This is a genomic window from Acidisoma sp., assembly GCF_965199065.1.
In the GTDB taxonomy this organism is placed as follows: domain Bacteria; phylum Pseudomonadota; class Alphaproteobacteria; order Acetobacterales; family Acetobacteraceae; genus Acidisoma.
On sequence record NZ_CBDAQN010000001.1, the window covers coordinates 1,529,089 to 1,585,703 of the forward strand.

General features: G+C 64.0%; 52 protein-coding genes (2 of these 52 only partly in view). 15 read left to right on the forward strand and 37 right to left on the reverse strand.

Annotated elements, in window-relative coordinates; genetic code table 11:
- The 7 genes in view from ACOEQ1_RS07190 to ACOEQ1_RS07220 are tightly spaced (at most 10 nt apart) and all read right to left on the reverse strand, a layout consistent with a single transcriptional unit that may run on beyond the window.
- Positions 1-1,508, reverse strand: the 5' portion of a protein-coding gene (locus ACOEQ1_RS07190) for a chemotaxis protein CheA (protein WP_419758502.1). 796 nt of this gene lie to the left of the window's left edge; only the first 1,508 of its 2,304 coding nucleotides appear in the window; the start codon lies at positions 1,506-1,508; its stop codon lies off the left edge, out of view.
- Positions 1,505-1,882 carry a response regulator gene (locus ACOEQ1_RS07195; protein WP_419758503.1) on the reverse strand — a complete coding sequence of 126 codons (378 nt, stop codon included), beginning with the start codon at positions 1,880-1,882 and terminating at the stop codon, positions 1,505-1,507. The genes ACOEQ1_RS07190 and ACOEQ1_RS07195 overlap by 4 nt, the downstream gene beginning before the upstream one ends.
- A gap of 10 nt (positions 1,883-1,892) precedes the next feature.
- Entirely contained in the window at positions 1,893-2,738 is an 846-nt protein-coding gene (locus ACOEQ1_RS07200; protein ID WP_419758504.1) for a CheR family methyltransferase, read from the reverse strand.
- Complete coding sequence (locus ACOEQ1_RS07205) at positions 2,735-3,367, reverse strand: HEAT repeat domain-containing protein (RefSeq protein WP_419758505.1); 633 nt, start codon at positions 3,365-3,367, stop codon at positions 2,735-2,737. The genes ACOEQ1_RS07200 and ACOEQ1_RS07205 overlap by 4 nt, the downstream gene beginning before the upstream one ends.
- Positions 3,355-4,440: a chemotaxis-specific protein-glutamate methyltransferase CheB gene (gene cheB / locus ACOEQ1_RS07210; RefSeq protein WP_419758506.1), complete on the reverse strand. Its 1,086-nt coding sequence runs from the start codon at positions 4,438-4,440 to the stop codon at positions 3,355-3,357. The genes ACOEQ1_RS07205 and cheB overlap by 13 nt, the downstream gene beginning before the upstream one ends.
- A gap of 6 nt (positions 4,441-4,446) precedes the next feature.
- Positions 4,447-5,997, reverse strand: coding sequence for a chemotaxis protein CheW (locus ACOEQ1_RS07215; protein WP_419758507.1), 1,551 nt, complete (start codon positions 5,995-5,997; stop codon positions 4,447-4,449).
- Between the two features lie 2 nt (positions 5,998-5,999).
- Positions 6,000-7,964, reverse strand: coding sequence for a methyl-accepting chemotaxis protein (locus ACOEQ1_RS07220; protein ID WP_419758508.1), 1,965 nt, complete (start codon positions 7,962-7,964; stop codon positions 6,000-6,002).
- A gap of 341 nt (positions 7,965-8,305) precedes the next feature.
- On the opposite strand from ACOEQ1_RS07220, the gene ACOEQ1_RS07225 reads away from it, so the two are divergent.
- Positions 8,306-9,589 carry a methyl-accepting chemotaxis protein gene (locus tag ACOEQ1_RS07225; protein ID WP_419758509.1) on the forward strand — a complete coding sequence of 428 codons (1,284 nt, stop codon included), beginning with the start codon at positions 8,306-8,308 and terminating at the stop codon, positions 9,587-9,589.
- A 253-nt stretch (positions 9,590-9,842) separates the two neighbouring features.
- Here the strand turns inward: ACOEQ1_RS07225 and ACOEQ1_RS07230 are convergent, their stop codons facing one another.
- From ACOEQ1_RS07230 to ACOEQ1_RS07280, 11 genes are all read right to left on the reverse strand, one after another.
- Positions 9,843-10,925, reverse strand: coding sequence for an ABC transporter ATP-binding protein (locus ACOEQ1_RS07230; RefSeq protein ID WP_419758510.1), 1,083 nt, complete (start codon positions 10,923-10,925; stop codon positions 9,843-9,845).
- Positions 10,918-11,997, reverse strand: a complete 1,080-nt coding sequence (locus ACOEQ1_RS07235) for an ABC transporter ATP-binding protein (protein WP_419758511.1) — start codon at positions 11,995-11,997, stop codon at positions 10,918-10,920. Before ACOEQ1_RS07235 ends, ACOEQ1_RS07230 begins: the two co-directional genes overlap by 8 nt.
- Positions 11,994-12,269 (reverse strand): hypothetical protein, encoded by a 276-nt coding sequence (locus ACOEQ1_RS07240; RefSeq protein WP_419758512.1) that lies wholly within the window; start codon positions 12,267-12,269, stop codon positions 11,994-11,996. Before ACOEQ1_RS07240 ends, ACOEQ1_RS07235 begins: the two co-directional genes overlap by 4 nt.
- Positions 12,269-13,102 (reverse strand): carbohydrate ABC transporter permease, encoded by an 834-nt coding sequence (locus ACOEQ1_RS07245; protein WP_419758513.1) that lies wholly within the window; start codon positions 13,100-13,102, stop codon positions 12,269-12,271. The genes ACOEQ1_RS07240 and ACOEQ1_RS07245 overlap by 1 nt, the downstream gene beginning before the upstream one ends.
- On the reverse strand, positions 13,099-13,959 hold the full coding sequence (locus ACOEQ1_RS07250; RefSeq protein WP_419758514.1) for a carbohydrate ABC transporter permease: 861 nt from the start codon (positions 13,957-13,959) through the stop codon (positions 13,099-13,101). Before ACOEQ1_RS07250 ends, ACOEQ1_RS07245 begins: the two co-directional genes overlap by 4 nt.
- 116 nt (positions 13,960-14,075) lie before the next feature.
- Positions 14,076-15,491, reverse strand: coding sequence for an ABC transporter substrate-binding protein (locus ACOEQ1_RS07255; protein WP_419758515.1), 1,416 nt, complete (start codon positions 15,489-15,491; stop codon positions 14,076-14,078).
- Between the two features lie 181 nt (positions 15,492-15,672).
- A complete protein-coding gene (dhaK, locus tag ACOEQ1_RS07260) occupies positions 15,673-16,674 on the reverse strand; it encodes a dihydroxyacetone kinase subunit DhaK (RefSeq protein WP_419758516.1) in 1,002 nt (333 codons plus the stop codon).
- Positions 16,671-17,273: a dihydroxyacetone kinase subunit DhaL gene (gene dhaL / locus ACOEQ1_RS07265; protein ID WP_419758517.1), complete on the reverse strand. Its 603-nt coding sequence runs from the start codon at positions 17,271-17,273 to the stop codon at positions 16,671-16,673. The genes dhaK and dhaL overlap by 4 nt, the downstream gene beginning before the upstream one ends.
- 82 nt (positions 17,274-17,355) lie before the next feature.
- Entirely contained in the window at positions 17,356-18,222 is an 867-nt protein-coding gene (locus ACOEQ1_RS07270; RefSeq protein WP_419758518.1) for a sugar phosphate isomerase/epimerase family protein, read from the reverse strand.
- Positions 18,223-19,374 carry a Gfo/Idh/MocA family protein gene (locus ACOEQ1_RS07275; RefSeq protein ID WP_419758519.1) on the reverse strand — a complete coding sequence of 384 codons (1,152 nt, stop codon included), beginning with the start codon at positions 19,372-19,374 and terminating at the stop codon, positions 18,223-18,225.
- Positions 19,375-19,396: 22 nt separating this feature from the next.
- Positions 19,397-20,440 (reverse strand): TIM barrel protein, encoded by a 1,044-nt coding sequence (locus tag ACOEQ1_RS07280; protein ID WP_419758520.1) that lies wholly within the window; start codon positions 20,438-20,440, stop codon positions 19,397-19,399.
- Between the two features lie 659 nt (positions 20,441-21,099).
- On the opposite strand from ACOEQ1_RS07280, the gene ACOEQ1_RS07285 reads away from it, so the two are divergent.
- The 3 genes from ACOEQ1_RS07285 (at position 21,100) to ACOEQ1_RS07295 (ending at position 25,448) form a co-directional block, all read left to right on the forward strand.
- Entirely contained in the window at positions 21,100-22,065 is a 966-nt protein-coding gene (locus tag ACOEQ1_RS07285) for a glycosyltransferase family 2 protein (protein WP_419758521.1), read from the forward strand.
- Between the two features lie 461 nt (positions 22,066-22,526).
- Positions 22,527-23,516 carry a GNAT family N-acetyltransferase gene (locus ACOEQ1_RS07290; protein WP_419758522.1) on the forward strand — a complete coding sequence of 330 codons (990 nt, stop codon included), beginning with the start codon at positions 22,527-22,529 and terminating at the stop codon, positions 23,514-23,516.
- 1,221 nt (positions 23,517-24,737) lie between these two features.
- Entirely contained in the window at positions 24,738-25,448 is a 711-nt protein-coding gene (locus ACOEQ1_RS07295; protein WP_419758523.1) for a LuxR C-terminal-related transcriptional regulator, read from the forward strand.
- Between the two features lie 47 nt (positions 25,449-25,495).
- Here the strand turns inward: ACOEQ1_RS07295 and ACOEQ1_RS07300 are convergent, their stop codons facing one another.
- The 4 genes from ACOEQ1_RS07300 to ACOEQ1_RS07315 form a co-directional block, all read right to left on the reverse strand.
- Complete coding sequence (locus tag ACOEQ1_RS07300; protein WP_419758524.1) at positions 25,496-25,780, reverse strand: hypothetical protein; 285 nt, start codon at positions 25,778-25,780, stop codon at positions 25,496-25,498.
- A gap of 310 nt (positions 25,781-26,090) precedes the next feature.
- On the reverse strand, positions 26,091-26,471 hold the full coding sequence (locus tag ACOEQ1_RS07305; protein ID WP_419758525.1) for a hypothetical protein: 381 nt from the start codon (positions 26,469-26,471) through the stop codon (positions 26,091-26,093).
- A gap of 209 nt (positions 26,472-26,680) precedes the next feature.
- Positions 26,681-27,469, reverse strand: coding sequence for an aldolase (locus ACOEQ1_RS07310; RefSeq protein ID WP_419758526.1), 789 nt, complete (start codon positions 27,467-27,469; stop codon positions 26,681-26,683).
- A gap of 96 nt (positions 27,470-27,565) precedes the next feature.
- Positions 27,566-27,715, reverse strand: coding sequence for a hypothetical protein (locus tag ACOEQ1_RS07315; RefSeq protein WP_419758527.1), 150 nt, complete (start codon positions 27,713-27,715; stop codon positions 27,566-27,568).
- Between the two features lie 385 nt (positions 27,716-28,100).
- On the opposite strand from ACOEQ1_RS07315, the gene ACOEQ1_RS07320 reads away from it, so the two are divergent.
- From ACOEQ1_RS07320 to ACOEQ1_RS07330, 3 genes are all read left to right on the forward strand, one after another.
- A complete protein-coding gene (locus ACOEQ1_RS07320; RefSeq protein ID WP_419758528.1) occupies positions 28,101-29,240 on the forward strand; it encodes a ceramide glucosyltransferase in 1,140 nt (379 codons plus the stop codon).
- A complete protein-coding gene (locus ACOEQ1_RS07325; protein WP_419758529.1) occupies positions 29,240-29,698 on the forward strand; it encodes a CreA family protein in 459 nt (152 codons plus the stop codon). Before ACOEQ1_RS07320 ends, ACOEQ1_RS07325 begins: the two co-directional genes overlap by 1 nt.
- A 173-nt stretch (positions 29,699-29,871) precedes the next feature.
- On the forward strand, positions 29,872-30,660 hold the full coding sequence (locus ACOEQ1_RS07330; protein ID WP_419758530.1) for a sterol desaturase family protein: 789 nt from the start codon (positions 29,872-29,874) through the stop codon (positions 30,658-30,660).
- 34 nt (positions 30,661-30,694) lie between these two features.
- Here ACOEQ1_RS07330 and ACOEQ1_RS07335 read toward each other — a convergent pair whose 3' ends face one another.
- The gene (locus ACOEQ1_RS07335) at positions 30,695-31,816 is read right to left on the reverse strand and encodes an ABC transporter ATP-binding protein (RefSeq protein WP_419758531.1); all 1,122 of its coding nucleotides are present in this window, start codon (positions 31,814-31,816) and stop codon (positions 30,695-30,697) included.
- 206 nt (positions 31,817-32,022) lie between these two features.
- Between ACOEQ1_RS07335 and ACOEQ1_RS07340 the strand changes: the two genes are divergently transcribed.
- The 3 genes from ACOEQ1_RS07340 to ACOEQ1_RS07350 are packed head-to-tail and all read left to right on the forward strand — an operon-like array spanning position 32,023 to position 35,153.
- Positions 32,023-33,375, forward strand: a complete 1,353-nt coding sequence (locus ACOEQ1_RS07340; protein WP_419758532.1) for an ABC transporter substrate-binding protein — start codon at positions 32,023-32,025, stop codon at positions 33,373-33,375.
- A gap of 27 nt (positions 33,376-33,402) precedes the next feature.
- Positions 33,403-34,323 (forward strand): carbohydrate ABC transporter permease, encoded by a 921-nt coding sequence (locus ACOEQ1_RS07345; RefSeq protein ID WP_419758533.1) that lies wholly within the window; start codon positions 33,403-33,405, stop codon positions 34,321-34,323.
- On the forward strand, positions 34,323-35,153 hold the full coding sequence (locus ACOEQ1_RS07350) for a carbohydrate ABC transporter permease (RefSeq protein WP_419758534.1): 831 nt from the start codon (positions 34,323-34,325) through the stop codon (positions 35,151-35,153). The genes ACOEQ1_RS07345 and ACOEQ1_RS07350 overlap by 1 nt, the downstream gene beginning before the upstream one ends.
- Positions 35,154-35,157: 4 nt before the next feature.
- On the opposite strand, the gene ACOEQ1_RS07355 is transcribed toward ACOEQ1_RS07350, so the two are convergent.
- Positions 35,158-36,228, reverse strand: coding sequence for a threonine aldolase family protein (locus ACOEQ1_RS07355; RefSeq protein ID WP_419758535.1), 1,071 nt, complete (start codon positions 36,226-36,228; stop codon positions 35,158-35,160).
- A 120-nt stretch (positions 36,229-36,348) separates the two neighbouring features.
- On the opposite strand from ACOEQ1_RS07355, the gene ACOEQ1_RS07360 reads away from it, so the two are divergent.
- Positions 36,349-37,470 carry a Gfo/Idh/MocA family protein gene (locus tag ACOEQ1_RS07360; RefSeq protein WP_419758536.1) on the forward strand — a complete coding sequence of 374 codons (1,122 nt, stop codon included), beginning with the start codon at positions 36,349-36,351 and terminating at the stop codon, positions 37,468-37,470.
- Here the strand turns inward: ACOEQ1_RS07360 and ACOEQ1_RS07365 are convergent, their stop codons facing one another.
- The 10 genes from ACOEQ1_RS07365 to ACOEQ1_RS07410 form a co-directional block, all read right to left on the reverse strand.
- Positions 37,471-37,848, reverse strand: a complete 378-nt coding sequence (locus ACOEQ1_RS07365; RefSeq protein WP_419758537.1) for a hypothetical protein — start codon at positions 37,846-37,848, stop codon at positions 37,471-37,473.
- Between the two features lie 189 nt (positions 37,849-38,037).
- The gene (locus ACOEQ1_RS07370; protein WP_419758538.1) at positions 38,038-38,997 is read right to left on the reverse strand and encodes an ABC transporter substrate-binding protein; all 960 of its coding nucleotides are present in this window, start codon (positions 38,995-38,997) and stop codon (positions 38,038-38,040) included.
- 109 nt (positions 38,998-39,106) lie between these two features.
- Positions 39,107-40,108: an ABC transporter permease subunit gene (locus ACOEQ1_RS07375; protein WP_419758539.1), complete on the reverse strand. Its 1,002-nt coding sequence runs from the start codon at positions 40,106-40,108 to the stop codon at positions 39,107-39,109.
- Between the two features lie 37 nt (positions 40,109-40,145).
- A complete protein-coding gene (locus ACOEQ1_RS07380) occupies positions 40,146-41,732 on the reverse strand; it encodes a sugar ABC transporter ATP-binding protein (protein WP_419758540.1) in 1,587 nt (528 codons plus the stop codon).
- Positions 41,733-41,834: 102 nt separating this feature from the next.
- A complete protein-coding gene (locus ACOEQ1_RS07385) occupies positions 41,835-43,328 on the reverse strand; it encodes a CoA-acylating methylmalonate-semialdehyde dehydrogenase (protein ID WP_419758541.1) in 1,494 nt (497 codons plus the stop codon).
- 20 nt (positions 43,329-43,348) lie between these two features.
- Positions 43,349-44,146: a 5-deoxy-glucuronate isomerase gene (gene iolB, locus ACOEQ1_RS07390; RefSeq protein ID WP_419758542.1), complete on the reverse strand. Its 798-nt coding sequence runs from the start codon at positions 44,144-44,146 to the stop codon at positions 43,349-43,351.
- Positions 44,146-45,030, reverse strand: coding sequence for a myo-inosose-2 dehydratase (iolE, locus tag ACOEQ1_RS07395; RefSeq protein WP_419758543.1), 885 nt, complete (start codon positions 45,028-45,030; stop codon positions 44,146-44,148). The genes iolB and iolE overlap by 1 nt, the downstream gene beginning before the upstream one ends.
- Before the next feature lie 61 nt (positions 45,031-45,091).
- Complete coding sequence (gene iolD, locus ACOEQ1_RS07400) at positions 45,092-46,972, reverse strand: 3D-(3,5/4)-trihydroxycyclohexane-1,2-dione acylhydrolase (decyclizing) (RefSeq protein ID WP_419758544.1); 1,881 nt, start codon at positions 46,970-46,972, stop codon at positions 45,092-45,094.
- Between the two features lie 10 nt (positions 46,973-46,982).
- On the reverse strand, positions 46,983-48,896 hold the full coding sequence (locus tag ACOEQ1_RS07405; protein ID WP_419758545.1) for a bifunctional 5-dehydro-2-deoxygluconokinase/5-dehydro-2-deoxyphosphogluconate aldolase: 1,914 nt from the start codon (positions 48,894-48,896) through the stop codon (positions 46,983-46,985).
- Positions 48,897-49,016: 120 nt separating this feature from the next.
- Positions 49,017-49,982 carry a MurR/RpiR family transcriptional regulator gene (locus ACOEQ1_RS07410; protein WP_419758546.1) on the reverse strand — a complete coding sequence of 322 codons (966 nt, stop codon included), beginning with the start codon at positions 49,980-49,982 and terminating at the stop codon, positions 49,017-49,019.
- Positions 49,983-50,107: 125 nt separating this feature from the next.
- On the opposite strand from ACOEQ1_RS07410, the gene iolG reads away from it, so the two are divergent.
- On the forward strand, positions 50,108-51,103 hold the full coding sequence (gene iolG / locus ACOEQ1_RS07415) for an inositol 2-dehydrogenase (protein WP_419758547.1): 996 nt from the start codon (positions 50,108-50,110) through the stop codon (positions 51,101-51,103).
- 89 nt (positions 51,104-51,192) lie between these two features.
- Here the strand turns inward: iolG and ACOEQ1_RS07420 are convergent, their stop codons facing one another.
- Positions 51,193-51,801 carry a flavin reductase family protein gene (locus ACOEQ1_RS07420; RefSeq protein ID WP_419758548.1) on the reverse strand — a complete coding sequence of 203 codons (609 nt, stop codon included), beginning with the start codon at positions 51,799-51,801 and terminating at the stop codon, positions 51,193-51,195.
- 67 nt (positions 51,802-51,868) lie between these two features.
- On the opposite strand from ACOEQ1_RS07420, the gene ACOEQ1_RS07425 reads away from it, so the two are divergent.
- The 3 genes from ACOEQ1_RS07425 to ACOEQ1_RS07435 are packed head-to-tail and all read left to right on the forward strand — an operon-like array spanning position 51,869 to position 55,361.
- Positions 51,869-53,092: a CaiB/BaiF CoA transferase family protein gene (locus ACOEQ1_RS07425; RefSeq protein WP_419758549.1), complete on the forward strand. Its 1,224-nt coding sequence runs from the start codon at positions 51,869-51,871 to the stop codon at positions 53,090-53,092.
- A gap of 16 nt (positions 53,093-53,108) precedes the next feature.
- Positions 53,109-54,062 carry an isopenicillin N synthase family dioxygenase gene (locus ACOEQ1_RS07430; protein ID WP_419758550.1) on the forward strand — a complete coding sequence of 318 codons (954 nt, stop codon included), beginning with the start codon at positions 53,109-53,111 and terminating at the stop codon, positions 54,060-54,062.
- Between the two features lie 3 nt (positions 54,063-54,065).
- The gene (locus ACOEQ1_RS07435) at positions 54,066-55,361 is read left to right on the forward strand and encodes an amidohydrolase family protein (RefSeq protein ID WP_419758551.1); all 1,296 of its coding nucleotides are present in this window, start codon (positions 54,066-54,068) and stop codon (positions 55,359-55,361) included.
- Here ACOEQ1_RS07435 and ACOEQ1_RS07440 read toward each other — a convergent pair whose 3' ends face one another.
- The gene (locus ACOEQ1_RS07440) at positions 55,362-56,288 is read right to left on the reverse strand and encodes an ABC transporter permease (RefSeq protein WP_419758552.1); all 927 of its coding nucleotides are present in this window, start codon (positions 56,286-56,288) and stop codon (positions 55,362-55,364) included.
- On the reverse strand, positions 56,285-56,615 hold the end of the coding sequence (locus ACOEQ1_RS07445) for an ABC transporter permease (protein WP_419758553.1). It continues 791 nt past the right edge of the window; the window shows 331 of its 1,122 coding nt (coding positions 792-1,122); its start codon lies beyond the right edge, outside the window; it ends in the stop codon at positions 56,285-56,287. Before ACOEQ1_RS07445 ends, ACOEQ1_RS07440 begins: the two co-directional genes overlap by 4 nt.

Sequence of the window (56,615 nt, forward strand, 5' to 3'; positions counted from 1 at the left end):
AGGCTGTTGCGCACCATGTGCATCAGCGGATCGGCGAGCACCTCGATCATGTTCTTGTCGGCTTCGGTCTCCTCACCCGAGTATTCCAGCTCCACCTGCTTGTCCAGCTTGCGGCTGATATCGCGAACCAACCTTGGAAAGCGCTGGAATACCTGGCTGACCGGCAGCATTCGGATGGCCATGATGACCGATTGCATGTCCCCGGCGAGCCGGTTCACCACCGCCTGCTGGTCTTTGATGTCGTGCGCCATCTCGCGGGCACTTGCACCGGCCTCCGCTTTACGGGCGAGGTAGGAGAGGCTGTTCTTGGCGACGATCAGTTCGCCGATCAAGTTCATGAGCGTGTCGATCTGGGCCTGGTCTACCCTGAGTGTCGTAGGCTCGCCGCGTCGACGCGCCTCCGCGAGGCCGTCGAGAGTTGCCGGCTCAACGTTTTCATCCGCCCTTGGAAGCGGTAGCGCACTCACAGGCTGCGCGGCGGCACGAGTGCAGGCCTCGGCCTGCATTTGCACGAGGCCTAAAAGTGTTGCCGGGTCGCCATCCCCAGCTAGCGCAACTGCGGAGGCCAGCGCGTCCTCCGCCGGCGGCGCGTCACTACAATGCCGCGCAACCCGGCGCAGTATTTCACCGACTGACGCCGCCCTGCCCGCCGCCAGTTCGACCGCGCATTGCCGTCCGAGGAGTCTCGTCTGAGCGGCGAGCACGGACGCCACGACAGGCCAGTCCGCTGGCGGCGCAGGTGGCGGCGAGTAGGAGGTTATCTCCGTCGTGTCGCTGTATCGGAACAGGTGTCGCAGATCCGCGACCGGCGCGGTCGAGATCATACGGAAGGCAAGCAGGCATTCCAATGGGTCAAGTCTGTCAGCCGGTGGCCATGGCACCGGCTCGACCATGCGCAGGACCGCCAGCTCGGGAACCTGGCGCAGGAGCTGCAACGGATCCTCGCCGCTGAAAAAGCAGCCCTTATCCGGGCGATAATTGATCGCCACGAGATCACGACGCGCATTCCGCGCGCGTTGCTCGGCGGCGATGCGCTCATTTTCAGGTAACTCGGCAACCCAATCCGGCGCGGCGACCGGCCCTTCGCAATCTGACTTGTCACCGGCCGGTCCTTCAGGACGGACGCCGTTCATCACCGCACCCAAGGACAACGCATGTTCCGCGGCTATTGTTGCCGCGCCGGCAGGCAGCTCCTCCGTGCGCTCCAATGTGTCGATCCAACTGCGCACCTGGTCGATCATCGCGAGGAGAAGATCCACCATCCGGCTGGTCACCGTCAACCGCCCCGCGCGCAGGGCGTCCAGCAGATCCTCGCCCGCATGCACCATCGACGTGAGCGGCGCGAAATCGAACAAGCCGGATGTGCCCTTCAGCGTGTGGACCGCCCGGAAGACCGTGTTGACTACGGCAGTTCCTCCTTCACCGCGCTCCATCTGCAACAAAGCCGGCACGGCCGTGTCCATCAACTCGCGCGCCTCGACGAGGAACTGTTCGAGCAAGGCGTTCATGCGAGTGGAACCCCAAGCAGTACCCGTGCCAAACCCGCAAGCTGATCCGGTCGCACCGGCTTGGTAAGCACAAGGTTGGCGCCAGCCTCCTGCGCCCGATCTGTTGCACGGTCACCGGCCTCCGTGCTGATTATAACGGCCGGTATGCCGAGAAGCGTCGGCTCTTGGCGCATCGCGCGCAACATGCCGTAGCCGTCGAGAGACGGCATGTTGACGTCGATCAGCATCAGGTCCGGCGGGGATAGGAGAGCCTTCTCCAATCCCTCGATGCCGTTGCTAACCTCCACAACCTTGCAGCCAATCCCTGAGAGGATCTGCCGATAATACATGCGTATGGTGACTGCGTCATCAACCACCAGAACGGTCGCGGTCATGGACTGCTCCTCATAGTGGCTTCTGATAGACTATTCCGTCGGGAAACTTCTTGACCGCAAACAAAGACGATATGCGGCTCATCGACTCCGCGTGGCCAAGGCAGATAAAGCCACCCGGCCGCAAAGCATCGAACAGAAATTCGACCGCCTGGCGCCTTGATGTGTCATCGAAGTAGATCAAAAGATTACGGCAGAAAATCACATCTATGTTGCGGAACCCGTTCATGTCGTCCAGGTTCGTGATGTTGGCCTGCCGGAATTCGATCGAGCCGCGCAAATCCGGGATCACCTGCCAGCGATCAGACCCGACCGGCATAAAGTAGCGGTTGAGCGCTCGCGGCGGCACGTGCTGTACCGCGCGCGCGAAGTAGGTCCCTTCCCGCGCCTGATCCAGAACACGCGTATCGATGTCCGTCGCGATAAGCCGGACATCCCATCGATCGACGTCCGCCCATTCCTCCAGAAGATAGATCGCGATGGTATAAGGCTCCTCGCCCGTCGCGCAGGGCATCGACCATATCTGCAGCTGATCGTCACTGCGCCGCTTGTGCGTCAACTCAGGCAGCATTGACCCCACAAGGCATTTGAACTGATATGCCTCGCGGTAGAAATAGGTCTCGTTCACCGTCATCGCGTTGATGAGGTTCTGCAGTTCCTCCGACCGAGGATCCCGCAATCGCAACAGCGTCATATACGCGCCGAAGGACTCCGAGCGGGTAGCCTCGATGCGCTCACCTAGGCGGCGATCCACGAAGTACCGTTTTGACTCGCTGAAGACGATCCCTGTCTTGCGGTAGAAGAGTTCTCGAAAACGATCGAAATCCTCCGCCTGGATCTCCGGGAATGCCTGGCTCACCCGGCGCCCTTTACGAGCCGTGCGTGTACGCTGCCCGCCGCAAAAACCAGAAACGGATCGCTGTCCGTGCTGTCCATAAAATGGCCTAGGGCCGGCAACGCAGCAGGACCCCCCACCAGGTCGAGCGCCTCTATAATCGCCGCCAGCACGTTGACGTCGGTTTCGTGCTCGATCATGTCGACCAGCAAGGCTTCCACCTCGTCGGAGGGCAGCCCCGACAAAGTCACCACAACGCTGATGCGGGTGCGGGGATCCGGGTCCGTGAGCCGGGCATGCACGGAGGCGAGAGCCGCGGGGCCGATCGCCTGCAAGGCTTCGAGCGCCGCGTTGCGCAGCCAGGCATCCTCGGACGGAAGGAGTTCCACGAGCGCGTCGATCGCCGGCAAGGTGGCAATCTCGATCAGAGCGCCGATGACCGCCTGCTGCACCGGGCGCTCGGGCTCGTGGCTCAGCGCCGCCGCCAGTTCGGGCACCGCCGCCTCATGGCGTCTTAGCGCCCGTGCGGCGCCGCGGCGGACAGATGCATCCGGCGCGGCCAGCCGATCGAGCAACGTTGCAAGGTCATGACTTTCCCCCGGGTTCGCGATCGCCGCCGGCACCGCTGCGACCCTTGCCTTTAGCAGCCCCATGATCCGCTCCTTGCGCTGGTCCAGCCCAAAATCAACTCGGCGATCCGATCGGATGGCAGTACAGCCGTGGCGCCACCTCGCCGTATCAGTTCCGCCGGCATGCCGAACACGGCTGCCGTCTCCTCGCTTTCGGCGACGGTCCTGCCGCCTTGGGCGCGCAACAAAGTCATGGCTTCGGCTCCATCATCGCCCATTCCGGTCAGTTGCACGCCGATCAGTGCGGCCGCCGGCATCACCGCCATAGCGCTTCGCACCAGCCGGTCGACGCTCGGGTGCCAGGCGCTTTTCCCAGACGGCACCGAGTTGACGACAAGACGGCCCAGCCGCCGCTCGACCACCACATCGGCATCGCCGCGCCCGATGTAGGCGTGCCCCGGCAGAAGTGGCGTCGGCCGATCCACCTCCATCACCTTGATGGCGCAGATGCTGTCCATCCTTCGTGCGAACGATTGGGTGAACGCCGCCGGCATGTGCTGCGCAACCACCACGGCGTTGAGAAAGTCAGTTGGAAACTCCGGCAGAATGTCCTCAAGCGTGCGAGGGCCGCCGGTGGAAACGCCGATCAATGTCACCGAAGGATTCGTGCGCATCGTGGCGCTCAATGCGGCTATGGCACGACGCTCCTCACCTGCGGCGCGTTCCGCACGCAGCGCCTCACGCAGCCGCGTAACCCTGCGTGGCCGGCCACGTCCGGCGACCTTCACCTTCCCTATGAGTTCCAGCCGCATGCGCTCCAGGTTGAGCGACACGGTTCCATCAGGCTTCGTAATCACGTCCAGCGCGCCGAGCGACAGCGCCCGGATTGCCGCGTCAGACGCAGCGGCCGTAATCGAGGAAACCATCACGACCGGACGTGGGCAGGTGCGCATGATATTCTCAAGGCAGGTCAGGCCATCCATCACCGGCATGTTGACGTCGAGCGTCACCACCTCGGGCTCGAACTCCCCGATCCGCTCCAGGGCCTCCTGGCCATTGCGCGCGGTCTGCACCTCCATCTCTCCCGTGTCTTCCAGGATCTGACGAAGTTGCCGTCGCATCAACGCTGAATCGTCGACGACAAGAACTTTAAGCATGAGCGATCAGAGACCTGCGACCGCACCGATTTCGTCGACAGTCAGCAGGCGCTCGGGACGCATCAGCATGAGCATGCGTCTCTGATCCTCCAGATTGGCGACGCGATCGATCAACAGGTGCTGCTGGTCGGAAAGATGCGGCGCTGGCCCGATGGTTCCGCGCGCCACCTTCAGCACCTCGACAACGCTGTCGACGACAAAGCCTGTGCGCACTCCCGCCACCATCAGCACGACGATCCGCTGCCTGTCGCTGCGAGGCAGTTCGGGAAGGCCGAAGCGGCGGCGCTGGTCGACGACCGGCAGCACAACACCCCGCAGATTGACGACGCCACCAATGAAGTCCGGCGTCTTCGGGACCTTCGTGAGGTGCTCGGGCACCCGTATGATCTCCTGCACCGTCCCGATTGGCACGCCGAACTCCTCCTCGCCGAGCCGGAACACGACGAACTGCTCCTCGTCGGACGATTTCAGGCCGCCGCCATCCTCCGTCATCTCCATCTCCTCCTCCGTGCCGGCGGACCGCGCCGCCTCCAGCAGCCGTCCCCGGACACCGGCCGGAAACATCTTTTCCGCGGACAGGATTGTGACCAGGCGACCGCCGTCGAGCCGGCAGATCGCCTCCAGTTCCGAGCCGCCCTTCTGCGCCGCCAGCAGTGGGGGCACAGGTTCGACGACCGAGGCCGCAACGCGCAGGACCTCGTTGACCGCATCCATGATGATGCCCACGGACAGCGGTGGCCCGTCCGCTCCCCCGATCGACACGACAACGATGCGATTTTGCTCATTCAGCGGTGCCTGCTCGAGATCGAACATGCGGCGCAACGACACCAGCGGCAGCAGCCGGTTTCGGAGGGTCATGACCCCCATGACGTGGTGGTCGCTGCGCGGCACGCTGCTGATCCGCGGCGGGACCTGGACAATCTCCTGCACGTCCCCGATTGGAAATGCATATTCCTGGCCAGCGACTTCGAAGCTCACGAGCTGCCGAACGGCGCCATCCACCGCCGCCGCCTTCGATTGAAGCGGAGAAGTTGCAGCGATGAGCGGTCCCTTGACCCGTGTCTCGCGCACGGCCGGCTCGCCATCAGCGAGGCGCGGCAGGTTCAGCAGCATGATCGTGCCGTCGCTGCGTTTGATCACGCCCTGCAGAAGATCTGTGCGGATCGTCTCCGCTATCGACTCAATCGACTCTATGTCCCTCACGTCGGTGGTGATGACGCTCGCCATTCGGTCGATCACGTAGCCCAGCAAGCTGCCGCGGTTGACCACGACAACGCGCGTTGCGTCATCGTGAGGCACATCCGTCATGCCGAATATTCTTCGCAGGCTGATGATAGGCAGGACGGCCCCGCGCAGGTTCGCAATGCCTTCCAGACTTGCGGCAGCCATCGGCACCCGCACGACCCTTGGCATGCGAATGATCTCCTGCACCTCGGACAGTGGAATGCCGAAGACCTCGCCATTCAGCCAGAAGGTGACGAACTGCTGGGAAGCGCCCACCGATGGCCCACCCGTGGCAGTCGCCTCAGAGGCCGGAGCGCTGAGCGTCTCGCTCACGACTAGGCTCCACTGTTCTGCAGTTCATCGGCAAGCGCTGCGATCTCCTCGACCGCAGCGGCGAGTTCCTCGGCCCCCTTCGATTGCTCACGTGCAGCCTGCGCCGCCTGGCTCGCCGCCTGCTGGGTTTCGGAGGCCGCCGTCGAAATCTGCTCGGTGCCGCGCTTTGCCTCCGACAGTGCGGCCAGGATGTCGGTGGCGCCCGTCGCGATCTCCATATTGCCGGTCAGGATGACGTCGAGATCCGTCTCCATGGCGCCGAGATTGGCCGTGATGGCCTTGTTCTTTTCGACCTCGGCCGTGGCCGCCGCGGCGATCTCCTCGAGGTCGCGGCGCACCGCCCCAACCTGGTCTTGAACCGCCTTCACCAGATCCTTGATGCGCTCGGCGTTTTCAGCGCTCTCCCGGGCCAGATTGCGAATATCTGTCGAGACGACCGCGAAGCCCTTGCCGAATTCCCCGGCGCGGGCGGCTTCGATTGAGCCGTTGACCGCGAGCATGTTGGTCTGGATCGACACCGTCGTGATGGCATCGGTGATCTTGTCGATGCGACGGGCCACCTGATCGAGTGCATTGATCTGCCCACGCGAACGGGCATTGGCTTCGACCGCCTGCATCACGCCGGTGATGAGCTGTTCCATGGCTCCACGATTGACCCGAAGGGACGCCGCTATCGCCTCCCCCTTCTCACGTGCGAGCGTGGCGCGATCACTGGAGATCTTCGCAGTTCGCTCAATCTCTGTCAGTGCGACCGCCGATTGATGGGTGGCCGCGGCCTGCTGCTGCGCGCCGCGATTGATCTCGTCGATTGCCGTCAGGATTTGAGCCGCCGCGCGATTGATTTCCTCCACCGTGGAGGACAGTTGCTCTGACGCCGCCGCGACCGACTCGGCGCTTTTCCCGATGTCGGTGCTGTTCTTGAGTTCCTCGGCGGTTTCGGATAATGCCGTTGAGCCCTCCTCGCTTTGGTTGAGAGCCACTGTCTGCTGGTCCACCGTGCGCATTGCCTCCTGGCAGGCGGAGGACTGCTGTTCAGCCGCTGCCGAGACGGCTTCCGCACCTTTCTGCGCCTCTTTGGCGGCCTCGTTGCCGAGTTCGGCCGCCGTCAGGATCTCGCGGCAGCCGCGCTGGATCTCGACCATGTCGATGCGAACCTGCTCGAGCTGGCTCGTCACCACCTGACCCTTCTCGACTTCAGTTGTGGCCGCCGTCGCCGAGGCGTTGATGCCTTCCGCGATGATCGTCACCTCTTTCTGGATCTGGCCGATCAGGTCCTGGATGTCGCGGGCGCTCTTCTCGCTGGTCTCGGCTAATGTGCGAACCTCGTCGGCCACCACGGCAAAGCCTTTGCCGTGCTCGCCGGCCCGCGCCGCTTCGATTGCCGCATTCAACGCGAGCAAATTGGTCTGGTCCGCGATCCGGGCAACCGCTTTCACGATCTCGCCGATGTTCGCCGCCTGCTTCTCCAACTCGGCAACCATGGCGACAGAAGCAAACTGGCGCTCTGCGGCTTTGCCGATACTTGTCAGGCTCGCGGCGATATGGGTGCGTACGCCCGCGATCAGCGTCTGCAGACTTTCCGTTTTACCAAGCGCTACGCTCGCGTTTTCCCGCGCCTTGCTGAGGTTGCCGGCAACGCGGGTGACTGCGCGCATCGACTCCTCGGCGGCGCTCGATGCCTCCTCGGCGCCCCCGGCAATCTGCTCCATGGCGCGGCGGAGCTCCTCAACGGCGGCCCCCGCCTCAGCAATGCCGCTGGCCAGCTGCGTGGTGGTCGCCGCCACCCGCTCGGCCGCCTTCTGCTGCCGCCCGAACGTCCGCACTCTCTTTTGCTGAGACGCCACGGTAACCTTGCGGCGGGTGTAGGAGAGCGGCTCGACAGGAGCAGTTTCACGATAGGCCGGTGGCGGTGTCGCGCCGTTCGTGTGCTTACCGCCGCCGACATCCGTCGACTTGACCAAGGCCATATGATCCACCAGAAAAATTGAACGGCACGACTAATTGTCTCTCGGCATTCGGCCTCTCAAGCGCGAGGTGGCCGCTTCGGCTAGAGGCGCAGCACGACACCCATCGGCTTGCTGCTCATGAAACTCGCAGGTCGTGATCAGGTAGCTGGTTAGGTTGTTTCTAACCTCGTCGTGATATTACCCCCCTAGGATTAAGGTTGAGTGGATGACCAAATCAGGAACGGCAACTCCGCGGTCTCGATGGATCATTATTATTTCGTGAATGACGCTTGTTTAACGGCGAAGACTTACGGCCGATTTCATGCTCCACAGGTGAACACGATGTCCCACAAGACCCACGGATGAAGAATTTTGTCCGATCCTCCTGTGCGGGGATGCTCTTCAGTATCGGCGTCACGGCGTATCTGACGGCCCAGGCTCTCGGGCTGGCACTCTGGCTCTCGCTGGCCGCCGGCCTTTTCAGCTCCATGCTTCTCGGCACGTTTGGCGGCTGGCTCATGGAGCGCCGCCGCGAGCACGGACCGGAGCAACGCCTGCAGGTGGTCGCACGCTCCGATGATGGTCCGGCTCCTGTCGAGGGCAGAAGCACGATCTTGGATAATCTGCAGGAGCGCCTGCGTGTAGCCGCGGCTGACGACGAACGCTGGGTCGTCATACTACGGGCGCACGGCATCGAGGATGATCTCGAAGCCGACGGGGCGATCGCGGCTGCGCGCCTAGCCCTGATGGCAAGCATGGAGCTGGCCGAACCCGTGCCCGCGACCGAAGTCGAACAACTGAGCGAACTCTGCGATTACACCAACGATCATCTGCGGTCGGTCATTGCTGAGACCGAAACGGCGGCTTTCACCATCATGGTCCGACTGCAGGAGGTCGATCAAATGGTCGGCCAGTTCAGCGATTTCGTGCGCACGACGGAAGGAGAGTCGCTTCTCCTCCTCGGTCACTCCGGCCAGAGCGTCTCGCTCAACGAAGGCTTCCTGACCCGACTGCAAACTCACCTCGGGCACCGCATCGACAGCAGCAGCGCGGACAACGAGCGTCTCGTACAGATTGACAAGGATACTCAGGCTATACAGCGGCTGGTGGAAGGTATCGCCGCCATTGTCTTCACCACCGATCTGCTGGCCCTGAACGCCAGTATAGAGGCGACGCATGCAGGGAGCGCTGGAAGAGGATTTGCCGTGGTCGCTGCAGAAGTCCGTCAACTGGCCAGCCAGACAAAGCTGGCCGTGCATAACATCCAGACAGGACTTGACCGCTTTCAGGAGACCAATCGCCTGCAGATCAGAGACGGAAGCGAGAAGGCCGATCAGATCAACGGTGAACGCGCGCTGCTGGACGAACTCGCCGAGCAATTGCATGGAATGGGAGTGGGCTACGAGCGGATGTCAACGTGTCAGCGCCGGATCCTCAACGAGATGGAACAGTTGAGCGGGAACATCGCTGCCGCCATGACTGCAGCCATGGGAGAGATCCAGTTCCAGGATGTGGTTCGGCAACGCCTGGAATGCGTGGTTCACGGCATTGGCGCGCTGAAGGAGTCCGGAGCGGCGACCGCATTCGAGGTCATGCAGGGCGCCAACACGGTCGGCAGCCACGAAACGGCACTTGAACTCTTTTGATTTGTCTCGCCAACCATCATTTGCACTCATCGGGTCGACGCCCTCAGGAAACTCGCGCAGCCGTCGCCAGTGATATCGTCATTGTTGCACTATCCCCCAGTTGGCTTCCAAGCTCGATCACTTACCGGAGGAACCAGCAAACCGTATCCGGAAGATCATTGAAGTTCATTCGAAATGCGCGTTGCCGATGTTGGCCATGGCATGAGCAGGGTAACGTTGCCATCAGTGCAGCGCCAACTGCACAACGTCCTCGTCAGGCGGCTCGGGTGACCGGCGCGGGAAGCCTCAATCCGTCATTGAACAGCACAACGTGCTCCAGCCGGCAACGGATGAACACTGTCTTCCCGTCTGCAGGTGGCTCGCAGGGTGGTATCTTAGCCTTCAGCCGCGCCTCTCCCACCAGGAGGCTCAGCAGTTGCTGTCCCCCGATGGTTATGCTGGACCGAAGGATGCGGGCAGCCACGGCGTCGTCGGCAGGCTCCGCGAGGACATCGACGTGCTCGGGCCGGATGCCGAGCGACAACTCGCCGTCGGCGCCGGCCGGCACAGCAATCGCGTTGGACAGCACATCGAACCGCAGCATGCTCCCCTCGCGGCTGCGGGGGCTGAGGAAGTTCATCCCCGGATTGCCGAGGAACCAGCCGCCAAACCGGCTTTCGGGACGATCATACATCACGTGCGGCGGCGCGCATTGGGAGATACGGCCGGATTGCATCAGCGCGATCTGGTCGGCGAGCGTCATCGCCTCGGTCTGGTCGTGCGTGACGTAGATGACCGTCTGGCGCAGGCGCGCCCGGAAGTCCTTGAAGGCGCGGATGAGAGCGAGCTTGGCGTGGACCTCGACATTGGTTGTCGGCTCATCGAACAGGATGACGTCGCACTGGCGCGCGATCGCTCGCCCGACGGCCACCTTCTGCCGCGTCCCGACATCGAGGTCACCGATATGCCGGTGCCGCTCGGCCGAGAGCTGCAGCACCTCCAGCACCTCATCGGCGCGGCGGCGGACCTCTGCGGGGCTCAGCGCACGGTCGCGGCGCAGCGGAAGCTCGATATTCTCGATGACGCTGAGTGTGCGATACATGACCGGATACTGGAACACCATGGCGACATCACGCTTACCGGGAGGCAGATGCGTCACGTCCCGGTCACCGAACTTGATGCTGCCGTGGCTTGGCGTCTCAAGCCCGGCGATCATGCGCATGAGCGTGGTCTTGCCGCAGCCGGAGGGGCCGAGCAGACAGGTGACCGTGCCCTCGGCGAATACGGTGGTGATGTCATCAACCGCCTTGAACGCGCCGAATACGCGGGAGACTTGGCTCAGCCGGATGTCAGGCATCGGCATGTCCCTGGCCCTGGCCCAATAGCTCGCCGGTCGCACGGTCATAGACCAGCAGGCCCTCGGCGCTGACCTTGAAGGGAAATGGCGAGCCGATGTCGAGGTGCGCCACGCTCGGCGATGGCACCGAGGTCACCAGCGTCTCCTCCCCCGCCTCGAAGTAGACAACACATTCCGCACCGATGTTCTCCATCAGGCGGATGGTTGCGGGCGCTCCGTCCGGCCGATGCCAGATGTGCTCGGGACGGGCGGCGACGGCGACCTCGCCGACAAAGTTGGTGGGGAGTGCGAGGTGGAAGTCGACGATGCCGGTGCGGCAGAGCCCGCCTGGTTCGAGCTTGCCCGGAAGCACGTTGCAGCGGGGAAATCCGACCAGTTCCGCCGCCCGCAAGTGGCGCGGCCGGTGATAGACCGTGGCCGCCGCATTCGCGTCGATGACGCGCCCGGCATCGAGCACGATGATGTCCTCGGCCATGGTGAGCGCCTCGAGACTGTCGGAGGTCACGTAGAGGAACGTCGCGCCGAGTTCAGCGCGCATGTCCTTGAGGTCCTCCATGAGGCTTTCCCGCAGCTTGAAGTCGAGCCCCACGAGCGGGTCATCCAGCAGGAAAAGATCCGCGTTCTTCAGCATGCCGCGGGCAATCGCCGTGCGCTGTTTCTCGCCGCCGCTGAGTTGCGCGGGGCGCTTGGTCAGCAGCGGCTGGATGCGGAGAATATCGGCCACCTGCCCGACGCGGCGCTCGATCTCGGCGCGGGCAACTTTCTGCAGCGCCATGGGATACGCGATGTTGTCGAAGACGCTGACGTGCGGGAACAGCGCGAAGGACTGCGGCACGTAGCCGATGCTGCGCTGCGCCGGCGGCATGTCGGTGATGTCGCGGCCGTTGATGAAAATCCTTCCGCGGTCGGGCTGCTCCAGCCCCACCAAAAGCCGCAGCAACACAGATTTTCCGGCGGCCGGAGGACCGCACAACACCGTCAGGCTCTGCGATGCGACCTCCACCGTCACATCGTCGAGCGCCGGGACATGGTGGTATAACCGGCTGACGTTCTGCAGCCTGACGCTGCTCATCCGCCGAGCTGCGCCAGGTAGGGGACGAGGAGAACGCCGGCAGCAAAGACCACGGCGACGATGAGCAGAATGAGGATCGTCAGCCGCAGGGCCTGCCAGAGGCCAGCAGCGCGCGGCAGGTTGCCGACCGCGATGTTGAGGATGGTCGCCGCCATGACAGTCAGGAGTCCGATCTGGAAAAGAGCGAAGCTCCACTGCTGGACGATGAGCAGGAAACCCGCGACCATGATGAGGATGAGCGCCAGTTCGGCGCGGGGGACGATACCGCGCATCAGACCTCTCCGCGCACAGTGCCGAAGGTCATGCCCACCAGCAAGTAGCGCTGGAAGAAATAGACGACCAGTATTGGCGGTATGATATAAACCGTTGTAAGCGCCGAGATGAATGTCCAGTCAACGCCGCCGTTCGAATAGAGGCCGCTTGCAAGTGCCACAGGAATATTGGAGGTGGAAAGCCCGCCGATGATATAATTGAACAGGAACTCGTTCCACACAAAGATAAAGTTGAAGATGGAGGCCGCGATCACGCCCGGCATCACCTGCGGCAGGATGGTGCGCGTGATGATGCGCAGCCACGATGCGCCGTTGATGATCCCGGTCTCGTCGAAGCGCGGCGACACGCCGTCGATAAAGCCTTTCAGTATCCAGACCGAGAAGGGAATGGAGAACATCGCGTAGAACAGGATCATGCCGCCGTAAGTGTCTTTCCAGCCGAAGGCCACGTACATGAGGTAGACCGGGAGGATGGCCGCCGACCCCGGCAACATACGGATCGACAACAGCAGGAACATCAGGAAGTTGGTGCCCGGCGGCTTGAAGCGTGAGAACGAGAAGGCGGCCAGGAACGACACCGCAACCGCCACGAGAACCGCTGCGACCGACATCACCGCGCTGTTGAAAAGCTCGCGCGGAAAGGCCGCGCTCGAAAACAGCTTCCCATAGTTCGCCAAGGTCGGCGTGAAGACAAGCTTCGGCGGAACGGCCAGAATCTGGTCCGCCGTCTTGAAGGAACAGAGGACGATCCACAAGATCGGAGAGAAAAAAATCAGGGCGACCAGCCACAGCAGCGCGTGGTAGCCGTGCTCCCGCCAGTTCGTGCGCCTCATGGTGCCGCCTCCCGCCGCTCGCGCCAATGCAGCACGAAGATGAATGTCGCGGTGAAGGCGATGGAGATGAACAGCAGGATGACCGCGAGCGCCGAGGACGAGCCCATGTTGAAGGCCTCGAAAGCACGCCGATAGAGCGTCATCGCGACCAGCTGCGTCGTCGAGCCCGGACCGCCATAGGTCATGTCGTAGATGAGATCCATCGTCTTGAAGGCATCGATGGTGCGTAGCAGTATGCCCAGCATGAGGATGAACTTGCCATGGTGCAGCACGATCAGCCGCAGCTTCTGGTGCCAGGCGAGACGGTCGATCTCGGCCGCCTCCAGCTCCGCCTTCGGCACCGAGGCAAGCGCCGCCAGCGTCATCAACACCATGAAGGGCGTCCACATCCACACGTCGACGGCGAGCACGGCCCCGAAGGCCACGTTGCTGTTGCCAAGAAAATCGACGCTCGCGAAGCCGAGGCTGCGGATACCGTAGTTGAGGACGCCGAAGGTCGGGTCGTAGATCAGCCGCCAGAAGGTGCCAGCGGCGACCGGCGTGAGCACCATCGGCGCGAACAGCATGGTGAGCGCGACGCGCCGTCCCGGTAGCCGGTGGCTGTTCCAGAACAGCAGACCCAAGGCGATACCGAGCAGGGTCTCCAAAACGACGGCGCAAAAGACGAAGATGAAGGTGCGGCTGAGATCGAACCAGATCCCGGCGTCATTGAGGATGGTGCGGTAGTTGTAGAGGCCGGCGAAGCGCGGCGGCCGGCCGCTGGTCAGCGAGAAGCGGTAGAAGCCAAGCCCGAGCAGCCAAAGCGTCGGGATCAGGTTCCAGACGATGAAAAAAGTGAGGACGGGCAGCAGAAGCAAGATAGGCAGGACTTCACGCCTGCTGATAAACCCGGTGAAGCTTTGCCATATCCCCTGCCTGCCAGCCGGCGTATCCCGCCTCGGAGTCAAGGCCGCGGGCGCGCCGGTCTCCATACTTACAGCCGGATCCCGCTGCAGGACCCGCTCGGCGCATTGTTCGCGGTGCCGCCGTCGTACAGGATGCCCTGCTGCTTGCAGGCGATATACTTCAGCACGTGGGCAGGGTCCTTCAGCTCCCCCGTCATGTAGCCCGTCCACCCTTCCTGCTGCGTCGCCAGCATCTCCGCGTAACGCGGATCGTGCCAGAAATCCGTGCTCCGCTGCAGCATGTACTTATATGTGCGGTTCCAGGGGTAAATGTCGTCGAAGCCCGAGCTGGTCAAAGTCGCCTTGTCGCAGGGAAGGCCGCCGCGCTTCAGGTAGTCGGCCGAAGTCTCCGGCAGATACCACCAGCGCATGAAGTCGAGCGCCACGTGCATGTGCTCGTCATCGTTGAAGGCGTTGATCACCCAAGGCTGCCCGCCAATGATATAGTTGCGGTTGAGCTTGCCGCTCGCATCCTTGAAGCCCGGCGGGGGCACCACCATCACCTTGCCCTTGAGGGCGTCGGGCACCATCGTCGCCCCGGTCGCCACCCATTGCCATGCTGCGAACGCCTTGCCCTGCGTAAAGGCATCGACGACCTCGGCGATAAAGTAGTTGAGCGCGCCCGGCGGGTTCCACTGCAGCATGGACTTGTATTCGACCATCGCCTCTGCGTTGGCCGGCGTATCCATGATGCCTTCGACCTGTCCGGTCTTCGGATCCCAGATGTCGCCGCCCCGGCTGCGGATGAAGGAGATCAGGGGGCAACTCACCGCATCGTACTCGCGGCTATATTGCATTGCTATGCCGTAATGGCCTTTCTCGGGCCGATTGAAAAAGGCGACGAGCTTCTTCCAGTCGTCGAGATCCATCTTCTCGAAGTCTTCCCACACCATCGGCATCGGCGTGCCGTACTTGGCCTTGTAGGCATCCGCTTCGCCCGGCGCCTCCAGCCAGTCCTTGCGGATAAAGATGCCCTCGATGTCGCCGACCTGCGGGAAGCCGTATAGGCTGTCGGTGCCATCGGGATAAACCTGATACGCCGCCTTCACGACGGGCGCATACCATTCGATGTTGAGCGCCGGGTCCTTGGCGATGATGTCGTTGAGCTTGACGATCCATTTCGGTGTCGCGAGAGCACCGAGCCATTGGCTGTCGCTGATGATGATGTTGTATTCCTGGCTTCTTGTCGCGAGCGACGTTGCTGCCTTTTGGAACAACTGGCCGAAGGGGGCGCCGGCGAACGAGAATGTCACGTCATATTTGTAGCGATCCTTGACGTACTTGGCGAAGTCGGGGGACATGTCGACGCCGAGACTGCTTGGCAGCCAACCGGCGACGCCCAGGATCGACATATGGATCGATTTGCCCGCAAGCGGATGGGTCTGTGCCCGCGCGATGTTGGGCGCACAAAGTGCGGTCGCGCCAAAAGCCGCTGCGCCTGTCAACAACGTGCGCCGCGGCAACAAAAGTTTTATGTTTGCGCTATCCAGCAGAGGCTTAGAGTGGTCGCTTTCCGACATGGCCCATCCCCCAATTTTTTTCTCGCCCGCTTATGCGGACGTTTGTTAGGCGTAACGCTAGCCGCTTAACGGGCCGGCTGCAATATCGCCGGACAAATGTGAGCGACTAAACCCTCCAACGCAAAGCCGGAGTATGCACCGGCGCGTCCCAGAGGGCCGCCATCTCGTCATCGAGCCCCGTGACAGTCAGCGAACATCCCGCCATGTCGAGCGAGGTCACGTAGTTGCCGACCAGAGAACGAACCACACGCACCTCGCGTGCGGCCAGTCGTGCCCGGGCCGCGTGATACATCACGTAAAGCTCCATGAGTGGCGTGCCGCCGAAGCCGTTGACCAGCAATAACACCTCCGGCTTAGCCTCGCCGCTTCTCGTCAAGTCGTCGAGGACGGCGTCCACCATGTCATGCGCCAGCGTATCCGCGCCGGCCATCTTCGACCGCCGCCGCCCAGGCTCTCCATGGATGCCGACACCGATCTCGATCTCATCCTCGCCGAGTTGAAACGTCGGCTTGCCGGCGGCCGGCACGGTGCAACTCGTGAGCGCCACGCCCATCGACCGTGTCGCTTTATTGACGCGTTCGCCCAATGCCCGGCAGGCTGCCAAGTCATCCCCCCGCTCGGCCGCCGCTCCGACGATCTTCTCCACCACCAGCGTGCCCGCGACCCCGCGCCGGCCGGTGGAGTAGGTCGAGGCCTCAACCGCGACATCGTCGTCCACCAGCACGGTCTCGATTGACCGGTCCCCGGCATCCATCTCGCGCGCCATGTCGAAGTTCATGACGTCGCCTTCGTAGTTCTTGACGATGAAGAGCACGCCGGCGCCACCGTCCACTGCCTCGGCCGCTGCCATCATCTGGTCCGGCGTCGGCGAGGTGAAGACCTGCCCGGGGCACGCCGCATCGAGCATGCCATGGCCGACGAAACCCGCATGCAGCGGCTCGTGCCCGCTACCGCCGCCCGAGATCAGCGCCACCTTGCCAGGCTTGAGCGCCGCGCGGCGGACGAACTTTCGGTCCTCCCCAAGCGCCACAAGATCGGCATGAGCGGCGGCAAAACCATCCAGGCTTTCGGCCAGCACCGTCTCCGGCGCGTTGATGAGCTTCTTCATGGCGTGCCCTCCAGGGTCCGGCAGATTGCGGCAATGATGAGGGCCGCGGACCGTGCGCCCGCATCCATGGTGCCGACGCTCCGCTCGCCCAGGAACGACGCGCGGCCGCGCACGGCCTGCATTCCCGCAGTCGCATCGGCGGCGGCATCGGCCACACCAGCGATATCCGCTTCCGTGCCATGAAGAGCCTCGGCCACCGGCCCCAGCACATCGAGCATTGTCTTGTGCCCGAACTCCGCTTTACCGCGCGCACGGACGGCGGCGATGGCGGCATCCATGGCGGCGGCGGCATCGGCGCGGGCGGGCGCTTCGGGGAGGGCTTTGCCGGCGGCCATGAAAGCCGTGCCGAAGATTGCGCCGGATGCGCCGCCGACCGTCATGACAAGCGTGCGCCCGATCTCCTGCATCGCGTCCGGCAGCGGCTTTGCAACGATGGCATCGGCCTTGGCCATGACCGCAGAAAACCCACGGTTCATGTTCAGGCCATGATCGCCGTCGCCTTGGGCCGCGTCGATCGCCGTCAGTTCCCCGGCATGTTCGGAAATTGTCTCAACGACGGCCTGCAGAAGCCGGCGCCGCATCTCTTCGTCGATCGGCATTCTGGCACCGACTTCTTGTGTTTTCGAAACATGACCGATCAGCGGCGCCAGAGCAAGGGAGCGCGAGCGGACGACGCCTGTTTTAGGGTGCGGCCTGCTTCCATTGTCGACGCAGGAAGTCGTGGCCGAACTGGACGACCTCGTCCTCCGACGGGAAGAAGTCGCGCCAGACCCTGGTGGCGGCAGCTATTTCCGGCAGAGCGCGCCCGAATGCCTCGATGACGTACCAGCCATCGTAACCTCCGGCACGCAGAGCGGTGAGCGTCGGACCCCAGGGGATATGACCTTTTCCAGGCGTGCCGCGATCGTTCTCCGACAGATGCACGTGGTTGATGTGCCCGATCGAAAGCGCGATGACGCCAACCGGATCCTTCTCCTCGATATTGGTGTGGAAGGTATCGTACAATGTGCCGTAGTTTGATCGGCCAACCGCTTCCACCAGACGCGCCGACGCCTCCATCGTGTTGAGCAGGTAGCATTCAAAGCGGTTGAGAGGCTCCACGGCCAGTGCGATGCCCGCCGCCGCCGCGTGCCCGGCTGCCGCGCGATGCACCTCGGCGACGCGCGCCAGTTCCTCCCCGGTCGGCGGCGCACCCGAGAAGACGCCGAGCGGCTGGTGGAAGGGGCCGCAGAGAACCTCCCCTCCCGCCGCCTGCAGGCAGTCGATCGCCCAGCGCAAATGAGCGAGCCCTGCGGCCCGTGACGCTGCGCCGGCGCTCGCGCAATTGCGCGCCTCGTCGGGGATGATGGCGACCGCGGTGCAACGCAGCCCCGCCGCGCGCACGGCTTCGCCCACTCGCCGGTAGTGCTCCGGCGTGCCATCAAACAGCGGCAACTCCACCCCGTCGTAGCCGGCCGCCTTCAGCCGCTCGAAGAGGGGAAACTCCGCCTCGGTCACGAAGGGCGTCCACAGCAGCAGGTTGAAGCCGAGCAGCACGGCCCTGATCACTCACAGCTCAGCGTTGGCGATCGAGACCCATTGGCGATCGTGGGCCGAGCGCAGCACGGCGTCGGTCACCCGGTCGGTCCCGAGAGCCTCCCGGAAGCTCGGCACGCCGCTGCCCTGCCCGTCCAATCCCTCCAGGAAATCGGCCATCTGGTGGATGAAGCTATGTTCGTAGCCGATCTGCAGCCCCGGCACCCACCAGCGCTTCATGTATGGGTGGTCGCCATCGGTGATGTGGATGGAGCGCCAGCCGCGCGTGGCCCCGGGATCCCGGTGATCGAACAGCTCCAGCCGATGCAGATCATGCAGGTCCCAGGCGATCGAGCCGTGTTCGCCATTGATCTCCAGCGTGTAGAGCGCCTTGTGGCCGCGCGCGTAGCGGGTCGCCTCGAAAGTCGCGAGCGAGCCGTTGTCGAAGCGCGCCAGGAAGGCTGAGGCATCGTCGATGACCACCGGCTGGACCTTGCCCGAGCCCACGTGGTGGCGCTCGCGGATGAAGGTCTCGGTCATCGCGGACACCTCGCTGATGCCGCCGTTCAGCCACATCGCGGTGTCGATGCAATGGGCGAGCAGATCGCCGGTGACGCCGCTCCCCGCGACTTCCCCATCCAGACGCCAGAGCCCTGCCCCGCCCTGCGGCAGGTCGCTGGACATCGTCCAGTCCTGAAGGAACTTCGCCCGATAATGGAAGATGCGGCCGAGACGGCCCTCATCCACCAACTGCTTGGCGAAGGTCACCGCCGGAACGCGGCGATAATTGTACCAGACCATGTTGGCGACGCCGGCCGCCTCGACCGCGCGCACCATCGCCTCGCTGTCGGCGAGACTGGCGCCGAGCGGCTTCTCGCAGGCGACCATCTTGCCGGCCTTCGCCGCCGCAACGGCAATCTCGGCATGCGAGTTGTTCGGGGTCGCGATGTCGATGAGGTCGATATCCGGCCGCGTGACCATGTCCCGCCAATCCGTCTCGACCGTCTCGTAGCCCCAGTTGCCGGCGAATGCCTCGGCGAGCGGGCGGGTGCGGGCGCAGACCGCCTTGAGCACGAGGTCATGACCGGTCTCGAAGAACTGCGGCACCTGCCGGAATGCGTTCGAGTGAGTGCGGCCCATGAAGCCGCAGCCAACCAAGCCGATGTTGAGCTTCTTTTTCACCATGATCCCCCCGCCGGCCTCGGTTTCAGGCGCGCCATCCGTGCGCGTCGCGGACCCTGATCATCGCCGCCAGGATCTCCGCCCAGGTTCCCGGCATCATCATGACGTCGTTGGGGAACATGCAGCCGTCCCAGCAGATGTGAGAGATACGCCGTGTCAGCGCCCCTTCGCCGTCACGCAGCCAGGGAGCCGAATCCCGCACCACATCGAGCTTGCCGTTGGGGTCGTTGGGCAGGCAGTGGCGCCCGGTCTTCTCGTGCGATCCCGAGCCCTTTACCGTCGCGTCGTTCTGGGCCACGTGGAAATCGATGGTCCAGGGTCGCAGCGCATCGGTCATCCGCTTGAGCGCCTCCTGCCATAAGGCGTGCTGGTCCCAGGTGAAGCCCGCGGGCAGGATCCGGTCCTCCTCGGCGTTGACGCCGAGGGTGTAGAGCAGGGTGTGGGCCATGTCGGCCTGGAAGCCGAGCCGGTCGGGGCGACCTACGCCTTCCAGGACATCCAGCATCTTCTTCCAGCTCTGCATGCCGCCCCAACAGATCTCGCCCTCCGCCGCCAGCTGCTCGCCATGGGCTTCCGCCACGTCGCAGGCTCGGGTGAAGGTCTCGATGATGAGGCGGGTGTTCCCCGCTGGATCGGCGTCCCAGTCGGTCACGCTTGCAGCTGAGTCGATACGCACCACGCCACTTGGCCGGATGCCTAGCCTGCGAAGAGTTTCCCCGATGCGGCAGGCCTTCTCCACCTGCAGCACGAAACGATCACGCTCCTCCGCGCTGCCCATGGCCGAGCCCCCACCGACCGGCGGCCAAACCGGCGCCACCAGCGAGCCGATTACCAGACCGCGAGCCGCCACCGCATCAGCAAGCCGCTCCAGATCGTCTCTCGTGGAGTCAATGCTTGTATGCGGCTCCGCGAGGAAAAGATCGACGCCGTCGAAGCGCTGGCCACCGACCTCGGTTGACGCCGTCAGGTCCAGCAGCGTCTCGAAGCTGATGACCGGCTCCGCTTCCGTGCCCTTGCCGACAATCCCCGGCCACATCGCGTTGTGCAGCTTCGGAAATTCGTTCTCCACGCTCTTCTCCCGTAGCAATGCAGTGCGCCTGTCGGTTTGGCCTGGTCCCGAAGCGGGCCTCGGGTGGGGTATTCAGACGGATCAGGCGGAGCTGATGATGCGCACGCTCTATCTGGGCGATCAGGCACTTGGCCCGGAGCCATCCCGGCTTAAGACTTTGTTCTTCTTGCTTTGGCCTTATCCGGAGGATAGAAACGAGTGGCCATGTCCGTCAAGGGATGGGTTTAGCAATTTCGGTCTAACGGTCGGTGTTCCTCAAGCGGCGGAGCAGTCTTAGTCGCCAGCTGTTTAGCCCGCTGTCGAAACCGCACGGCACACAGCGGCAACAACACCGGCAATGCGGATCAGGCGCCTGACCAAAAGTTCCATCTCACTCGAACGACGCTTGTGATCACGCCTAAAAGACAGGAAGTGTCAGCCTTTCAGTCGCAGCCTACATAATCCGCTACCCCTTGAACAAGGAGCACGCTGCACCAGACGGCGACCGTATGAGATAACATTGCTAGGTCAAACTAATTCACCCGATCAAGCTGTTGCTGACGGATGGGTTGCGGACGCGTTGCCGGTCGGTAACGCAACCTTATTATTTGCGCTATTGCGAATAAAATGTTTTCGGACTAGAGCACCACGTATAGTGTGCTAACCTACGGTGCCTCATTATGACATTGCAGACGCCGGTTCTGTCTATCATCGTGCCGACCTTCAACCGTGCGCGGTTCCTCCTCTCCACCGTCGAGCAGATACTCCGCCAGGACTTCACCGATTTCGAACTTCTGGTGGTCGATCAATCTTCTCCCGAGCAGCACGCCATTGTCAGAGACGGCCTTGCATCTCATCGGTCAGATAGACGGCTGTCGTATTTTCATCTGCCAAGTTCCGGAGTTGCCAACGCTCGCAATGCGGGCCTCGCACGAGTGTCCGGGCAGTTCATTATGTTTCTGGACGACGACGTAATCTTGCTGACCAGTTCGTTTTTGCGCGCGCATCTCGACTGCTACGATGATCCTCGAATTGGCGGAGTGACAGGCCGCACGATCGAACGCGTCAATCGAGAGAACGTTCGGCATACGGCCAACCGCATTACGGTTGGTGGCCGGACAATGGTGAACCTCCTCGGCCACGAGCGCTGCCAGATTCACTCCCTGAAAGGAGCGAACATGAGCGTGCGGAGCGAAGCGATCGCTGGCATGGGCGGGTTCGACAGAAACTATACCGGGACGGCGCTTCTCGAAGAAGCTGACTTTTCCGAGCGCATCCTCAAGCGCGGCTGGCAGTTCGTGTTCGAGCCTACTGCCGAGCTGCTTCATCTCTCGGCACCTGCCGGAGGTGTTCGAGTAAGCGATCAAGCCAAAGCAGACTACTTCAGGTTTCGGTCGACGGCATACTTCGTGCGCAAGCACCGAGGGCGTTTGGGCCTCGTGCCGTTTGCCGTGACCCATCTGCAAGTCGCACTCAAGAAGGCTGCACAGGCGAAGCGTGTCGGACTGATGCCAGAATTGCTTAAAGGCGCGATGAGCGGTCTTCAACGCCTGCAACTCGGCACCGATCAGGAAATTAGCTACCTCTCCAAATCAGCCGGCACTGACATTCCTGCATCGCTCGACCACCACCCTTCCTTGAACTAGAACCGGCGCACGCCGATCGCTCGACACCATGATGTTGACCGATCATTTTGGTGAGCTGCCCCGGAGGATGCGCGTAGAGCGCCCTCTGGAGGCCTACTTTTGGGATGCGCCTGCAAAAGCGGCTGTCCACTTTTGGCGGCGACCACGCGCAGGTTCCGTTCAAACTCCCTGACGAAGACCGTAAAGCTGCACCGCTCCGGTATTGCCACGTTACCATGATGCTCTTCACACCTATTCGGCTGACGCCATAAGACCATCAGCGGCCGCCGCTCAAGGCTCAACCGATGGATGAAATCGAAGTCCGTAGGGTTTCGTGATACGTCTACGTAGCTTTCAGGCTCACGCAGCCTCCGCCGAGCTTCAGACATATCAGGAGGCGACAAGCCTCGGTCTTTAGCGAAAACGCAGTTGATGCTACGACCGCATCGATCTGAATAAGACCTGGAATACCGATGTCAGCAATGCAACAAAAGCTGCCGGATGAATTGAAGGGTCTTCTCGATCCTGTTCCCCGTTTGGCTAGCACAACGAACGCCGCTCGCCCGTCGCCCCCAAGCCTTTTTCATAATGATTGGTGGCTGAAGGCCGCATCGAAGGGCAAGTGGGAGCAAGTGGAGTGCCGTCGCGACGGTGTAATCCTAGCCACCATGCCATTTGTGCGGCACACGATGCTGGGAATGAGGCGGTTGCGAATGCCTCCATATACCCGAACTCTCGGTCCGGCATTTAATCTTCCTCCCTCCAAGCCTTTTCAGCGCGCGCAGACTGTTCGCAAGTTAGTGGCGGACCTCCTCGCCAAGTTGCCTCCGCACGACCATTTTCAGATGACACTCGACCCCGACAGCGAAGCTCCCTTCGCCTTCTCGATCGCTGGCTGTTCGGTGGACGCACCGTTTACTTTTCGCTTCCCATCCTCAACCCAGCCGGAGCAAGCTCTCTCAGATTGCGATCAAAAGACCAGGAATCTTATCCGGACGGCGGAGAAGCGCCTGCGCGTCGTGTCCGATAATTCACTGGATCGTTTCATCACTTTATCGCTACGCGAGAAGCCTCGCAGCGACAATATCCATGACTTCCCTCTGCTCGAAGCCATCTTCTCATCTTGCTTAAACCATGGCTCGGGCGTCGTCCTGACCGCAGTTGATCAGCAGGATCGCGACGTCGCGAGCAGCGTCTTGGTCTGGGATGAGCGCATTATGTACTTGTGGTTGACGAGCAGGGATCCAGAGCTTTCAACGAGTGGCGGCGGAGCGTTCTTGCTCTGGGAGTCGATCAAAATGGCAAGCGGCCTAGGCCGGACATTCGATCTTGACGGTTACAGCTCGGCGGCAAGCGCCAAGTTTCTGGCGAGTTTCGGCCGCCCGCCAAGCATACGTCCGAGGGTCGTCAAGGCGTCCGTGCGGTACCGGATGGCGGAATTAGTGAGGGAAGTAGGAGTGAACCGGAGTTAGGGATGTGCAGATGTCGGCGCATACTTCTCGGGCGCAGCCCCTGGGCATCCCTCTCTTTGGGCGGTCTTAGCCTGCGTCCTCAACAACATCGAAATCTACTGCCTCTGGCGGGCGTTGGGGCCGAAGCTCACCGATGTCCTTCAAACCTTCGCAGGTGTGAACCTTGCCTTGAACGTCATGGCAAGCCTAATGAAGCGTCTTGGCCGTCAAGTTCCTTGACCTAGTCCGCTGACGTATTTGTCCTGGCCGATGAAACCCGAGGGAAGATAAAGAACATCGGCGCCGACCGTGTCGTTGGCCTGACCGACGTCGAAATACTCGCGGCCAAGTTTGTCGCGGCTGCCGAGGGAAGCATTCAATGGTATAGCGGGGACGCCCCACTATACATGTTCTACCTGCGTTTATCCCGACTACGACTATTATGTACAGATGGAATGCGACGTGAATAACCATGTCGATCTAGTTCGTCTGGTCGCGAACATCAGCGCGGACAAGGTCGAAGTACTAGCGTCGACAACCTGGAGTCGATCGATGGCGGTTGACATGCCTGGAGGCTTACAGACCAGACGAACTGCGTCATCAGATCATCTGTCTAAGCGCGTTCTCAAAAAAAGGGCCTTGCGGTTCTAAGTTCGCTCCATCGCAAGCTACAACGGCTTGGCCCGATAGGGTACGTGCGCTCGCTTTTTAGTCCGCATTTCAAGAACCAGATGCGTATTTCCATGGCGAGGTTCACACGCAGCCAGGCCCCGAGCCGCTGACAGCGGCGGGAGCACGGTCGCCCGCTGATGCCCCTCAGCAAGCCTAAGAGCTTCGCGAGCACCATGGGTCTCCGGGCGAAGCGCGTTGTTTTAGCGCACCCGGCCTCACCTGGTGCGGCCCTTCGGGGGCACCTTAAGTGCGGCTGCGCCCCACTCCTGCCAAAGTTCCATCCTTTAACCTCTTCCAGTATCAAGCCACGGCTCCCGCGAAGCGGTGTCTCGGGGCATCTGGATCATCCGGCTTAGCCTCTAAGGGCTGGCGGACAGTGGGCGCATCCTCTAAGGAGATGAGGCATCAATAACCTCACGCTTTCGTTAATGTTTGGCTTAACCTGAGCCCCGTTTGGGGCTGATCTAAAGACCTGGATTGGCCCATTAGATCAGGCAACAGACGCAACCGCCCCTGAAAAAGGTGGTTGAGCCGTCTCCTTATCATCCGCTTTCAGTAAGGGTCGCCCTGATGACTCCGTTGCTTTCGAATTCAGTCTCCTCCGCTTCGCTGGACAACAACCATCAAGCGGAGCCCGTCTGCATCGCCTGGATCGACGTGTCAGCTTTGACGCGCGAGTGCATGACACACGCCGTTGCCGGCGCGCAGAGGCTCTTCCTCATCGTCCCCTTCGACTCGGTGTATGATTTCCTGAAGGCGCCCGAGCGAAAGGTCGACCTCATCGTGTATCATGCGCACGAGGCCGACTCGGTTAACTCCGCCGATATCGCGGCCCTGCGGGAGGCGTTCGCGACGACGCAGCTTGTCGTCCTGTCGGACGCAACCACGCTCGACCCGGCGGTCGTCAAGAGCGTCCTCAATCAGGGCGCGTCCGGGTTCATCCTGACCAGCCAGACCGGGCTGCAGATGCTCGTGTCCGCTCTCGGTCTTGTCGCTTCCGGCGGCACATTCGTTCCGAAGCAGGTGCTGTTCTATCAAGAGAACGCGCACCAGAGCTCCGGCAGGGAGCCGAAGCAGAAGGGCCAGCTCACGGCCCGGGAACTCGACGTGCTCAAGCTCGTGAAGCAGGGCAAGCCGAACAAGCTTATCGCCTACGAGCTCAATCTGTCCGAGTCGACGGTGAAGGTTCACATCCGGAACACGATGCGGAAGATGGGCTCGACCAATCGCACGCATGTCGCGATGAACGCCGACAAATATGTAGAAGCCAAGGCCGCCTGACGACAGCGCCGGCGGCGGTCACTGACCGCAACCGGCGTCTACACAAGTTAAATCTGGAACTTCAGGAGCCCCGCCGGCGCAAGCGGGGCTCCTTTGCGTGGGGCCGGGCAATGGCACCCGAAGGCGCGGCTACTTGCTGCCACTGCCGCCAGCGCCACCGCCGGCACCACCTGCGGCGCCCCCGCCCGTACCACCGGCCGCGCCTCCACCAGCGCCACCATTGGCCCCGGCCGCACTGCCTGCACCGCTGGCGGCACCCGCGCTAGCGCCGGCTCCCGTGCCGGACACACCTGCGCCGACGCCACTGGCGCCTGCGGCTCCTGCTGTTCCATTGGTGAGGATACCAGGCGTGGCGGCTCCGCCGGCGCCCGGCCCTGTCGCGGCGCCGTTCGAGGTGCTCTGGGCAAATCCCGCAGTGAATGCCGCGGGAGCCAAGACGAGCGCCGAGGCGAGCGTCAGGGTGTAGATCGATCGCATTTCATGATCCTCTGTGTCTTTACGGATAGCCCGCACATCACAGAGGTGGCGCCCAGGGGCCGGACCCCAAGCGCGTGAGCCTTCAAATTCCGACGATGTCCGCCGCTTTTGCCCAGACGGCCGAAGGCCGCCGCCGCCTGGGACAGACAGACATCGCCGCCGAAATCAGAGGGCGCTGAACGGCGTGCCCTCGAGGCATGTGCCGGCTACGAGCAGAGCCCAAAGATCGGGATGTCCAGCGCGAAGCGGCTCCGCGCCGCTGCGCGGAAACAGGTTGGAAGGGGCCGCCACACGCTCGACTGAGACGGCTTGCTCAACGGCACCAGCCTCGGTCGCGATCTCCATCACGGAGGTGTCGTCGGAGGGTCCGAAAGCCGCGTCGGCAGACGCTGACGGCTCATCCAGAGAGAAGTCGCCCCAGCTATTGAAGGGCCGCGAGCCGGGCATCGGCTCGATCGAACGACCCGTGGCAGGGTCGATGCGATACATCACTCCGTTCAGTATCCCAACGTATTGGAAAGTCTGTTCGCTAATCGAGGCGCTCATGCGAAATTTCCCTTTTGGTGGCCGGTTGACAAGGGCGTAGATTTGCTACCTCTTCAGCGACAGCCCCGTTTGGGGCTTCTGCGGAGCCTCACATCGAGTTGATCGGTCTATGGAATTAATCCAGTAGGAGCCGCACCGGAATATCTCGGTCGGTGTCTAAGTGGAACGATCAAGTGCTGCGCCGGCCCGGGCGCTCCCGTGGCGTCTGCTCAGCCGGCGAACTCAGGCTCCTCCCGCATCAGCAGCCGCTTCACGGCCTCCAGATGGAGGCGACCACTCTCTGCATCCGCCGGGCGCATCTGTCGCTGCGTCTTCTGCGCCAACTCCGGGGGGATTATGCGGAACGGACGCCCGGTGCTCATCGCCTTGACCTGAACCTCCGCCGCTCGCTCCAGGTAGTACAAATCGTCCCAGGCCATCGCGATCGTCGGCGCGGTCACCATCACGCCGTGGTTCCGCATGAAGACGACATCCGCCTCGCCCATGGCCGCAGCGATCCGGTCACCTTCCGCCTCGTCCAAAGCCAGCCCGTTGTAGTCCTCGTCAACGGCGACGCGGCCGTAGAACTTGAGCGAAGTCTGCCCGGCCCAGATCAGCGGGTCGCCTTCCACCATGCTCAACGCCGTGGAATACGGCATGTGCGTGTGAAAGGCCGCACGCGCCCTGGGCAGCTTCTTGTGAAGCCGGGCGTGAATGAAGAAGGCCGTCGCCTCCGGCTGCCCCTCTCCGTCCACGACGTTGCCCTCGAAGTCGCAGACCAGAATGCTGGAGGCTGTCACCTCCCGGAACATCAGTCCGTAGGGGTTGACCAGGAACAGGTCGTCGCGCCCGGGAACCATGGCGGAGAAGTGGTTGCATATCCCCTCCTCCAACCCTCGTCGCGCGGCCATCCGCAGACTGGCTGCGAGATCGATCCGCGCCTCACGCAGCGCGTCCCGGTCGACATTGGCGAGCGTCGCAACCGCGGCGGAGTCTCCCGCCTGAAGTTCGTGTCCCATACCCTCGCTCCGCTGTCGGTGATGCTAAGTGACAGCGATTTTCTTAGGAGGTCATGGCGTGATCGGAAACGGGAAACCTGACCGAGCAGCCGTTCCTCAGGGTTTGCCGGTGATGCTGCTGACGGGTGCGATGTCCGTGTCTTGCGCCTCCGACGGCTGCGGCGGGACCGCCGGTGAGCGATAGGCCGAGGAGGCGTCGTAGTCCTTCCCCGTCACCGGCTGCATCGACGCCTCAGGCTGGCGCATGCAGCCGCGGATCACCGAATCGCAGACGCCGTCACCCTATTATCCACCAACCGGACATTGGTGATGCAGCTGCTGCCCGGATCGCCGATCGTTATGCCCCTGAGGTCCAGCGGCAAGGTCAGGTTGAACCCGGCGCCCGCCGGAGGCGCGTAGGTGTACGTGTCGACCTCGGCCCTGCTGTCTGTGAGTGTACGCTCGCCCGCTGCCACCCAATCTACGGCTAAGGCTCGCGAATAGTCGCTACAGGAAGTAATGTCTTCTGCCTGTCACAAGACCTCGGCGAGAAGCATTGGACAATGCTTATGCGATCTGTATCAAGCGGCTAGGCCCACGGTCACCGCCCGTGAGTCCGAAACCGCGCCGGCCAACCGGAGTTGAAGGCGAGATGACACCAGCCGCCTGTGCAGCCGTCTTCAGCGTTGTCGCGACCGGTCTTAACCTGACGGGCGTGGCGATCAGCTCCGTACGCTGCCGGCAGCGCCCGCGTCCCCTCGCGGCACCGGCCGGCTCTCCGCCGGTCACCATCATCCGCCCGCTCTGCCGCATCAACAATTACGAGCGGGAGACGCTCGCCTCGACCTTCGCGCTCGACTACCCGAATTACGAGATCATCTTCTGCCTCGAGCATGGGGACGATCCGGTCGCCGGGCTTGTCTATAGCCTGATGGAGAAGCACCCGCACGTGCAGGCCCAGCTGCTCGTCGGCGAGGACCGGCGGAGCAGCAACCCCAAGCTCAACAACGTGCTGAAGGGCTGGGACGCAGCCCGCTATCCATGGATCATCATGGCGGACAGCAACGTGCTCATGCCGCGCGACTACATCCAACAGCTCATGGCGCGGTGGCGAGAGGATACGGGTCTGGTCTGCTCGATGCCGATCGGCGCGCGGCCTGGGAACTTCTGGGCCGAGGTGGAATGCGCCTTCCTCAACACTTTCCAGGCGCGCTGGCAGTATGTCGGCGAGTCGGTGGGCCAAGGCTTCGCGCAGGGCAAGAACATGCTCTTCCATCGCGATGTCATGGATCAGGCGGGCGGCATGCTGAAGGCTCTGGGCGCCGAGATTGCCGAGGATGCGGCCTTTACGAAGATGGTGCGTAACGCTGGCCTGCGCGTGCACCTCGTCGATACCCCGTTCGACCAGCCGCTCGGCGACCGGACCGCCGCCGAGGTCTGGTCCCGCCAGGCGCGCTGGTCCATGTTGCGGCGCTCCACCTTCCCGATCATGTTCATGCCCGAACTCCTCGTCGGCAGCTTTTTTCCTATCGTCGCCGGCATATACGCGGCCTGGCAGTACGACGTGAACGTCGCCGTCGTCGGCGCGGCGCTCGGCGCGCTCTGGTTCGGCAGCGAGGCTATCCTGGCCCGCGCAGCCGGGTGGCACTTCTCGACGCGCATGTTGCTCGCTTGCGCCGTGCGGGACTTCCTGCTCCCGGCGCTTTGGGTCGAAGCCTGGCTGCGCCGCGATTTCGTCTGGCGCGGCAACGCCATGAACGTGCAGGAAGTCGTCGCTGAGGAGCTTGAGTGATGCGTCTGATACTGGCGGCCTTCGGAGTGCTGGTTGGCGCTTCATGCGTCCCTGCCCTTGCCCAGACCAAGATCGGCAGCGTCGACACCACCTTCCGGCTGCTCGGCGCCAACGATCACATCGTCATAGACCGCTATGACGACCCGGATGTGCCCAATGTCTCCTGCTACGTGTCCCGGGCGGAGACCGGCGGCGTGTCCGGCAGCCTTGGCCTGGCACAAGACCCGTCCCGCTTCTCTATTGCGTGCCGCGCGACGGGGCCGGTGACTTTCCCGGCCAACGTGCCGCAGAAGCAGCGCATCTTCACCACCTCGCTCTCGGTTTTCTTCAAAAGCCTGGAGATTTTCCGGCTGCTGGATACCGACAAGAAGGTCATTCTCTATGTCGTGATCAGCACGCGCATTAAAGAAGGCAGCCCGTATAATTCCATTACTGCCGTCCCGACGACCGGGAACTAGGCGGCACCAGTCAAGCAGCACGGATCCGTTGCGCGACCGGATCTTTTGCGAAAGCAATTCGTATCGCTGACAACACGAATTGTGCCGTTGCCAAAGATTGACCCAGCATGTCATCCTCCGTGGTATTGGGCGCAATCTTTATTGCTAGCTCACCAGGCTAGCGGCGATAGGCGATGGTTCAGAAATTCGGCTGGGGTCGAGGCTGGCGAGGCCGCACCTACGATCTGGGGAAGATGACGCTGCCCGAGCTTTGGGCCGCTTATCTCTCATACCCTGCGATCAACCTCTATACCTTGCTGGCTCTGCTCTTCGCCGCATACGCGCTGATGACCGCGCAGCGTGGGCTTGCGATCGTGCTGCCGATGCTCGCGGTCTTCGTCGTCTACCCCCTCATCTGGTACGGGCTGCACCGCTTCGTGCTCCACGGGAACTGGCTTTACCGGATGCGTTGGACCGCGTCGCTGTGGAAGCGCATCCATTTCGACCATCACCAGGACCCACACAAGCTGGAGGTGCTCTTCGGCTCGCCCCTGAATACGATCCCGACCATGCTGATCATCACCGGACCGATCGGTTACATGATCGCGGGCAGGACCGGAGCCGCTGCCGCTTTTGCCACGGCTCTCGTTACCACCTGCGTATACGAGTTCGTCCACTGTATTCAGCATCTAAACTACAAACCGAAGAACCGCTTCATCCAGAGATTGAAGCGAGACCATCTCATGCACCATTTCCAGAACGAGAACGGCAACTACGGCATCGTGAGCTTTCTGCCGGACAAGCTTTTCCAGTCCTATCACGAGAACTCGCGCGACTGCCCGAAGAGCGCCACCGTGTTCAACCTCGGGTATGATCTGAAGCAGGCCGAGCGTTACCCTTGGGTGATGGAGCTGACAGGAACGCCGCCTCGTGACAAGCCACCGGCCGCGATGGAGGACATCGCCGGCAAGATCCTGCGGTGAGTCGACCTCAGCCGGGCCGTTCAGATTTGAATGGTCAGTCTGTCATCTCGCGCGGGCGGAGCGATGCGAGGCAAGCTCCGGCCTCGGTGAAGAGGTAGGCAAGTTCGCCGCGCACCCCGAGCTGAACATCAGACTCCCGCGTGACATCACCGTGCCCATGCGTCTTCACGTTGAGCGCCGTGCCGTCCGCGAGCACGACGTGAGCCAGGATTTCGCCGCCGAGATGCTCGACCAGCTTCGCCTGGGCGGTGAGGAACGCTTCGCCCGGACCGCCGACCGCCTCGCCGATCCCGATGTGCTCCGGCCTTAATCCGAGGGTCAGCGACTGGCCCGCGTTGATGCCCTCTGCCGACACCGGCACCAGGAGGGGCGTGCCGCCCGGAAGTAGGATCGTCACCCCCGCGGGGCCGGTGGCTTGCACGACGGTCGGCATCAGGTTCATGCGCGGCGAGCCGATGAAGCCCGCCACGAACAGATTGCGCGGATAGCGGTACAGTTCCAGCGGCGCTCCGATCTGCTCCACCTGGCCGCGGTTGAGGACCGCGATGCGGTCCGCCATCGTCATCGCCTCGACCTGGTCGTGGGTCACGTAGATCATCGTCGCGCCGAGGCGATCATGAAGGCCGACGAGTTCCACGCGCATCTGCACGCGCAACTCGGCATCGAGGTTGGAGAGTGGCTCGTCGAACAGGAACGCCTTCGGCTGCCGCACGATTGAGCGGCCAATGGCGACGCGCTGGCGCTGGCCACCTGACAGTTCCTTGGGCCTGCGATCCAGCAGGTGCTCGATCTGCAGGACGGCGGCGGCGTCTTTAACGCGAGCGGCGATATCCTCCTTCGCAACCTTCGCGACCTTCAGCCCGAACGCGATATTCTCGCGCACCGTCATGTGCGGATAAAGAGCGTAGGATTGGAACACCATGGAGACGCCTCGGCGCGCCGGCGGCCAGCGTGTCACGTCATCGCCGCCAATCGTCACGCGGCCGGCGCTTGGCTTCTCGAGTCCTGCAATGCTTCGCAGCAACGTCGTCTTGCCGCAGCCAGACGGGCCCACGAAGACCATGAATTCGCCGTGGTGGATCTGCATTGAAATATCGTTGAGAACCGCCGTCTCGCCGAAGCTTTTGTGCAGGCGTTCGATGCCGACTTCCGCCATTAATCCCCCTTATCGGTCTTTCCTCGCAACGGTCTTCTACGGCGCCGTTGACACTCTCGCGGAACCTCAACTACACGATAGTGTTACGGATAACAATTCGTCTGGCTGGCAGCGCTCTCCGGCGGGTTTCTTCAGGAGAGCCCTCCCGGTTCAGAAACCGCCCGGCTGCGATCAACGCATCGGGCCTCATTTTAGGAGGAACGTGCGTGAAAAGCTGGACCCTCGCAATCACCGCGGCGGCCGTCATGTCGGTCGGCGTCAGCCACGCCCACGCCTGGTCCCTGCAGGATGCGGCAGCCCCCTACAAGGGCACGGCGATCACCGTGGTCGGCCTCGATCGGCCAAGCTACGCGATCGCCCAGAAGCTGACGCCGGAGTTCGAGAAGGAGACCGGCATCAAGGTGACCTGGAACATCTTCCCCTACGAAGATGCGCTTAAGGAGGAAACGCTCAACTTCATCTCCAACAGCGGCCAGTTCGACGCGATCCTGTCAGACGTCGTGTGGCCGGTGAACTTCGCCGATCCGGGCTGGGTTCTGCCACTGAGCCACTTCACCTCGAACACCAAGCTGGCCGATCCCGACCTCGACCTGAAAGACTTCTTCCCCGTTTGGCTGGCGAGCTTCACGGTCGACGGCAAGCTCTACGGTCTCCCCTTCGATTCCTATGCGGGGCTGCTCTATTACAACAAGGCCCTGCTGAAGGCCGCGGGTTTCGATGGTCCGCCCAAGACATGGGATGAGCTGGCGAACGTCTACGCGCCGAAGCTCACCGACAAGAGCAAGAACGTCTACGGCTACGCGCTGCAGTCGGCCCGTGGCGAGACGCAGACCGCCGACGCCTTCGCCCGCTTCCTATGGCCCTGGGGCGGCAAGTTCATCGACTACGCAAACAAGACGGTGGTCGTGAACTCGCCGGATGCGGTCGATGGGATCACCTTTCGCCAGGGCCTGCTGAAGAACATGCCGGACGGCATCGTCTCCGACGACCACAGCCAGGTTGTCGAGATGTTCGCGCAAAAGCAGGTCGCGATGATCACTGAATGGTCGGCGTTCTTCCCGACGCTCAGCAGCTCGGGCCTCGGCGCCAACCTCGGCATCACCACCGAACCCGCGGGTCCGAAGGGGGCTTACTCGGCCTTCGGAGGCTTCGCCTACATGGTGAGTTCGCAGGTCAACAAGCGGCACCAGAACGCGGCCTATCTGTTCATCCAGTGGCTGACCTCCAAGGAAGAGGCGAAGCCGCTCATCCTCGGGGGCGCGGTGGTGGCGCGCCAGGGCGCGGACGAAGATCCCTCGGTGCAGGCGCAGTTCCCCAACCTCGCGCCGATGGTCAAGACCTGGCAGACCGCGACGGTGCCAGACTGGCGCCCGCAGATGGAGTGCTACCCGCGCTTCTCCGACATCGTCTCCGACTGGGGCTCGCGGATCGAGCTGGGCCAAGTGGCCGTCAAGTCCGGCCTCGACAGCATGGAGAACGATCTGACCGCCTACATGAAGAGCTCGAACTGCTGGGGTAAGATCAACAACCCCGAAGCGGCAATGTCGCTCTACAAGTAAGCTGATGATGGCGCGCGGAGCTGCATGATGAGCGATGACGTGCAGGACCGCGCGCCACCCATGGCCGCCATCCCTCCGACCTGGAGGGAGAAGATGGAACCGTGGTTCTTCATTCTCCCCTCGGTCATTCTGCTGCTGGCGATCGGTCTCTACCCCGTCATCTACACGCTGATCGCGTCGCTGCAGTCCTGGGTCATGGGCATGGCGCCGCCCGCCTTCAGCGGTCTGCAGAACTACATCCACGCCTTCGAATCGAGCGACTTCGGCGACAGCGTCGTCCGCACCCTGGTGCTCATCGTCATCACCCTGCCGATCGAGCTCTTCCTCGGCATGATGATCGCGCTCGCGCTCGACAGCGACAACTTCGCCTTCCTGCGCCGGCTGCTGCAGATATGCCTCGTCATCCCCATCGCCATCACGCCGTCGGTCGTCGGGTTGCTGACGCAGCTGATGTTCAACGAACAGCTTGGCATCATCAACCATCTGCTCGGCAAACTCGATGTTCCGGCGATCGACTGGCTCGGGCGTCCGACCGCCGCCTTCGTCACCGTGATGATCGTGCAGATCTGGGAGTGGACGCCGTTCGTCGCGCTGGTGCTCTCGGCGGCCCTCTCGACGGTGCCGAAGGATATCGACGAGGCCGCGATGCTGGAGACCGAGCGCTGGTGGCCGCGCTTCCGCGACATTCAGCTGCCCTTCATGTGGCCCGGCATCACCGCCGCGCTGGTGTTCCAGACCGCCTTCACGATCAAAGAGTTCGACATGATCTACACGATCGAGAAAGGCGGCCCGGGGACCGCCACCGAAACCGCCGTCATGCAGATCGAGCGCATGGCCTTCCGCGGCTTCGATGTGGGCCTCGCCTCGGCTGAATCCATCCTCATGCTGGTGATGTCGATCCTGCTCGCCCGCGTCTACATCCGCGTCTTCTACCGAGAGATGGACTGATGGCCGATGCGCGCGCCACCCTTCTGCGGATCCTGCAGGCGGTCGCTCTCATCGCGACCCTCATCATCATTCTGTTCCCGCTCTACTGGATGGTGGCCGGGTCGCTGAAGACCGAGACCGACCTCTTCGCGATCCCGCCGAAGTGGTTCTTCAGCCCGACGATCGCCGCCTACACCGACGCGATCGAGAATACCGACGTGCTGTCGAACCTGCTCAACTCGGTGATCGTGACCGGCTGCGCGGTGGCGCTCGGCCTGCTGGTCGGCGCGCCGGCGGCTTACGGCATCGCCCGTTACCGCTTCCGCGGGCGACGGGACGTATGGTTCTGGTACGTGACCAACTGGATGCTGGTGCCGGTCGTGGTGCTGATCCCCTTCTACCTCACCGCCTCCTACCTCGGCCTCATCAACAACCCCATCGTGCTCATCCTGGTCTACCAGGTCTTCATCGTGCCGCTGGTGGTGTGGCTGCTGGTCGATCAGTTCAGCTCGGTGCCGGTGGCGCTCGAAGAGGCCGCCCAACTCGACGGGCTCAGCCGTATCTCGATCTTTCTACGCATCGCCCTGCCGCTGGTGAAGCCCGGCATCGCCGTCTCGGCGATCCTCTCCGGCATCTTCGCCTGGAACGACATGCTCTACGCGTTCATCCTCACACCCTCCGAGGATGCGCGCACGGCACCGACCATCGTGCTGTCCTATCTCGGCGGCTACGTGATCCCTTGGCCCCAGGTGATGGCGGCGTCCACGCTCGTCTGTGCGCCCGTCATCATCGGCGGCATCATCGTCCACAAATACATCGCCCGCGGCCTTACCATGGGCGCCGTTAAGTAGGCGGCTACCGGTTCCCGAGCCGCGCGGCGGCGGCAATCAGCTCTTCGGCGCCATCCGGATCGGTCGCGAACGAGGTGACGAGGCGAATGACGGCGTCGTTACCCTCCACCCGGCTCGACCAGCGGTAGAAGCCGAAGCCCTCGGCCAGCAATGCAGCGACCATCGCCTCGGGCATCACCACGAACAGCTCGTTCGCCTGCACCGGGTGGAGCATCCGCACGCCCGGGAGCGCGCCGAGCCCATCGGCGAGCCGGCCGGCAATGGCGTTGGCGCGGCGCGCGTTGCGCAGCCAGAGGTCGTCCTCGAGATAGGCGACGAGTTGCGCGCTCATGAAGCGCATCTTGGACCAGAGATGAGCGCCGCGCTTGCGCCGCTGCTCGAAGCCGCGGGCGAGATCGGGGTCGAAGAAGATGACGGCCTCGGCGGCCATGGCGCCGTTCTTGGTGGCGCCGAAGGAGAGCACCTTCACCCCGGCCTTCCAGGTCATTTCCGCGGGTGTGCAGCCAAGATGCACAAGCGCATTGGCGAAGCGCGCCCCATCCATATGCAGTGGCAACCCATGCGGCCTGGCGGCATCGCCGAGAGCCGCGATCTCATCCGGCGTGTAGACGGCGCCCCATTCCGTGGACTGGGTGATGCTGACAGCGGCCGGCTGCACGTAATGCACTCCGAGCGCCCGGGCATGCTCGATGGGCACTGAAAGCTGTTCGGCCTGAATACGACCGTCGGGTGCGGGCAGCCCGACGAGCTTCGCGCCTGCGGTGAAGAATTCAGGCGCGCCGCATTCATCCGTGTTGATATGAGCGTCTTCGGCACAGAGCACGCTGCCATACGGCGGGACGAGCACGGAAAGCGCCAGTGCATTGGCCGCCGTTCCGGTCGCGACTGGAAAAGCCACCAGATCGGTCTCGAATATCTCGCGGAGGCGCTCGGTCAGCCGCGCCGTCCAGGGGTCTGCGCCATAGGAACCGACATTGCCACTGTTGGCCGCGGCGAGCGCCGCCATGATCTCGGGCGCGATGGGCGCCACGTTGTCACTGCCGAAATTCCACGCGCTTTTTACCCCGTCGGCCAAGCTTCGCACTCCGTTGCATCGCGGCAGATGTGACATGAGGCGGCAGGTTTCCCAAATCAGGATGACGCAACCCAGCATCCATGCGATAAAATGGACCTTGCGTTCCAGGAGGGATAGAACATGAAAAAACCGATCCGTATTGGACTGGTGGGGTCCGGATTCATGGGCCGCACCCATGCGCTCGGTTTCCGCAGCGTCGGCGCCGTCTTCGACCTTCCCCTGGAGCCCGTGCTGGAACTGCTGGCCGATGCCACGCAGGAACTCGCGGCGGGTGCCGCGGCGCGCTACGGCTTTGCGCGCGCGGTCGGCGACTGGCACGCGCTGGTGGATGACCCGGCGGTGGATGTGGTCGACATCACCGCGCCGAACAAACTGCACGCGCCAATCTCGCTCGCCGCGCTCGCGCTCGGGAAGCCCGTCTACTGCGAGAAACCCCTGGCGCCCACGGCGGACGAGGCGCTGGCGATGGCCATGGCGGCGGAACGCGCGGGTGTCGTGACCCAGGTGGGGTTCAACTACATCTGCAACCCGATGCTGGCGCTGGCGCGGGAGATGATCGAGGCCGGCGAACTTGGGCAAATCTGGGGTTTCCGCGGCATCCATGCCGAGGATTTCATGATCAGCCGGCGCTCGCCCTGGACCTGGCGGCTAGACCCGGCGGGCGGCGCCGGCGCCATAGCCGACATCGGCAGCCATATCATCGGCATGGCGCGTTTCCTGCTGGGGCCGATCGACGCACTCATCGCGGACATGGAGACCGTCATCGACCGCCGCCCATTGGCGGGCAGGCCCGAGGAAATGCGCGCGGTGGAAGTCGACGATCAGGCGCGGCTGCTGGTGCGTTTTGCCCGCGGCTGCCGTGGCACCATCGAGACCAGTTGGCTGTCCTCCGGGCGGAAGATGCAGCTGGAATTCGAGGTCATCGGCGAGAAGGGCGCTCTGGTTTTCTCGCAGGAGCGGTTCAACGAGCTGCACTACTACAAGGTGGAGGCAGACGGCACCCGGAACGGATTCCGCACCATCTGCGCCGGCCCGGAGCATCCTCCCTATGGTGCCTTCTGCATCGCCGGCGGCCACCAGATCGGGTTCAACGACCTCAAGGTCATCGAGATCCGCAACTTCCTGACGGCGCTGGCGGGCGGTCCGAAGCCCTTCGCCGATTTCCGTGAGGCCTATGAGGTGCAGCGCGTCATCGATGCGGCTCTGCTGTCGTCACGTGAGGAGCGCTGGGTGAGGCTGTAGTCACGCCATCCGCGTTGGCCTTGCGCTCAAGCGGCGGAGGCCGAGACGATCGCTTTTGATCCAGCGGATTTCAACCCGGACCCGCTCCCCATCCGACTCCTGCAACGTCAGTTGGCCGCCTGTATGGAATGGATGGGGAATGGTCCGCGCCGCCCCGCACACAACGCCGAACCCCTCATCGGAGACATTTGCGATTTTGCAGGGATAGATATGGTTGCCGGTGGCGTCAGGCTGGTCCAGAAGCATGCGGGATATCTGATTGGCGAACTCGATACCCGTGATCGAACGTCGAGGTGGCCGGTTGACGATCATATCGCCCTCAACCGCCGCAAAACGCCTCAGGCCGTTTCCAGTCTTCTTCTCGATCTTTTCCGCCATGTTGCTCTCCATAGATCGCTCTATGCAGAGGCTACACAGAGATCATTGGAGAAGTCTTAAGCTGGAACGCGAATTTCTCACCGGCGTGAAAAAGTTATGAGTAAGTAATGTCTCTATAAGTCGCTCGTGGTTGAAATCCGGAGTGTTTCCGCGATTTCAACCACTGGCGATCGGAGTTGGGCGAAGCCGTTATTGCGCCTTGGTGGGGTCCCAGCCTTTGTAGCTCGCGATGTTGTCGATCGTGATGAGCGTGGGCGTCAGCAGAATGACCTTCGCCGGTGGCGCCTTCCCGTTAGCAACATCGACCGCGTAGGAGTAGGCCTCGGCGGCCATGCCGTAAGGGTCCTGCGCCGAGCTCGCCTTGATCATGCCGTCCTTGTTCTTGATCTCGCCGACGATGTCCGGCGCGCCGTCCACCGAGGTGATGAAGAAGTCGTGGCGGTTCTGCTGCTTCGCGGCCAGTTCGAGACCGATCGAGGTCGGGTCGTTGATGCCGAAGGCGGCGTCGATATGCGGGAAACGGGTCAGCAGGTTTTGCCCGACCGAGAAGCCGCCGTCGCGCGAGCCCATGGCGTTCTGGTCATCGGAGAGGATCTTGATGCCGGAGGCGGTGGCCAGGACCTTCTTGCAGCCGTTGACGCGGTCGATGACCGAGGAGACCTGCGGGCCGTTGACGATGATGACGTTGCCGGCATGGTTCGGCAGGTGATCGACGATGTATTGGCAAGCCTGCTCACCGGCCTTCACGTTGTCCGTCATCACTGTCACGTCGGCGCCGGTGGCGGCCACGTCGAAAGCGCCGATGGCGATGCCGGCGTTGTGCGCCTTCATCAGCGCGGGCGCGATCGCAACAGGGTCTGCGGCGTTGACCATGATGACCTGAGCGCCGGCCGCGATGAAGTTGTCGATCTGCGTGAACTGCTTGTTGAGATCATAGTCGGAGGAGACGGCGATGATCTTGGCGTTCGGCGTGATCTTCTTGGCGCGGGCGACGATACCCTTGTCGGTGGCCGCGAAGTAGGGGTTGCCGAGCGAGCCCACGGTGATGCCGACCACGCTGATGTCCTTCGCCATCGCCGTGCTCGACAGGCCCGCCGCCAGCACCACTCCCATGGCGATCTGCGAAAGTCCGAGACGCAAGCTATTCATTGTCGTTCCTCTCAATAATTTGGAGACATAAACGGACCCGGGTGGCATGGGGCCGCCTCCTCATGCGGAGGTTGATCCCCCGCATGCGAAACTTGAACCCGGGCGCTGCTCAGGTGCGCCCGTTGTGGTCGAGACGGTAGCGGTCGAGCGCGACGGCGCCGATGATGACCAGCCCCTTCACGATGAACTGCCAAATGTCGGAGACGCCCGACAGCACGAGGCCGTTGGTGAGAATGGCGATGATGAGCGCGCCGATGAGCGTGCCCCAGATCGAGCCGATGCCGCCCGTGAAGCTGGTGCCCCCGAGAATGACGGCGGCGATCGCGTCGAGCTCGTAGCTTTGCCCGAGCTGCAGACCGTTTGCGGCGTAAAGCCGGGCCGCCGACATCACGCCGCCGAGCCCGGCGAGAAACCCCGAGGTGGCGTAGACGAACATCAGGATGCCGCCGACCTTGATGCCGGTCAGGCGGGCTGCGTCCGGATTGCCGCCGACGGCATAGATGCGGGTGCCGAGCACGGTACGGCGCAGGATGAACCAGGACAGCAGCACGACGATCAGCGCGATGATGACGAGCCATGACACGCCGAACAGCGTCGCGTTGCCGATGAAGGCGAAGGGCAGGCTCGGGTTGAAGATCGTCGTATCGCTGCCCATCAACCGGGCGATGCCGCGCACCGCGGTGAGCGAGCCGAGGGTCACGATGAAGGGCGGCAGACGCACGACGGAGATCAGGAAGCCGTTGATGCAGCCGAACAGCAGGCCGACGCCGAGGCCGGCCGCGATGCCCAGCATGCCCAGATGCGGCACCAGCGAGACGAGCAAAGCGCCCATCGCGGATGCCGCCAGGATCGAGCCGACCGAGAGATCGATCCCCGCGGTCAGGATGACGAAGGTCATGCCGGCGGCGAGCACGGTGTTGATCGCCGCCTGCTGAAGCACGATCGATGCATTGGTCAGGCTGAAGAAGCGTTCGTTCTCGATGCCGAAGCCAATACAGAGCAGGATGAGGACCGGCAGCATGCCCGCGAACTGGAACCAGTTCCGCAGTCTCTGCTTGTGGGTGATGTCGGCCTGCCGGGCGGCTACCGGTTCGCTTGCAACGTCAGCCATTACAAATACCCCTCACGCCCTCGTCACCGGGTTGCATTCAGGCGGCCCTCGCCGCCGTCACGTCGGTCGCCAGCTCCATGATCGCCTCCTGCGTGATCGGAGCGCCGGCATGGCTCGTCACCTCGCCGACGAGCCGTCCGTCGCGCATGACGACCACGCGATCCGAGACGCCGATCACCTCCGGCAACTCGCTCGAAATGACGACGATCGCCGCCCCCGTGCGGGCAAGGTCATCGATGATCCGGTAGATTTCCGATTTGGCGCCGACATCGACGCCGCGCGTCGGCTCGTCGAGGATGAGAACCCTCGGCTTGCTTTCGAGAAGACGTGACAGCAGCACCTTCTGCTGGTTGCCGCCGGAAAGGCTGCCGACGTTGATTTCGGCGTTGGGCGCGCGGACGCCGAGCTTCTTGATGGCGGCGGCGGCGCGGCGGCGGGCCGCGGCGAGGTTGAGCACGCCCCCGGGCCCCGCGTCCTCGTCGAGCACGTTGATATTGACGTTGCCGCTGATGCTCATATCGAGAAAGAGGCCGAGGATCTTGCGATCCTCGGTCAGGTAGACGATCCCCGCGTCGATTGCCTGGCGCGGGTTGGTGATCTGGCGCTCGGTGCCGTTGACGAAGACTTGGCCCTGCTTCTTCGGGTCGGCGCCGTAGACAAGCCGGGCGAGTTCCGTCCGTCCGGAGCCCACGAGCCCGGCGATGCCGAGCACCTCGCCTTCGGCTACGCTGAAGGAACAGCCGTGGACGCGGCGGCCATCATCGATGTTGCGTACGTCGAGCGCGATTTTGCGGTCCGTCTCCGGCGCGCGATGCGCCTTGGTGTAGAAAGAGGACTGGTCGCGCCCCACCATCATGCGCACCAGCGTCTGCGCGCTCAACTCCGAGCGCATGAGCGTGCCAACCATCGCGCCGTCACGCAACACGCTGACGCGGTCGGAGAGTTCGTAAACCTCGCCCATCCGGTGGCTGATGTAGATGATCGCGATACCCTCGGATTTCAGCGTGCGGATGATGGTGAAGAGCTTCTCCGCCTCGCGCGCCGAGAGGCAGGTCGTCGGCTCGTCCATCACCAGGATATGCGGATGGCCCGCGAGCGCGCGTGCGATCTCGACCAGCTGGCGCTCGGCGATGGAGAGTGAGACGACCTTGGCCGCAGGGCTGAAGGGCGCCGCCAGACGATCCAGATAAGGCTGCGCGGCGGCATTCATCGCCGCACGGTCGATCATGCCGTTACGTCGTTTCTCCTCGCCCAGAAACATGTTCTCGGCGACGGTAAGGTTGGGCGCGAGGGCAAGCTCTTGATAGATCACTGCGATGCCGCTGCGCCGGCCTGCCTGCGGGCTGCCGATCTCGAGCGGCTTGCCGTCGATGCGGATTTCGCCGCCGGAATCGGCGTGGTAGGCGCCGGACAGGATCTTCATCAGGGTCGACTTGCCGGCGCCGTTTTCGCCCATCAGGGCATGGATTTCCCCGGGATACGCGGTCAGCGACACATTCGTCAGCGCCTTGACCGGACCAAAGGTCTTGCTGATGTTGCTCATCTCGAGCGCCGGTTTCGCGGGCGCAGTCTGGGCTGCGGCGGCGCCGGACGGTCCGGGCACGAATGTCTCGCTATTGGTCATTTCCTCACCTTCCGGGCTTTTGCCATGCCCTTATCCTGAGGTGAGGTTTGGCAGCAGGCCCGGTAAAGTCAAGCCGAGAGAAGGCGGTAGGGCTACTTGGCGCTATCCCAGCGTCGGCATGATAAAATCGGCGCCGGCGCGGATGCCCGTAGGCCAGCGCGAGGTGACAGCCTTGTAGCGGGTGAAGAAGCGCACGCCCTCGGGGCCGTGCATGTGATGGTCGCCGAACAGGGACCGCTTCCAGCCGCCAAAGCTATGGAAGGCCATGGGCACCGGGATCGGCACGTTGATGCCGATCATCCCCGCCTGGACACGATGCGCGAAATCGCGCGCGCTGTCGCCGTCGCGGGTAAAGATGGCGGTGCCATTGCCGAACTCGTGGGTGTTCACGAGGTCAAGCGCGGTTTCGAATGTGTCAGCGCGCACCACCGAAAGGACGGGGCCGAAGATCTCCTCCTTGTAGATCTTCATTTCGGGCTTCACATGATCGAACAAGGTGCCGCCGATGAAGTTGCCCTCCTCGTAGCCCTGCAGCTTGAGCCCACGACCGTCGACGACCAGCTGGGCGCCTTCGGCCTCGCCGGCGTCGATGTAGCCGGTGACCTTGTCGAGATGCACGCGGGTGACCAGCGGTCCCATTTCGTTCGTGTTGTCCGTGCCCGGCCCGATCTTGAGTGCGCGCACGCGCGGCGCCAGCGTCTCGACCAGCTTGTCGCCGATGCCGCCGACCGCAACCGCCACCGAGATCGCCATGCAGCGCTCGCCGGCCGAGCCGTAGGCCGCGCCCATCAGCGCATCGACGGTCTTCTCGAGATCGCAATCGGGCATGATGACGGCGTGGTTCTTGGCGCCGCCCAGCGCCTGCACGCGCTTCCCGTGCTTGATGCCGGTGTTGTAGATGTATTCGGCGATCGGCGTGGAGCCCACGAAGCTCACCGCATGGATGCCGCGATGCTCCAGGATGGCGTCCACAACCTCCTTGTCGCCGTGCACCACGCCGAACACGCCGTCCGGCAGTCCGGCCTCCTTGAGAAGCTCGGCGATCAACAGAGAGGCGCTGGGGTCGCGCTCGGATGGCTTGAGGATGAAACAATTGCCGCAGGCAAGCGCCATCGGCAGCATCCAGAGCGGCACCATGACCGGGAAGTTGAAGGGCGTGATGCCGGCGCAGACGCCGAGAGGCTGGCGCATGGAATAGGCGTCGATGTCGCGGCCCGCCTGCTCGGTGAAGTCGCCCTTCAGCAGTTCGGGGGCGGCGGTTGCGTATTCCACAACCTCCATGCCGCGGGTGACCTCGCCCAGCGCATCCGACAGCACCTTGCCGTGCTCGTCGGTGATGATGGCGGCGAGCTTCTTCGCGTTCTGCTCGATGAGGTCGCGGAAGCGGAACATCACGCGCGCGCGGGCAAGCGGCGTCGTCGCCGCCCATTTCGGGAAGGCGGCGGTGGCAGCGCGAACGGCCGCATCCACATCGGCGGCCGTGCCGAGCGTGACCTGGCGGGCGACCGACCCATCGGCAGGCTGAAAGACGTTCCCGAAGCGAGTCGAGGTGCCGGAGGTGAGGCGGCCCCCGATGTAGTGCTGGATCTTGTCCATGATCGTCTCCGTAGGAGGGTTCACCAGGTGAGGAAGGCGTGGTCGGGCGACATGGTGAAGCGCCACTCCCGTACCGGTCCGGCCATCACGTTGAGATAGAAAAGGTCGAAACCGTGTGGCGCGCCGACCGGATGATAGCCGCGCGGCACCAGCACGACATCGCGGTCGCTCACCGCCATGGTCTCATCCAACAGGCCGTCATCGGTATAGACGCGCTGGAGCGCAAAGCCGGAACCGCGCTTGAGGCGATGATAGTAGGTCTCCTCGAGGTAGGTTTCCCGAGGCGGATCGTTGGTGTCGTGCTTATGCGGCGGATAGCTGGACCAGTTGCCGCCGGGCGTCACCACTTCCACGACCAGCAGGCTTTCGGCCACGCCGGTATCGGGCAGGATGTTGCGGACATGGCGCGTGTTGGTGCCCTTGCCGCGAACCTCCTCGCCCACTTCGGAGGGTGGAATGATGCGGGCCGGAAGCTTGCCCTCGGCGGGCGAGGCGCAGACGGCGACTTCGGCGGCAGTCTCCGCCTCCATCGTCCAGCGCGAATGGGCAGGAATGTAGACCGACCAGGGCAACCCATCGAAAACCGATTCCCGTTCGCCCAGGAGGCCGAAATCCTGGTCGCCGGCGTGGATGCGCACGCGCCCGGTGAGGATGACGAGGCATACCTCGGTGCCGTCCGTCGGGCGGGAAACGACCTTGCCCGGCGGCAGTTCGAGCACGGAGAAGCCGACATAACTCCAGCCCGCGCTGGCAGGTGTGATCTGAAGGATGAAGCCGTCCTGATCGGGAACGTGGGGGTGAACGAGAAGCCCGGACATCACAGAAGCCCCGCTTGTTGCAGGAATGTGGTGAGGTTGGCGTAGCCTCGGCTGGCATACTCGAACGGGTTTGCCTTGGCCGGATCCTGCTCGGCTTCCAGCACCACCCAGCCTTCGTATCCGGGCAAGCTGCGGAAGATCGAGACGAAGTCGATCGTGCCGTCACCCGGAACCGTGTAGACGCCGTTGAGGACACTCTTCAGGAAGCTCCAATCCTCGGCCGTGCTTCGTGCGAGCACCTCGGGACGGATATCCTTGGTGTGGACATGGGTGATCCGCTCGCGATAGCGCGCCGCGAGGGCCGCGGGATCTGCGCCGCCCCAGACCGCGTGGCCGGTGTCGAGCAGCAGATCAACCGACGGCCCGGTATGAGCCATAAGGGCGTGGATGTCGTCCGCGCTCTGCACCACGCTGCCCATGTGGTGGTGGTAGACGATGCGCATGCCCTGCTCCACCAGCCGATCGCCGAGGGCTGTCATGCGATCGCCAAACAATGACCATTCATCGCCGTGAAGGTGAGGACGGCGCGACAGCGGCGTCTCGATCTCACCCTGGATGGTGTTGGAGGTCTCGCACATCACCATCACCGTGCAGCCTTGCGACTTCAACAGGTCGAGGTGCTTCGTCATGGCCGTGAACTCGGCCTCGGCGTCGCGCGTCAGCAGCTTCGCCGAATACCATCCTGAGATGCAGGCGAGACCGTAGGGCGCCAACGCCGCCGTCAGCGCTTCCGGCGTGCGGGGGAACTTCTTGCCGAGCTCCAACCCCTTGAAGCCGATCTGCTTCGCCTCCGAGAGAATGGTTTCAAGCGTGGTGTCGCCGCCAAGTTCGGGCATGTCGTCATTGGCCCAGCAAATGGGGTTCGCCCCGATCCGAATAGCCATTGGTCAGACATCTCCAAAGAGTGAGCGGTTCTTTTTACAAAAAAGAACCAAAAAACTTCCGTCAGTTGCCGATGAACTGGCGATCCAGAGCCGCAACATAACGCGCACGTGCCGCATCAACCTCGGGACGGACGGAGACTTCAGGCACCGCCACATCCCACCAATGCCCGCCCGCATCCGTGCTGATCAGCGGGTCCGTATCGATGACGACGGCATAGGTGCGGTCGCTGGCGCGGGCGCGCGCCAATGCCGGACCTAGCTCGGCGAGGCTCGCCACCTTCTCAGAAACCGCTCCGAGGCTGCGCGCATGAGCCGCGAAATCCACCTCGGGCAACACCTCATGGACCGCGTCGCGGAGCAGGTTGTTGAACCCCGCTCCGCCCGTCGCATGCTGCAACCGGTTGATGCAGCCGTAGCCGCGATTGTCGAGGATAACCAGGATCAGCTTGCGGCCGAGCATGACCGAGGTCGCGATCTCCGAGTTCATCATGAGGTAGGAGCCGTCACCGACCATGACGATGACCTCGCGCCCGGGCTGCGCCATCTTGACCCCGAGGCCGCCCGCGATCTCGTAGCCCATGCAGGAGAAGCCGTATTCCATGTGGTAGCCGCCCGGCGTCTCGGCCTGCCACAGTTTGTGCAGCTCGCCCGGCAAGCCACCGGCGGCGCAGAGCACGACATCGGTCGGCAGCGCCTGGTGCTGCACTGCGCCCACCACCTGCGCGTCGGACGGCAGCGCGTTGCCCTGCTCCACGGGTGCCGCCGTGTAGGCATCGGCAAGACGATACCACGCGGCCTTGGTCTCCTTGGCGCGCGCGGTCCAGGCGTCGTCTGCCGTCCAGCTTCCCAGCGTCGCGCCGAGTTCCATCAGCCCCGCGCGAGCATCGGCGATCAGCGGCTGCCCATTGTGCTTGCAGGCGTCGAAGGGCTGAGTGTTGAGCCCGATGATCCGCCGCCCCTCACCCTGGAACAGCGCCCACGAGCCGGTGGTGAAATCCTGCAACCGGGTGCCCACGGCGAGGATCACGTCCGCCTCGGTTGCAAGATCATTGGCCGCTGCCGTCCCGGTGACGCCGATGGCGCCCATGTTCATGGGGTGATGCGTGGCGAGCGATGACTTGCCTGCCTGGGTCTCGCCCACAGGAATGCCATGCGACTGCGCGAAGGCCGCAAGTTCGCGCTCCGCCTCGGAATATAGCGTCCCACCGCCGCAGATGATGAACGGACGCTTCGCATGCCGCAGCAGCGTGACGGCGGCGGCCAGCTCGCGCGTATCGGCGCGCGGGCGGCGCGGCGCCCAGATCCGCTCCTCGAAGAAGTGCGTGGGGAAATCGTAAGCCTCGGTCTGCACATCCTGGCACAGTGCCAAGGTGACGGTGCCGCATTCGGCGGGGTCGGTCAGCACCTCCATAGCGCGGGTGAAGGCGGGGATGATCTGCTCCGGCCGCGTGATGCGGTCGAAATAGCGGGAGACGGAGCGGAAGGCGTCGTTGGCGGTGGTGGTGCCGTCCTGCCAACTCTCGATCTGTTGCAGCACCGGGTCGGGGCGGCGCGATGCGAAGACATCGCCGGGCAGCAGCAGCAGCGGCAGCCGGTTCACGTGAGCCACGGCGGCGGCGGTCACGAGGTTGAGTGCCCCCGGCCCGATCGAGGTCGTGCAAGCCATCACCCGGCGGCGGCGCAACGCCTTGGTGTAGGCGATGGCGGCATGCGCCATGGCCTGCTCATTATGCGCGCGATACGTCGGCAGGACGTCCCGTACGCCATGCAGGGCCTCGCCCATGCCGGCGACGTTGCCGTGTCCGAAGATTGCCCAGACGCCGCCGAAGAACGGCAGGGTGTGGGTCTCGCCGGTCGGCGTCTCGATGACGGTCTTCTGAGCGGCCATGGCGCGGACCAGGGCCTGTGCCATCGTCAGGCGGATTTTTCGCATTGCGAGCATGTCCCTCTCCTCAGGCGGCTTTGGCGCGGCGGGCGTCGGTCCAGGCGGCGGCGAGGTTGGCGAAACGCTCAGCCATCCGGTCCACCGCCTCGGCATCCGAAATCTTGCCGGCCAGCCAGGCGCGGGCCGGCTCGATATGGATGGTGCGGCCGACCGCGAAGCCTTTCACCACCGGCACGTCTGCGCAGGCGCGGAAGGACTCGATCAGATCGGCAAAGGGCGCTTCGAGACCGAGCACGAGCACGCCCCGGCAATAGCTGTCGTTCCGCGTGACCGCCTCGCTGATCGCGCTCCATGCCGTCGCACTCTTTTGCGGCTCAAGCTTCCACCAATCGGGCTTGATGCCGATGTCGTAGATGCGCTGGATCACGCGCGGGATGGTGTCATCCGCGAGAACGCCGTGCTTGCCGGCGATGATCTCGATGAGCAGATCGCGGCCCAGCGTGCGGCAGGCGTCGTGGACGCGGGCGAGTTCCCGCTCCTGCCGCAGCCGCAACTCCTCCGGATCGTCCGGGTGATAGAAGCAGAGGCACTTGATGACCTGGCTCGTCGGCCATTCGATAAGATGGGTGCCGAGGCTGCCGCCGTATTCGAAGTCGAGCGGACGGGACGCCGTGAGTTCCACTGGGCGCGCAATCCAGAGCTTGTGGTCGGCGGCGCGGAACAGCGCCTCGCGCCCATAGCGGCCGTCGATGAACATGCCGAAACCCGGTCGCCCGTCGGCGACGCGTGCCGCCGCCTGCACCGCCAGCACCTTGAAGTCGCTGATGCGCTCGAAGGGGGCGCCCACCTCGCGCGCCACCGCCTCAAGCTGGACCCGATGGTCGATCGCGAGCGCCATGATGCCCGGCGGGCTGGCCGGCCGCGTCGTTGCCCAATGGATGTGGTTGATGGCCTGGTCATGCCGCAACGCCCGGTGCGGACTGCCATTCGCCAGGAAGTACTGCAGCTCGGGGAAGGTCGGGATTTCCGGCGAGCAGAGCAGGCGCGAGACCGCGAAGGCGCCGCAGGCGTTGGCGTAAGCGCAGCAGGTTTCCAGCGGCTCGCCGCGCAGCCAACCGCGCAGGAAGCCGGACATGAAGGAATCGCCCGCGCCGAGCACGTTGTAGACCTCGACGGGGAAGCCCGGCCCCCTCACCCCGTCGTCCAGGCTATCGGGGATGGCGTCGGGGAAGACGACGCAACCCATCGGGCCGCGCTTGCAGACGATGACCGCCGATGACTTGGCGCGGATGGCGCGGATGGCCTCCAGCGTATCCTCTGAGCCGCCGGCGACGTGCAGCTCCTCTTCCGTGCCGACGATGAGGTCGCACTGCGCGAGGACCGGCGCCAGATGAGCGGTCACCGTATCGGATCGGATGTAGCGAGCCTCACCAGCGTCGTGGCCGGCAAGACCCCAGAGGTTGGGGCGATAGTCGACATCGAAGATGACGCGGCGGCCGTGCGCGCGCGCGAACCGGATCGCCTTGTGCTGCGCCGCGGCCGTGCCCGCCCGGGCGAAATGCGTGCCGGTCACCACCACCGCGCCCGCGGAGGCGATGAACGCCTCGTCCACGTCATCCTCGCAGAGGGCCATGTCGGCGCAGTTGTCGCGATAGAAGATGAGCGGAAAGGTGTGGCTGTCGCGCACGCCGAGGATCACCAGCGCCGTCAGCCGCTCGCGGTCGGTCACGACCGCTGTCGTATCCACCCCTTCCCGCGCCAGCTGCTCGAGGATGAAACGGCCGACCTGCTCGTCACCCACCCGCGTCAGCAGGGCGGACTTCAGGCCGAGACGCGCGGTGCCGACGGCGATGTTGGCGGGACAGCCGCCGATCGCCTTGCTGAACGACCCCATATCCTCCAGGCGCCCCCCGATCTGCTGACCGTAAAGGTCCAGCGAACAGCGACCGATGGTGATGAGGTCGAGCGTGGGAGCGGCCATGGGAACCTCTTATCCTTGGCAGGAAAGCCCCCACCCGACAGCCAGGAGCTTTTCGGTGTCAGCCGGTCGGACGTTCCTGAAAGCGGCTTCGGGCCGCCTTTGCTTAACCAAATAAAATCACTATTCCAAATTTCTGTCAATACGATCCAGATGTTCTTTCTTCTGGGTCGACTGGACGGGACGCAAGTCGCCGGACCTCTGGCTGACGGTCCCGACTGCCAGCGTCGTCGCCAGCGCGAAGCTTGCCGAAAGCGAACGGAAGCCGGAGTAATCCGCTTCAGCGACCTCCAGCCAAACGTTCGAGACCTGAACCAGGGGCGAAAACGGCGAGTCGGTAATGCCGACGACAGGCACGCCCCGCTCGAACGCTGCCTGCGCCGAGGCCAGCGTTTCGCCGGCATAGGGGGTGTAACTGACGGCAAGCAGCGCATCCTCGGCGCCGATGAGATCGGCCTGACGGGAGCCGAGGCCGCCGAGCTGGTCGATGAGATCGCACCGCGCGCCGAGCTTCTGCAACGCATAGGTGAGGTAGACGGCAACCGGAAAGGCGCGGCGCACGCCCACCACATGGATGGTGTGGGCGCGGGCGAGCCGGTCGACCGCCTGCTCCAGCGCCTCGACATCGACGCTCTGGCGGAAATCCCGCGCCGACGTGCAGGACGCTTCGACGAGCCCGTCGAGCAGGCTAAGGACATCGCCGCCATGGGCGCCGTCATGCAGCACCTCCAGCCGCGTGTTGTAGTCCGGCCAACGGTCGCGGGCGTAAGACTGGAAGACGAGCTGCAGGTCGGAAAACCCGGAATACCCGAGCGCCTGTGCGAAGCGGATCATGGTGGAAGGCTGCACCTGCGCCATGCGCGCGAGTTCCGCGACGCGGCCGAAAGCAATTTCCTGCGGATGGTGGATGGCGAAGTCGGCCACCTGCACGAGGCGCTTGGGCAGGCGGTCCCGCCGTTCGAGGATCAGCGTCCGCAGCTCACGGAAGTCGCGCGGTGCGGCGGAGGGGTCGAGGCCGGCAGCGGTTAAGGCCGCCTCGTCCTCGGCGTCCTGCTGTTCCTGCGGCATGTGGCCGTCTTCGCTACCCATAAGCTTCTCCCGTTGACAACCGATACCCCAAATGGAATATCCCTTCCAGATAATCCGCCAAGAAATAAAAACGCTCCAAGCGCGCGCGGACAACCGGCGGCACAGCGACACGAAAGAACACCTTCATGATCCGTTTCTCTGTCCTTGGCTGCGGTCGCATCGGCACCATGCACGCGCGTAATTTAGCTCGCCACCCGCAGGCGCGTCTGACCTCGGTTTTCGACGTATTCACCCGCGCCTCGGACGCGATGGCCGCCGAACTTGGGGTTAAGGCCGCCGCCTCGGTCGATGAGGTGCTCGCGGACCCAGAGGTCGACGCCGTGCTGATCGCCACCAGCACCGACACACATGTCGAGCTCATCACTGCCGCCGCAAAGGCCGGCAAGGCCATCCTCTGCGAGAAGCCGATCGCCCTCGACATCGCGAAGGTCGAGCAGTGCTGGTCGGAAATCTCTGGGCTCAGTGCGACGGTGATGATCGGCTTCAACCGCCGTTTCGACCCCTCCTTCCGCGCGGTGCATGACCGGCTGACCGCCGGCGAGATCGGCAAGCTGGAACAGATCGTCATCACCAGCCGCGACCCCGCTCCGCCTCCGATCAGCTACATCAACGTCTCCGGCGGGTTGTTTCGCGACATGACGATCCATGACTTCGATCTTGCGCGTTATTTCGCTGGGGAAATCGTCTCGGTGCATGCCTTCGGCGCCAATCTGGTCGATCCGGCGATCGCGGCCGCCGGTGATATCGACGCTGCCATGGTCACGCTCACGGCCGCCTCCGGCGCGCTCATCCACATCAACAACAGCCGGCGTTGCAGCTACGGCTACGATCAGCGGCTCGAGGTTTTCGGCGAGAAGGGCATGCTGGTCGCCGGCAACAAGACTGCGACGACGGTGCAGGCCTTTTCGGGCGCCGGCACCGCGCAGGGGGACGTGGTGCTGCCCTTCTTCATCGAGCGCTATGCCGATGCCTATGCCAACGAGATCGCCCATTTCGTCGAGAGCGTGGCCGCCGGCACGACGCCGCTGACCAGCTTCAAGGACGGCGCCGAGGCGCTGCGCCTTGCCGACGCCGCCCTCGAAAGCCTAAAGACCGGCCGAGCCGTTACGGTAACCAAATAATAACGTTAATGTATAGTTCTGTGGACGGAATCTAATTAGGTCCGGTTCTGCAAGGGTATGTCCGGTGGACATCTCGCTCAGCGAGGCGCTTACGGTCGCACCATCTCGAACAGGCTCGTCACCTCGGCATAGTCGCCGCGATAGCCGCACCGCCCGAGCGGTGCTGCACCGGCGGTATCGAAGATGCCGTTGATGAGGAACGCCGGGTCGATATGGACGCCGACGATCTGGCCGATGACCATGTAGTTCGACGACTCCACGTCCCCGAGGCCGCGCAGGCGCTGGATCGAGACGCACTTGCATTCCAGAGCGGCCGGCGCCGCCGCCACCCGCGGTGGCTTGACCAAGGTGGAGGGTGCCTTCTGCAGGTCCGCCAGCTCCATCTCGTCGACCTCGGGCGGCACCGCGGCGGAGCTGAGGTTCATCTGCTCCGCCAGGAAGCGCACGGCGAGGTTGGCGACGAACTCGCCCGTTTCGGACACGTTGCGGACGCTGTCCTTCCAGCCGTTGCTGCTGAACATGACCATCGGCGGGTCGTCCGAGACCATGTTGAAGAAGCTGTAGGGCGCGAGGTTGATTGCCCCTGCAGCATCGACGCTGCTGATCCAGCCTATCGGACGCGGGGCTATAATGGCCTTCAACGGGTCATGCGCCAGCCGGTGACCGGCCGACGGCTCGTAAAAATGCGATTGGGTCATGCTCTGTTCCTCGTCCTGGCCGTGCGCTGGTATCCTGTTTCGCCCGGATCGCCTATCAGCATGAGCCATGCCCGGTGCGCTCTCCCACATCCGTGTTCTCGACCTCTCCCGCGTTCTGGCCGGGCCTTGGGCCGGGCAGCTGCTGGGAGACCTCGGCGCCGACGTGATCAAGATCGAGCGACCGGTCACGGGCGACGATACGCGCGGCTGGGGTCCGCCCTTCCTGAAGGACGCGGCGGGGCACGATACCCGCGACGCCGCCTATTTCCTCTGCGCCAACCGCAACAAGCAATCCGTGGCGATCGACTTCACCCGGCCGGAGGGCCAGGCGCTGATCACGGCTCTGGCGCGGGACTGCGACATCGTCCTCGAGAACTTCAAGCGCGGCGGCCTAGAGCCCTACGGGCTCGACTACGCCACGCTGAGCGCGGTCAATCCCCGGCTGATCTATTGCTCCATCACCGGTTTCGGGCAGTCCGGCCCTTACGCGGACCGCGCGGGCTACGACTTCCTCATCCAGGGCATGGGCGGCCTGATGAGCATCACCGGCCGCCGCGACGGCGAGCCGGGCGCCGGCCCGCAGAAGGTGGGCGTGGCGGTGACGGACATCCTCACCGGCCTCTACGCCTCCAACGCGATCCTCGCCGCGCTGGCGTACCGGGAGGTATCGGGCCTCGGCCAGTACATCGACCTGGCACTGCTGGACGTGCAGATCGCAAGCTTGGCCAACCAGACGATGAACTACCTGGCAACGGGCACGGCGCCGGTGCGGATGGGGAACGCGCATCCCAACATCGTCCCCTACCAGGATTTCCCGACGGCCGACGGCGCGATGATCCTGGCCGTCGGGAACGACGTCCAATTCACCAAGCTGGCGCTGGTGGCAGGACACGCCGAATGGGCGGTGTCGCCGCTGTTCGCCACCAACAAGGCGCGGGTCGCGAACCGGGCCGCCTTCGTGGAAGCTTTCACCGCGATTTCCGTGACGCGCACGACGCGGGACTGGATCGCGGCGCTGGAGGAGGCACGCGTGCCCTGCGGGCCGATCAACACGCTGGCCGAGGTCTTTGCCGATCCCCAGGTTGTGGCGCGCGGTATGGAGATACGAATGGATCATGCTGCCGGCGCCAGCGTGCCGCTGGTGGCAAACCCGATCCGGATGTCTGCGACGCCGCCGGAGTATCGGTTGGCGCCGCCGGTGCTGGGGCAGCACACGCGCGCGGTGCTGGCCGAACGGCTGGGCCTCGACGAGGCAGCGCTCGCGGCGCTGGCGGAACAGGGCGTGATTTGACGGAGGGCGTGAGCCTATGACCGACATCCCCATCATCGACGTGTCGGACCTCCGCTCGCACCGTCCCGCTGACCGGCAGGCGGTCGCGGACCATCTCGGCGCGGCCTGCCGCCACTTCGGCTTCTTCTACGTCACTGGCCACGGCATCCCGGTTGGCATCGCCACCGGCGTGTTCGGCGCCGCCCATGACCTCTTCGCGCTCCCCCACGAGGCGAAAGACGCCCTCTCCATCAAACGCTCGTCGCATAACCGCGGCTATGTCGGGCTGGCCGCCGAGCGGCTCGACGAAACCGCCGCCCCCGACCAGAAAGAGGCCTTCAACATCGGCCTGGAACTGCCCGCCGATGACCCCGAGGCGCTCTCCGGCAAACCGTTTCGCGGCGTTAACCTCTGGCCCGACCTGCCCGGCTGGCGGGACAGCGTGCTGGCCTACTACGACGCCTGCATGGCGCTGCAACTCGACATCCACCGCGGCTTCGCGCTCGACCTCGGCCTCCCCGAGGAGTTCTTCGCCGACAAGATGGACCGGCCCATCGCCACGCTGCGCCTGCTGCACTACCCGGCCGCCACGACAACCAGCGACGCCGATATCGGCGCCGGGCAGCACACCGACTACGGCAACCTCACCATCCTCGCGACGGACGGGGTCGCAGGCTTGCAGGTGCGCCGGCGCGACGGCGTCTGGCTCGATGCGCCGCACCTCCCCGGCGCCTTCGTCTGCAACATCGGCGACTGCCTCATGCGCTGGACAAACGAAGTCTACGTCTCCACGCCGCATCGCGTGCTGCGCCCGCGCCAGGAGCGCTACTCCGTCGCCTTCTTCGCGGACGCGAACCCCGACGCGCTGATCGAGGTCCTGCCCGGTTGTGTCGCGCCCGGCGACGCCCCGCGTTACGCGCCCATCCTCTGCGGCGACTACCTCACGCAGCGCCTCACCGCGACCTATGACCACCTGAAGGCCGGCTCGTAGACGATGCCGCTCGATCTCATCGTCCGGAACGCCACGCTCCCCGACGCCCGCACGGGCATCGACATCGGCGTCGCCGGTGGGATGATCGTCGCCGTCGAGCCCGGGCTCGACGCCGAGGCGGCTACCGTCATCGACGCCGAGGGCCAACTGCTCTCGCCACCCTTCGTCGACCCGCATTTCCACATGGACGCGACGCTCTCGCTGGGCATTCCGCGCATTAACCGCTCGGGCACGCTGCTGGAGGGGATCGCCCTCTGGGGCGAGCTGAAGCCCCTGCTCACCCATGAGGCGGTGGTCGAGCGGGCGCTCCGATACTGCGACCTCGCGGTGGCTCAGGGCCTGCTTGCCATCCGCAGCCACGTCGATGTCAGCGATCCGCGGCTCATCACGGTGGACGCGCTGCTGGAGGTGCGCGCCCGCGTCGCACCCTACATCGAGCTGCAACTGGTCGCCTTCCCGCAGGACGGCTACTTCCGCTCGCCCGGTGCTACGGACCTGCTGCGCGCGGCGCTCGATCGCGGCGTCGAGATCGTCGGCGGCATTCCGCATTTCGAGCGCACCATGGGAGCAGGCACCGCCTCGGTCGAGGCGCTGTTCCGCATCGCCGCCGACCGTGGCCTGCCCGTCGACATCCATTGTGACGAGACCGATGATCCGCTGTCCCGCCATGTCGAGACGATGGCCGCCGAGACGCAGCGGTTCGGCCTCGGTGGACGAGCGACCGCGTCCCACGTGACCTCGATGCATTCGATGGACAACGCCTATGCGGCGAAGCTCATCGCGCTGATCGCCTCATCCGGCATGAACGTCATCGCCAATCCGCTCATCAACATCACGCTGCAGGGCCGGCACGACACCTACCCGAAGCGGCGTGGCCTGACGCGGGTGCCCGAACTGCTGGCGGCCGGCGTGCCCGTCGCGCTCGGCCAGGATTGCACGCTGGATCCGTGGTATTCGCTCGGGTCCGCCGACATGCTCGAAGTCGCTCATATGGCGGTGCATGTGGCGCAGATGACCGCGCCGGAGGCCATGCGGGCGTGTTTCGAGGCGGTAACGACGACCGGCGCCCGGGTGATGGGGCTGACCGGCTACGGCATCGAGGTCGGGAACCGCGCGGATTTCGTTCTGCTGCAGGCGCGGAATGCGGTGGAGGCCGTCCGGTTGAAGCCGACCCGGCTTGTCGTGGTCAAAGCCGGCCGCGTGATCGCCGCGACGCCCGCCCGGCGGACGGCGCTCTTCCTCGACGCGCGTCCCGCGCTCGTCGACCCGGCCAGCTACGCGCCGGTTCCATCCAGCTGATTAGCGCCGTTCCTCGCGCAGGAAGGGGCGCGCAAGGTCCTCGGGTTGCGCGCTCAACCGCGTGCTCCCGATGCCCGAGGCTCCCAGCACCACAATCGTTGCGACATAGGGCAGCATCTGGATGAGGTAGATCGGCACGTGCAGCCCGCTCGACAGGATGAGCGGGATGACCGCCTGCACGGCGCCGAACAGCAGCGCCGCCCCGATCGCCCGCAGCGTGTTCCAGCGCGAGAACGTCACCAGGGCGACCGCGATCCAGCCGCGTCCGCTCACCATGCCGTTCACCCAGACCTGGCTGCCGACGAGGCTGAGATGGGCGCCGGCGAGGCCGAGCACGATGCCGCCCGCCAGCACCGCGCCCACCCGCATGAGCATGACGTTGACCCCGGCGGCATCGGCGGCCGGCGCATCCTCGCCGACCGCGCGCAGACGAAGGCCGAGCTCCGTACGCTCCAGCACCCACCACACGATGATCGGCAGGAGGAAGGCGAGGTAGGTCAGCGGGTCCTGGTCGATGATGCGCGCCAGCCAATGCGGGAAAAAGCTGAACAGACGCGGCGCGACGATGCCCAGCGCGTGTACGGGCTGGTTCGCGTAGCTGTCCCCGATCACGCCGCTGAGGCCGACCCCGAAGGCGAAGATCACCAGCCCCGACAGCACCTGCTCCAGCCGCAGCACCACGGCCAGCACGGCGAACAGCAGGGTCATCGCAAGCGCGGCCACGCAGGCGAAGAGGATGGCGGCGAATAGCCCCGTGCCCGAGAGCATGGCGATCACGGCGGAAACCGCGCCCATCGACATGATGCCCTCGGCGCCGAGGTTCATCACCCCTGCCCGCTCGTTGATGATGAGCCCGGTCGTCGCCAGCAGGAAGGGCGCGGCGAATACCGGAACCGCGGCCGCCCAATCGGCGAGGAACCCGTTCAAGCCCGCGTCTCTCGCGCCTGAGCCGGGACCGTTGTCGTGGACCGCAGCACCTTCGGGCGGGTGCTCAGCACGGTGATGCGGTAGCGGATGAAGACGTCGAAGGCCGCGACCGTCATCAGCAGGAAGGCCTCCATGGTCACCACCACGGTGTCCGGCAGCTGGTAGAAGGCCTTCAGCGAATCGCCAGCCGTGTAGAGGCCGGCCACCGCGAGCGCCGCGATGAACACGCCGATCGGGTTGGCACGGCCGAGATAGGCGATGGCGATGGACGGGAAGATGAAGTCGTTGCCGACGAACTGCGTCAGCTTGTGCTCCTCGCCGGCGACG

What these genes read in the sequence shown, in the direction of transcription:
- ACOEQ1_RS07195 (WP_419758503.1), bottom strand. Translation starts at nt 1,882, where the DNA reads ATGACCGCGACCGTTCTGGTGGTTGATGACGCAGTCACCATACGCATG.
- ACOEQ1_RS07205 (WP_419758505.1), bottom strand. Translation starts at nt 3,367, where the DNA reads ATGGGGCTGCTAAAGGCAAGGGTCGCAGCGGTGCCGGCGGCGATCGCG.
- cheB (WP_419758506.1), bottom strand. Translation starts at nt 4,440, where the DNA reads ATGCTTAAAGTTCTTGTCGTCGACGATTCAGCGTTGATGCGACGGCAA.
- ACOEQ1_RS07220 (WP_419758508.1), bottom strand. Translation starts at nt 7,964, where the DNA reads ATGGCCTTGGTCAAGTCGACGGATGTCGGCGGCGGTAAGCACACGAAC.
- ACOEQ1_RS07225 (WP_419758509.1), top strand. Translation starts at nt 8,306, where the DNA reads ATGAAGAATTTTGTCCGATCCTCCTGTGCGGGGATGCTCTTCAGTATC.
- ACOEQ1_RS07230 (WP_419758510.1), bottom strand. Translation starts at nt 10,925, where the DNA reads ATGCCTGACATCCGGCTGAGCCAAGTCTCCCGCGTATTCGGCGCGTTC.
- ACOEQ1_RS07235 (WP_419758511.1), bottom strand. Translation starts at nt 11,997, where the DNA reads ATGAGCAGCGTCAGGCTGCAGAACGTCAGCCGGTTATACCACCATGTC.
- ACOEQ1_RS07240 (WP_419758512.1), bottom strand. Translation starts at nt 12,269, where the DNA reads ATGCGCGGTATCGTCCCCCGCGCCGAACTGGCGCTCATCCTCATCATG.
- ACOEQ1_RS07245 (WP_419758513.1), bottom strand. Translation starts at nt 13,102, where the DNA reads ATGAGGCGCACGAACTGGCGGGAGCACGGCTACCACGCGCTGCTGTGG.
- dhaK (WP_419758516.1), bottom strand. Translation starts at nt 16,674, where the DNA reads ATGAAGAAGCTCATCAACGCGCCGGAGACGGTGCTGGCCGAAAGCCTG.
- dhaL (WP_419758517.1), bottom strand. Translation starts at nt 17,273, where the DNA reads ATGCCGATCGACGAAGAGATGCGGCGCCGGCTTCTGCAGGCCGTCGTT.
- ACOEQ1_RS07275 (WP_419758519.1), bottom strand. Translation starts at nt 19,374, where the DNA reads ATGGTGAAAAAGAAGCTCAACATCGGCTTGGTTGGCTGCGGCTTCATG.
- ACOEQ1_RS07285 (WP_419758521.1), top strand. Translation starts at nt 21,100, where the DNA reads ATGACATTGCAGACGCCGGTTCTGTCTATCATCGTGCCGACCTTCAAC.
- ACOEQ1_RS07290 (WP_419758522.1), top strand. Translation starts at nt 22,527, where the DNA reads ATGCAACAAAAGCTGCCGGATGAATTGAAGGGTCTTCTCGATCCTGTT.
- ACOEQ1_RS07295 (WP_419758523.1), top strand. Translation starts at nt 24,738, where the DNA reads ATGACTCCGTTGCTTTCGAATTCAGTCTCCTCCGCTTCGCTGGACAAC.
- ACOEQ1_RS07300 (WP_419758524.1), bottom strand. Translation starts at nt 25,780, where the DNA reads ATGGAACAGCAGGAGCCGCAGGCGCCAGTGGCGTCGGCGCAGGTGTGT.
- ACOEQ1_RS07305 (WP_419758525.1), bottom strand. Translation starts at nt 26,471, where the DNA reads ATGAGCGCCTCGATTAGCGAACAGACTTTCCAATACGTTGGGATACTG.
- ACOEQ1_RS07310 (WP_419758526.1), bottom strand. Translation starts at nt 27,469, where the DNA reads ATGGGACACGAACTTCAGGCGGGAGACTCCGCCGCGGTTGCGACGCTC.
- ACOEQ1_RS07315 (WP_419758527.1), bottom strand. Translation starts at nt 27,715, where the DNA reads ATGCGCCAGCCTGAGGCGTCGATGCAGCCGGTGACGGGGAAGGACTAC.
- ACOEQ1_RS07320 (WP_419758528.1), top strand. Translation starts at nt 28,101, where the DNA reads ATGACACCAGCCGCCTGTGCAGCCGTCTTCAGCGTTGTCGCGACCGGT.
- ACOEQ1_RS07325 (WP_419758529.1), top strand. Translation starts at nt 29,240, where the DNA reads ATGCGTCTGATACTGGCGGCCTTCGGAGTGCTGGTTGGCGCTTCATGC.
- ACOEQ1_RS07330 (WP_419758530.1), top strand. Translation starts at nt 29,872, where the DNA reads ATGGTTCAGAAATTCGGCTGGGGTCGAGGCTGGCGAGGCCGCACCTAC.
- ACOEQ1_RS07335 (WP_419758531.1), bottom strand. Translation starts at nt 31,816, where the DNA reads ATGGCGGAAGTCGGCATCGAACGCCTGCACAAAAGCTTCGGCGAGACG.
- ACOEQ1_RS07345 (WP_419758533.1), top strand. Translation starts at nt 33,403, where the DNA reads ATGAGCGATGACGTGCAGGACCGCGCGCCACCCATGGCCGCCATCCCT.
- ACOEQ1_RS07350 (WP_419758534.1), top strand. Translation starts at nt 34,323, where the DNA reads ATGGCCGATGCGCGCGCCACCCTTCTGCGGATCCTGCAGGCGGTCGCT.
- ACOEQ1_RS07360 (WP_419758536.1), top strand. Translation starts at nt 36,349, where the DNA reads ATGAAAAAACCGATCCGTATTGGACTGGTGGGGTCCGGATTCATGGGC.
- ACOEQ1_RS07365 (WP_419758537.1), bottom strand. Translation starts at nt 37,848, where the DNA reads ATGGCGGAAAAGATCGAGAAGAAGACTGGAAACGGCCTGAGGCGTTTT.
- ACOEQ1_RS07370 (WP_419758538.1), bottom strand. Translation starts at nt 38,997, where the DNA reads ATGAATAGCTTGCGTCTCGGACTTTCGCAGATCGCCATGGGAGTGGTG.
- ACOEQ1_RS07375 (WP_419758539.1), bottom strand. Translation starts at nt 40,108, where the DNA reads ATGGCTGACGTTGCAAGCGAACCGGTAGCCGCCCGGCAGGCCGACATC.
- ACOEQ1_RS07380 (WP_419758540.1), bottom strand. Translation starts at nt 41,732, where the DNA reads ATGACCAATAGCGAGACATTCGTGCCCGGACCGTCCGGCGCCGCCGCA.
- ACOEQ1_RS07385 (WP_419758541.1), bottom strand. Translation starts at nt 43,328, where the DNA reads ATGGACAAGATCCAGCACTACATCGGGGGCCGCCTCACCTCCGGCACC.
- iolB (WP_419758542.1), bottom strand. Translation starts at nt 44,146, where the DNA reads ATGTCCGGGCTTCTCGTTCACCCCCACGTTCCCGATCAGGACGGCTTC.
- iolE (WP_419758543.1), bottom strand. Translation starts at nt 45,030, where the DNA reads ATGGCTATTCGGATCGGGGCGAACCCCATTTGCTGGGCCAATGACGAC.
- iolD (WP_419758544.1), bottom strand. Translation starts at nt 46,972, where the DNA reads ATGCTCGCAATGCGAAAAATCCGCCTGACGATGGCACAGGCCCTGGTC.
- ACOEQ1_RS07405 (WP_419758545.1), bottom strand. Translation starts at nt 48,896, where the DNA reads ATGGCCGCTCCCACGCTCGACCTCATCACCATCGGTCGCTGTTCGCTG.
- ACOEQ1_RS07410 (WP_419758546.1), bottom strand. Translation starts at nt 49,982, where the DNA reads ATGGGTAGCGAAGACGGCCACATGCCGCAGGAACAGCAGGACGCCGAG.
- iolG (WP_419758547.1), top strand. Translation starts at nt 50,108, where the DNA reads ATGATCCGTTTCTCTGTCCTTGGCTGCGGTCGCATCGGCACCATGCAC.
- ACOEQ1_RS07420 (WP_419758548.1), bottom strand. Translation starts at nt 51,801, where the DNA reads ATGACCCAATCGCATTTTTACGAGCCGTCGGCCGGTCACCGGCTGGCG.
- ACOEQ1_RS07425 (WP_419758549.1), top strand. Translation starts at nt 51,869, where the DNA reads ATGCCCGGTGCGCTCTCCCACATCCGTGTTCTCGACCTCTCCCGCGTT.
- ACOEQ1_RS07430 (WP_419758550.1), top strand. Translation starts at nt 53,109, where the DNA reads ATGACCGACATCCCCATCATCGACGTGTCGGACCTCCGCTCGCACCGT.
- ACOEQ1_RS07435 (WP_419758551.1), top strand. Translation starts at nt 54,066, where the DNA reads ATGCCGCTCGATCTCATCGTCCGGAACGCCACGCTCCCCGACGCCCGC.